General features: G+C 64.6%; 63 protein-coding genes (1 of these 63 only partly in view). 33 read left to right on the top strand and 30 right to left on the bottom strand.

What is annotated here, in order from left to right; all coding sequences use genetic code 11:
* The 3 genes in view from AC0L2J_RS02285 to mhpD are tightly spaced (at most 24 nt apart) and all read left to right on the top strand, a layout consistent with a single transcriptional unit that may run on beyond the window.
* Nucleotides 1-1,044, top strand: the 3' portion of a protein-coding gene (locus AC0L2J_RS02285; protein ID WP_007609505.1) for an FAD-dependent monooxygenase. Its footprint begins 768 nt before the window's first position; 1,044 of the gene's 1,812 nt are visible here — the last part of the coding sequence; its start codon lies off the left edge, out of view; it ends in the stop codon at nt 1,042-1,044.
* A 24-nt stretch (nt 1,045-1,068) separates the two neighbouring features.
* A complete protein-coding gene (locus AC0L2J_RS02280; RefSeq protein WP_473386947.1) occupies nt 1,069-1,950 on the top strand; it encodes an alpha/beta fold hydrolase in 882 nt (293 codons plus the stop codon).
* 11 nt (nt 1,951-1,961) lie between these two features.
* A complete protein-coding gene (mhpD, locus tag AC0L2J_RS02275) occupies nt 1,962-2,744 on the top strand; it encodes a 2-keto-4-pentenoate hydratase (RefSeq protein ID WP_473386945.1) in 783 nt (260 codons plus the stop codon).
* 138 nt (nt 2,745-2,882) lie between these two features.
* On the opposite strand, the gene AC0L2J_RS02270 is transcribed toward mhpD, so the two are convergent.
* Genes AC0L2J_RS02270 through AC0L2J_RS02260 form a run of 3 tightly spaced genes read right to left on the bottom strand, consistent with a single transcriptional unit; the run spans nt 2,883 to nt 6,801 of the window.
* Nucleotides 2,883-3,500, bottom strand: a complete 618-nt coding sequence (locus tag AC0L2J_RS02270; RefSeq protein WP_473387225.1) for an Isoquinoline 1-oxidoreductase subunit — start codon at nt 3,498-3,500, stop codon at nt 2,883-2,885.
* A gap of 8 nt (nt 3,501-3,508) precedes the next feature.
* Nucleotides 3,509-4,033, bottom strand: a complete 525-nt coding sequence (locus AC0L2J_RS02265) for a (2Fe-2S)-binding protein (protein WP_473386943.1) — start codon at nt 4,031-4,033, stop codon at nt 3,509-3,511.
* Entirely contained in the window at nt 4,030-6,801 is a 2,772-nt protein-coding gene (locus tag AC0L2J_RS02260) for a xanthine dehydrogenase family protein molybdopterin-binding subunit (RefSeq protein ID WP_473386941.1), read from the bottom strand. The genes AC0L2J_RS02265 and AC0L2J_RS02260 overlap by 4 nt, the downstream gene beginning before the upstream one ends.
* A 234-nt stretch (nt 6,802-7,035) precedes the next feature.
* On the opposite strand from AC0L2J_RS02260, the gene AC0L2J_RS02255 reads away from it, so the two are divergent.
* A complete protein-coding gene (locus tag AC0L2J_RS02255) occupies nt 7,036-8,643 on the top strand; it encodes a multicopper oxidase family protein (protein ID WP_473386938.1) in 1,608 nt (535 codons plus the stop codon).
* 123 nt (nt 8,644-8,766) lie between these two features.
* Nucleotides 8,767-10,389, top strand: a complete 1,623-nt coding sequence (locus AC0L2J_RS02250; RefSeq protein ID WP_473386936.1) for an ABC-F family ATP-binding cassette domain-containing protein — start codon at nt 8,767-8,769, stop codon at nt 10,387-10,389.
* 165 nt (nt 10,390-10,554) lie between these two features.
* On the opposite strand, the gene AC0L2J_RS02245 is transcribed toward AC0L2J_RS02250, so the two are convergent.
* Nucleotides 10,555-11,088 carry an REP-associated tyrosine transposase gene (locus AC0L2J_RS02245; RefSeq protein WP_473386934.1) on the bottom strand — a complete coding sequence of 178 codons (534 nt, stop codon included), beginning with the start codon at nt 11,086-11,088 and terminating at the stop codon, nt 10,555-10,557.
* Between the two features lie 133 nt (nt 11,089-11,221).
* Between AC0L2J_RS02245 and AC0L2J_RS02240 the strand changes: the two genes are divergently transcribed.
* Complete coding sequence (locus tag AC0L2J_RS02240) at nt 11,222-12,097, top strand: MBL fold metallo-hydrolase (protein WP_473386932.1); 876 nt, start codon at nt 11,222-11,224, stop codon at nt 12,095-12,097.
* 132 nt (nt 12,098-12,229) lie between these two features.
* Here the strand turns inward: AC0L2J_RS02240 and AC0L2J_RS02235 are convergent, their stop codons facing one another.
* The gene (locus AC0L2J_RS02235) at nt 12,230-13,321 is read right to left on the bottom strand and encodes a type II asparaginase (protein ID WP_473386930.1); all 1,092 of its coding nucleotides are present in this window, start codon (nt 13,319-13,321) and stop codon (nt 12,230-12,232) included.
* A 222-nt stretch (nt 13,322-13,543) separates the two neighbouring features.
* Nucleotides 13,544-13,792 carry a hypothetical protein gene (locus tag AC0L2J_RS02230; protein WP_456764594.1) on the bottom strand — a complete coding sequence of 83 codons (249 nt, stop codon included), beginning with the start codon at nt 13,790-13,792 and terminating at the stop codon, nt 13,544-13,546.
* 206 nt (nt 13,793-13,998) lie between these two features.
* Here AC0L2J_RS02230 and AC0L2J_RS02225 point away from each other — a divergent pair, with 206 nt between their 5' ends.
* Entirely contained in the window at nt 13,999-14,466 is a 468-nt protein-coding gene (locus tag AC0L2J_RS02225; protein WP_007609526.1) for a cupin domain-containing protein, read from the top strand.
* 4 nt (nt 14,467-14,470) lie between these two features.
* On the opposite strand, the gene AC0L2J_RS02220 is transcribed toward AC0L2J_RS02225, so the two are convergent.
* Nucleotides 14,471-15,433, bottom strand: coding sequence for an alpha/beta hydrolase (locus AC0L2J_RS02220; protein WP_035974970.1), 963 nt, complete (start codon nt 15,431-15,433; stop codon nt 14,471-14,473).
* 129 nt (nt 15,434-15,562) lie between these two features.
* Here AC0L2J_RS02220 and AC0L2J_RS02215 point away from each other — a divergent pair, with 129 nt between their 5' ends.
* Entirely contained in the window at nt 15,563-16,240 is a 678-nt protein-coding gene (locus AC0L2J_RS02215) for a nitroreductase (protein ID WP_027517616.1), read from the top strand.
* 362 nt (nt 16,241-16,602) lie between these two features.
* On the opposite strand, the gene AC0L2J_RS02210 is transcribed toward AC0L2J_RS02215, so the two are convergent.
* Genes AC0L2J_RS02210 through AC0L2J_RS02200 form a run of 3 tightly spaced genes read right to left on the bottom strand, consistent with a single transcriptional unit; the run spans nt 16,603 to nt 19,189 of the window.
* Nucleotides 16,603-17,724 (bottom strand): HD-GYP domain-containing protein, encoded by a 1,122-nt coding sequence (locus AC0L2J_RS02210; protein ID WP_063992635.1) that lies wholly within the window; start codon nt 17,722-17,724, stop codon nt 16,603-16,605.
* 50 nt (nt 17,725-17,774) lie between these two features.
* On the bottom strand, nt 17,775-18,095 hold the full coding sequence (locus AC0L2J_RS02205) for a PilZ domain-containing protein (protein WP_473249978.1): 321 nt from the start codon (nt 18,093-18,095) through the stop codon (nt 17,775-17,777).
* The gene (locus AC0L2J_RS02200; protein ID WP_473386928.1) at nt 18,092-19,189 is read right to left on the bottom strand and encodes a DUF2336 domain-containing protein; all 1,098 of its coding nucleotides are present in this window, start codon (nt 19,187-19,189) and stop codon (nt 18,092-18,094) included. The genes AC0L2J_RS02205 and AC0L2J_RS02200 overlap by 4 nt, the downstream gene beginning before the upstream one ends.
* A 302-nt stretch (nt 19,190-19,491) precedes the next feature.
* Here AC0L2J_RS02200 and AC0L2J_RS02195 point away from each other — a divergent pair, with 302 nt between their 5' ends.
* A complete protein-coding gene (locus AC0L2J_RS02195) occupies nt 19,492-20,439 on the top strand; it encodes an AraC family transcriptional regulator (protein ID WP_473386926.1) in 948 nt (315 codons plus the stop codon).
* 50 nt (nt 20,440-20,489) lie between these two features.
* Nucleotides 20,490-21,080, top strand: a complete 591-nt coding sequence (locus tag AC0L2J_RS02190; protein WP_085353019.1) for an NADPH-dependent FMN reductase — start codon at nt 20,490-20,492, stop codon at nt 21,078-21,080.
* A gap of 105 nt (nt 21,081-21,185) precedes the next feature.
* On the opposite strand, the gene AC0L2J_RS02185 is transcribed toward AC0L2J_RS02190, so the two are convergent.
* Nucleotides 21,186-23,267 (bottom strand): methyl-accepting chemotaxis protein, encoded by a 2,082-nt coding sequence (locus tag AC0L2J_RS02185; protein ID WP_473386924.1) that lies wholly within the window; start codon nt 23,265-23,267, stop codon nt 21,186-21,188.
* A gap of 87 nt (nt 23,268-23,354) precedes the next feature.
* Nucleotides 23,355-23,795, bottom strand: a complete 441-nt coding sequence (locus AC0L2J_RS02180; RefSeq protein WP_063992630.1) for a DUF1810 domain-containing protein — start codon at nt 23,793-23,795, stop codon at nt 23,355-23,357.
* A gap of 212 nt (nt 23,796-24,007) precedes the next feature.
* Between AC0L2J_RS02180 and AC0L2J_RS02175 the strand changes: the two genes are divergently transcribed.
* The 3 genes from AC0L2J_RS02175 (at nt 24,008) to AC0L2J_RS02165 (ending at nt 26,559) form a co-directional block, all read left to right on the top strand.
* A complete protein-coding gene (locus AC0L2J_RS02175) occupies nt 24,008-24,958 on the top strand; it encodes a DUF2778 domain-containing protein (protein ID WP_473386922.1) in 951 nt (316 codons plus the stop codon).
* A 95-nt stretch (nt 24,959-25,053) separates the two neighbouring features.
* A complete protein-coding gene (locus AC0L2J_RS02170) occupies nt 25,054-25,311 on the top strand; it encodes a hypothetical protein (protein WP_007609546.1) in 258 nt (85 codons plus the stop codon).
* 156 nt (nt 25,312-25,467) lie between these two features.
* On the top strand, nt 25,468-26,559 hold the full coding sequence (locus AC0L2J_RS02165; RefSeq protein WP_354203819.1) for a TRAP transporter substrate-binding protein: 1,092 nt from the start codon (nt 25,468-25,470) through the stop codon (nt 26,557-26,559).
* 141 nt (nt 26,560-26,700) lie between these two features.
* On the opposite strand, the gene AC0L2J_RS02160 is transcribed toward AC0L2J_RS02165, so the two are convergent.
* The 6 genes from AC0L2J_RS02160 to AC0L2J_RS02135 all read right to left on the bottom strand — a co-directional run bounded on the left by AC0L2J_RS02160 (nt 26,701) and on the right by AC0L2J_RS02135 (nt 31,911).
* A complete protein-coding gene (locus tag AC0L2J_RS02160; protein ID WP_473386920.1) occupies nt 26,701-27,483 on the bottom strand; it encodes an ABC transporter ATP-binding protein in 783 nt (260 codons plus the stop codon).
* A complete protein-coding gene (locus AC0L2J_RS02155) occupies nt 27,471-28,526 on the bottom strand; it encodes a dihydrodipicolinate synthase family protein (protein ID WP_007609549.1) in 1,056 nt (351 codons plus the stop codon). Before AC0L2J_RS02155 ends, AC0L2J_RS02160 begins: the two co-directional genes overlap by 13 nt.
* Nucleotides 28,527-28,532: 6 nt before the next feature.
* Nucleotides 28,533-29,354, bottom strand: a complete 822-nt coding sequence (locus tag AC0L2J_RS02150; protein ID WP_007609551.1) for a GNAT family N-acetyltransferase — start codon at nt 29,352-29,354, stop codon at nt 28,533-28,535.
* A complete protein-coding gene (locus AC0L2J_RS02145; RefSeq protein ID WP_007609552.1) occupies nt 29,341-30,378 on the bottom strand; it encodes an NAD-dependent epimerase/dehydratase family protein in 1,038 nt (345 codons plus the stop codon). Before AC0L2J_RS02145 ends, AC0L2J_RS02150 begins: the two co-directional genes overlap by 14 nt.
* A gap of 30 nt (nt 30,379-30,408) precedes the next feature.
* A complete protein-coding gene (locus tag AC0L2J_RS02140; protein ID WP_007609553.1) occupies nt 30,409-31,179 on the bottom strand; it encodes an ABC transporter permease in 771 nt (256 codons plus the stop codon).
* Nucleotides 31,180-31,263: 84 nt separating this feature from the next.
* Complete coding sequence (locus AC0L2J_RS02135; RefSeq protein WP_007609554.1) at nt 31,264-31,911, bottom strand: TetR/AcrR family transcriptional regulator; 648 nt, start codon at nt 31,909-31,911, stop codon at nt 31,264-31,266.
* A gap of 101 nt (nt 31,912-32,012) precedes the next feature.
* Here AC0L2J_RS02135 and AC0L2J_RS02130 point away from each other — a divergent pair, with 101 nt between their 5' ends.
* From AC0L2J_RS02130 to AC0L2J_RS02110, 5 genes are all read left to right on the top strand, one after another.
* On the top strand, nt 32,013-33,029 hold the full coding sequence (locus tag AC0L2J_RS02130) for an ABC transporter substrate-binding protein (RefSeq protein WP_007609555.1): 1,017 nt from the start codon (nt 32,013-32,015) through the stop codon (nt 33,027-33,029).
* A 255-nt stretch (nt 33,030-33,284) separates the two neighbouring features.
* A complete protein-coding gene (gene minC / locus AC0L2J_RS02125; RefSeq protein WP_007609557.1) occupies nt 33,285-33,983 on the top strand; it encodes a septum site-determining protein MinC in 699 nt (232 codons plus the stop codon).
* 19 nt (nt 33,984-34,002) lie between these two features.
* Nucleotides 34,003-34,818: a septum site-determining protein MinD gene (gene minD, locus AC0L2J_RS02120; RefSeq protein WP_007591740.1), complete on the top strand. Its 816-nt coding sequence runs from the start codon at nt 34,003-34,005 to the stop codon at nt 34,816-34,818.
* Nucleotides 34,815-35,096 (top strand): cell division topological specificity factor MinE, encoded by a 282-nt coding sequence (gene minE, locus AC0L2J_RS02115; protein WP_007609560.1) that lies wholly within the window; start codon nt 34,815-34,817, stop codon nt 35,094-35,096. The genes minD and minE overlap by 4 nt, the downstream gene beginning before the upstream one ends.
* A gap of 176 nt (nt 35,097-35,272) precedes the next feature.
* Entirely contained in the window at nt 35,273-35,458 is a 186-nt protein-coding gene (locus AC0L2J_RS02110; protein WP_007609561.1) for a hypothetical protein, read from the top strand.
* Nucleotides 35,459-35,471: 13 nt separating this feature from the next.
* Here AC0L2J_RS02110 and AC0L2J_RS02105 read toward each other — a convergent pair whose 3' ends face one another.
* From AC0L2J_RS02105 to AC0L2J_RS02090, 4 genes are all read right to left on the bottom strand, one after another.
* Nucleotides 35,472-35,723 carry a hypothetical protein gene (locus AC0L2J_RS02105; RefSeq protein ID WP_007609563.1) on the bottom strand — a complete coding sequence of 84 codons (252 nt, stop codon included), beginning with the start codon at nt 35,721-35,723 and terminating at the stop codon, nt 35,472-35,474.
* Nucleotides 35,724-35,831: 108 nt separating this feature from the next.
* Nucleotides 35,832-36,221 carry a hypothetical protein gene (locus tag AC0L2J_RS02100; RefSeq protein ID WP_035974054.1) on the bottom strand — a complete coding sequence of 130 codons (390 nt, stop codon included), beginning with the start codon at nt 36,219-36,221 and terminating at the stop codon, nt 35,832-35,834.
* A gap of 92 nt (nt 36,222-36,313) precedes the next feature.
* Complete coding sequence (locus AC0L2J_RS02095; RefSeq protein ID WP_007591727.1) at nt 36,314-36,544, bottom strand: DUF6894 family protein; 231 nt, start codon at nt 36,542-36,544, stop codon at nt 36,314-36,316.
* A 378-nt stretch (nt 36,545-36,922) separates the two neighbouring features.
* Nucleotides 36,923-37,930 carry a hypothetical protein gene (locus tag AC0L2J_RS02090; protein ID WP_473386914.1) on the bottom strand — a complete coding sequence of 336 codons (1,008 nt, stop codon included), beginning with the start codon at nt 37,928-37,930 and terminating at the stop codon, nt 36,923-36,925.
* A gap of 376 nt (nt 37,931-38,306) precedes the next feature.
* Here AC0L2J_RS02090 and AC0L2J_RS02085 point away from each other — a divergent pair, with 376 nt between their 5' ends.
* Nucleotides 38,307-38,903: a L,D-transpeptidase gene (locus AC0L2J_RS02085; RefSeq protein WP_473364396.1), complete on the top strand. Its 597-nt coding sequence runs from the start codon at nt 38,307-38,309 to the stop codon at nt 38,901-38,903.
* Nucleotides 38,904-38,910: 7 nt separating this feature from the next.
* Here the strand turns inward: AC0L2J_RS02085 and AC0L2J_RS02080 are convergent, their stop codons facing one another.
* Together AC0L2J_RS02080 and AC0L2J_RS02075 are read right to left on the bottom strand one after the other, a co-directional pair.
* Nucleotides 38,911-39,339, bottom strand: a complete 429-nt coding sequence (locus tag AC0L2J_RS02080; RefSeq protein ID WP_354167453.1) for a COG4315 family predicted lipoprotein — start codon at nt 39,337-39,339, stop codon at nt 38,911-38,913.
* A gap of 179 nt (nt 39,340-39,518) precedes the next feature.
* On the bottom strand, nt 39,519-39,983 hold the full coding sequence (locus AC0L2J_RS02075) for a MarR family winged helix-turn-helix transcriptional regulator (RefSeq protein ID WP_247499413.1): 465 nt from the start codon (nt 39,981-39,983) through the stop codon (nt 39,519-39,521).
* Between the two features lie 103 nt (nt 39,984-40,086).
* On the opposite strand from AC0L2J_RS02075, the gene AC0L2J_RS02070 reads away from it, so the two are divergent.
* The 3 genes from AC0L2J_RS02070 (at nt 40,087) to AC0L2J_RS02060 (ending at nt 43,615) form a co-directional block, all read left to right on the top strand.
* The gene (locus tag AC0L2J_RS02070; protein WP_473386911.1) at nt 40,087-42,009 is read left to right on the top strand and encodes an FAD-binding monooxygenase; all 1,923 of its coding nucleotides are present in this window, start codon (nt 40,087-40,089) and stop codon (nt 42,007-42,009) included.
* Nucleotides 42,010-42,163: 154 nt separating this feature from the next.
* The gene (locus AC0L2J_RS02065) at nt 42,164-43,162 is read left to right on the top strand and encodes an SH3 domain-containing protein (RefSeq protein WP_473386909.1); all 999 of its coding nucleotides are present in this window, start codon (nt 42,164-42,166) and stop codon (nt 43,160-43,162) included.
* Nucleotides 43,163-43,387: 225 nt separating this feature from the next.
* On the top strand, nt 43,388-43,615 hold the full coding sequence (locus AC0L2J_RS02060; RefSeq protein ID WP_473386905.1) for a hypothetical protein: 228 nt from the start codon (nt 43,388-43,390) through the stop codon (nt 43,613-43,615).
* A gap of 87 nt (nt 43,616-43,702) precedes the next feature.
* On the opposite strand, the gene AC0L2J_RS02055 is transcribed toward AC0L2J_RS02060, so the two are convergent.
* The gene (locus AC0L2J_RS02055) at nt 43,703-43,894 is read right to left on the bottom strand and encodes a DUF3551 domain-containing protein (protein WP_371449358.1); all 192 of its coding nucleotides are present in this window, start codon (nt 43,892-43,894) and stop codon (nt 43,703-43,705) included.
* 110 nt (nt 43,895-44,004) lie between these two features.
* Between AC0L2J_RS02055 and AC0L2J_RS02050 the strand changes: the two genes are divergently transcribed.
* Nucleotides 44,005-44,211, top strand: a complete 207-nt coding sequence (locus tag AC0L2J_RS02050; protein ID WP_063992619.1) for a hypothetical protein — start codon at nt 44,005-44,007, stop codon at nt 44,209-44,211.
* 70 nt (nt 44,212-44,281) lie between these two features.
* A complete protein-coding gene (locus tag AC0L2J_RS02045; protein ID WP_473386902.1) occupies nt 44,282-44,611 on the top strand; it encodes a hypothetical protein in 330 nt (109 codons plus the stop codon).
* A gap of 52 nt (nt 44,612-44,663) precedes the next feature.
* Here the strand turns inward: AC0L2J_RS02045 and AC0L2J_RS02040 are convergent, their stop codons facing one another.
* Nucleotides 44,664-45,008 (bottom strand): DMT family transporter, encoded by a 345-nt coding sequence (locus AC0L2J_RS02040; protein ID WP_473386900.1) that lies wholly within the window; start codon nt 45,006-45,008, stop codon nt 44,664-44,666.
* 179 nt (nt 45,009-45,187) lie between these two features.
* Complete coding sequence (locus AC0L2J_RS02035; RefSeq protein WP_007609595.1) at nt 45,188-45,853, bottom strand: O-methyltransferase; 666 nt, start codon at nt 45,851-45,853, stop codon at nt 45,188-45,190.
* A gap of 97 nt (nt 45,854-45,950) precedes the next feature.
* Between AC0L2J_RS02035 and AC0L2J_RS02030 the strand changes: the two genes are divergently transcribed.
* The 3 genes from AC0L2J_RS02030 (at nt 45,951) to pdxY (ending at nt 48,187) form a co-directional block, all read left to right on the top strand.
* Nucleotides 45,951-46,583: a TetR/AcrR family transcriptional regulator gene (locus AC0L2J_RS02030; protein ID WP_063992616.1), complete on the top strand. Its 633-nt coding sequence runs from the start codon at nt 45,951-45,953 to the stop codon at nt 46,581-46,583.
* Between the two features lie 101 nt (nt 46,584-46,684).
* Nucleotides 46,685-47,326: an FMN-binding negative transcriptional regulator gene (locus AC0L2J_RS02025; RefSeq protein ID WP_473386898.1), complete on the top strand. Its 642-nt coding sequence runs from the start codon at nt 46,685-46,687 to the stop codon at nt 47,324-47,326.
* 48 nt (nt 47,327-47,374) lie between these two features.
* On the top strand, nt 47,375-48,187 hold the full coding sequence (gene pdxY, locus AC0L2J_RS02020; RefSeq protein ID WP_473250001.1) for a pyridoxal kinase: 813 nt from the start codon (nt 47,375-47,377) through the stop codon (nt 48,185-48,187).
* Between the two features lie 10 nt (nt 48,188-48,197).
* Here the strand turns inward: pdxY and AC0L2J_RS02015 are convergent, their stop codons facing one another.
* Entirely contained in the window at nt 48,198-49,508 is a 1,311-nt protein-coding gene (locus AC0L2J_RS02015) for a M15 family metallopeptidase domain-containing protein (RefSeq protein ID WP_473386896.1), read from the bottom strand.
* A 335-nt stretch (nt 49,509-49,843) separates the two neighbouring features.
* Between AC0L2J_RS02015 and AC0L2J_RS02010 the strand changes: the two genes are divergently transcribed.
* The 5 genes from AC0L2J_RS02010 (at nt 49,844) to AC0L2J_RS01990 (ending at nt 52,076) form a co-directional block, all read left to right on the top strand.
* Nucleotides 49,844-50,008, top strand: coding sequence for a Flp family type IVb pilin (locus AC0L2J_RS02010; protein WP_027569789.1), 165 nt, complete (start codon nt 49,844-49,846; stop codon nt 50,006-50,008).
* A 60-nt stretch (nt 50,009-50,068) separates the two neighbouring features.
* Nucleotides 50,069-50,272 (top strand): hypothetical protein, encoded by a 204-nt coding sequence (locus AC0L2J_RS02005; protein WP_063992613.1) that lies wholly within the window; start codon nt 50,069-50,071, stop codon nt 50,270-50,272.
* A gap of 171 nt (nt 50,273-50,443) precedes the next feature.
* The gene (locus AC0L2J_RS02000) at nt 50,444-50,698 is read left to right on the top strand and encodes a hypothetical protein (RefSeq protein WP_473386894.1); all 255 of its coding nucleotides are present in this window, start codon (nt 50,444-50,446) and stop codon (nt 50,696-50,698) included.
* A gap of 254 nt (nt 50,699-50,952) precedes the next feature.
* Nucleotides 50,953-51,099, top strand: a complete 147-nt coding sequence (locus tag AC0L2J_RS01995) for a hypothetical protein (protein ID WP_473386892.1) — start codon at nt 50,953-50,955, stop codon at nt 51,097-51,099.
* Nucleotides 51,100-51,155: 56 nt separating this feature from the next.
* Nucleotides 51,156-52,076: a DMT family transporter gene (locus tag AC0L2J_RS01990; protein ID WP_063992611.1), complete on the top strand. Its 921-nt coding sequence runs from the start codon at nt 51,156-51,158 to the stop codon at nt 52,074-52,076.
* A 22-nt stretch (nt 52,077-52,098) separates the two neighbouring features.
* On the opposite strand, the gene AC0L2J_RS01985 is transcribed toward AC0L2J_RS01990, so the two are convergent.
* On the bottom strand, nt 52,099-52,284 hold the full coding sequence (locus AC0L2J_RS01985; protein WP_275171869.1) for a hypothetical protein: 186 nt from the start codon (nt 52,282-52,284) through the stop codon (nt 52,099-52,101).
* A gap of 158 nt (nt 52,285-52,442) precedes the next feature.
* A complete protein-coding gene (locus AC0L2J_RS01980) occupies nt 52,443-52,793 on the bottom strand; it encodes a zinc ribbon domain-containing protein YjdM (RefSeq protein ID WP_007591698.1) in 351 nt (116 codons plus the stop codon).
* 191 nt (nt 52,794-52,984) lie between these two features.
* On the opposite strand from AC0L2J_RS01980, the gene AC0L2J_RS01975 reads away from it, so the two are divergent.
* A complete protein-coding gene (locus AC0L2J_RS01975) occupies nt 52,985-53,521 on the top strand; it encodes a helix-turn-helix domain-containing protein (protein WP_473386890.1) in 537 nt (178 codons plus the stop codon).
* Nucleotides 53,522-53,709 lie beyond the last annotated feature (188 nt).

Here is a 53,709-nt window from a genome sequence, read left to right as displayed (position 1 = left end):
GGCGAGCCGGACCTCGCGCCGGAAGCGATCATTCCGAAGATCAAGGTGCTGATCGGCGACCCTTCGGTCGACATCGACATCGTGAGAACCTCGATCTGGTACGTCAACCAGGCCTACGTGACCCAGTATTCGAAGGGTAGGGTGCTCTGCGGCGGCGACGCGGTCCACCGGCATCCGCCGTCGAGCGGGCTCGGCAACAACACATGCGTACAGGACAGTCACAACCTCGGTTGGAAGCTTGCGTACGCCGTGAAGGGTTGGGCCGGTCCGAAGCTTCTGGAAAGCTACTCGCAGGAGCGGGCGCCGGTTGGAAAGCAGATCGTACTGCGCGCCAACCAGTCCCGGCTCGACTATGCCCCGCTGAACGCATGCTTCCGCGTGCCGGGCGCCGAGAATCCGGTCGCCGCCGGCATCGCGCGTTTTCGCGATCCGGGTCCGGATGGCGTCGCGGCCCGGAAGGCGGCGCAGGCCGCGCTTGATCTCAAGCAGACGGAATTCAATGCCCAGGGTACCGAGATGAACCAGCGGTACCAATCCTCGGCCGTGATTCCCGACGTCGGCGGCGAGCCCGAGCAATGGCGGCGAGATCGCGGCCTCTACAATCAGCCGACGTCGCGCCCGGGTGCCAAGATCCCGCATGCGTGGCTCGTCGATCGCGACGGCTTGCGGGTGTCGACCCTCGACGTGACGGGTAAGGGCCTCTTTACCGTCGTGACGGGCCTCGCCGGCGTCGCATGGAAGGAAGCGGCACTGCGCCTTGACCTCCCGTTTCTCCGGGTCGTCGTGACGGGCTCGCCCGAAGCGCAGGACCTCTATTGCGAGTGGCAGCGCATTCGCGAGATCGAGGAAGCTGGAGTTCTTCTTGTTCGCCCCGATGGTGTGGTCGCCTGGCGCGACATGGAGGGGACTTCGGACCCCGGAGAAGCCGTGGACCGGCTGAGCGCTGCGATACGGAGAGTCCTCGATGTTTCGGACCTTTCGGCGATACCGCGCGAGAAGCCGCAGCCGCCATCAAAGCCCAGCGGCACCCCGCTCTTCGCCTGACACACAAACCAACGAGATCGAGTCATGAGCGATACAAGACCAGCGAACTTCTCCAGCGTCTGGGCCGACCTGCGGGGCGTGTCCTTCAAGCAGCACTACATCGACGCCGGCGGAACCCGGACCCGCTGCATCGAGTCGGGCGACCCGTCCAAGCCGCTCGTCCTGGCGCTGCACGGCGTCGGGGGCCATGCAGAGGCATATTCGAGGAATTTCGGCCCTCATGCCGATAGCTTCTGGTTCGTTGCCATTGACATGCTGGGACACGGTTGGACCGACAAGCCCGCGATCGACTACCAGGTCAAGGACTACGCCGGCCACGTGCTCGCCGTCCTCAAGACCCTCGATAGGGACAAGGCGATGATCAGCGGTGAATCGCTGGGTGGATGGGTCGCGACCTATCTCGCCGTACATCGTCCCGCCGTGGTGGAGAAACTGGTCCTCAACACCGCCGGCGGTTGGACCGCGCACCCGCAGGTGATGGAACGACTGAAGAAGCTGTCGAACGAGGCTGCTTCCGATCCCTCATGGGAGCGGATCAAGACGCGCCTCGAATTCCTTATGTGCGACAAGAGCATGGTCTCGGACGACCTGATCGAGACCCGTCGTGCGATCTACGCGCAGCCGGGATTCGCCGACACGATGAAGCGGATCATGTGTCTGCAGAACATGGAAATTCGTCGGCCCAACATGATCACCGCCGACCAGTACCGGTCGATCAAGGCTCCGACCATGGTCGTGTGGACCTCGCATGATCCGACCGCCACGCCCGAGGAAGGCAAGCAGATCGCGGACATGATTCCGGGCTCGAAATTCGTCGTCATGAACCGCTGCGGCCACTGGCCTCAGTTCGAGGACGCGGAGCAGTTCAATCGCCTCCACATCGAATTCCTCCGGACCGGCAAGTAAGGATCTTTTAGATGAACCAGCAAACCAGGCACGGCGAACTTGCTGCCCGCATCCGCGCAGCTTACGCCGGCAACCCGATCGCGCCTATCCGGACGCAACTTGCAGAGCTCGATGTCGATGCGGCCTATGCGATCCAGCAGGAGAACACTGCGCACTGGGAAAACGAGGGGCGGCGCGTCGTCGGAAGCAAGATCGGATTGACCTCCCGTGCGGTCCAGAAGCAGCTCGGCGTCGATCGCCCGGACTTCGGCGTCCTCTTCGCCGACATGATCGTGGGAGAAGACGAGCCTGTCGCCGCGGGGCGCGTCCTGCAGCCGAAGATCGAGGCGGAAGTAGCCTTCCTTCTCGACCGCGATATCGAGGTCGAAACGCCGACCGTGGCCGACGTCGTGCGGGCAGTGGCCTATGCGATGCCCGCCCTCGAGATCGTCGGCAGCCGTATCACCAATTGGGATATCGGGATCGTCGATACCGTTGCCGACAACGCTTCGTCCGGGCTCTTCGTTCTGGGAGGACCCGTCCGGCGGCTGGATGGCTTGGATCTCCGCTCGCTCCAGATGCAGATGACGAGGAAGGACGAGGTGGTCTCGAAGGGGACGGGCGCCGCCTGCCTCGGCAATCCGCTTAACGCGATGGCCTGGCTCGCCGGCGAACTGGCCCGTCGCAAGCGACCGCTGCGCGCCGGCGACGTCGTTCTCTCCGGAGCGCTGGGGCCGATGGTGTCCGTGAATCCGGGCGACGCATTCGAGGCCAACATCGCCGGGCTCGGGACCGTCTCGGCACGATTCGCCTAGCCACACGAGCCGTATGCGTCGTGAACTCCTCGGGAGGCGGCGGTGCCGTCGAAAACGATCAAGCAGCGCTATCGAAGTGATGGCGCTCGGCGCACAAGTTCGATTGGACTCCGCCGCGGGACGGACGCCTCGACGTCGTCACGGCGCCGGACACGCCGCTCCCGTCTTCACCCAGGCCTCCACCAGCGCGCCGGCCTGCTCTTGCGTGCCCGGCACGGGCGAGCGGCCGAAGCCGGGCTTCCAGGCCCAGCCGACGAGGGTGTCCTTGCCGATATGGTCGATCAGGTCTTCCACCTTGCGCCCGCCATTGCGCGCGGGATCCCTCATCTGTTCGCAAATCTCGCCGACGGTCTTGCCCTCCCAGGCCATCTCGCGCGGGGCCAGATGCCATTCGGGATGGCCGGGCATGCGGCCGGGCTCGAAATTGGCCTTCTGGTGGCAGCTGTTGCAGCGCATCGCCTCGAGGCCGTGGCCGTCAACCCCGCGCGTGACCGGCGGCTGATGCAGGCGGGCATTGTCGCCCTGATGCGGCCTGTCGCCGGCCGGATGGCAATTGGTGCAGCGCGGATCCGTCAGCACCTTGCCGAGCTCGGTGAAGATTGCGGCCGAACGCTTCTCTGTGTCGCCGATCGAAGCAAAGCTCTCGGGTGAGGCGAGGGCGTGGCTTGCCGTCTCCGAGCCCGCGTAGCCCGCACCGAGACTGCCGGCGAGGGCGGCGACCACGGCAATCATCTTGAACCGCACGTCGGAGATCATGGTGCGCGTCACTTGGTGGCCATCAGATAGCGCTTCGAGTCGGCGAGGATCACGTCGCGCACCGCCTCGTGATATTTGATGTAGCCGGTGCAACGACAGAGATGACCGTCGAGCGCGTCCGCGATGGTCTGCTCCAGCGCCTCGCGCGCGACCGGTGCCCGCGACAGGCGCTCCAGCAAGACCTGGCCCTCATTGAGGAAGCCGGCGGTGCAATAGCCGCACTGGAAGGCGAAATGCGCGATGAAGGCCTTTTGCAGGGTCGAGAGCTCGCCGTCCTTCGCGTGCCCCTCGACGGTGCGGATCGACTTGCCGTCGAAATTCACGGCGGGCGCGACGCAGGTCGGGCTGGTGGTGCTGGTGCCGTCGGGCGCATCGACGATGACGGCGCAGCTCAGGCACTGTGCGGCGCCGCAGCCGAACTTGGTGCCCGTCATGCCCAGCATCTCGCGCAGAAAATCATTCATCGAGAGATCGTCGCGGACGTCCATCGGACCGTGCTTCTGGCCGTTGATGGTGAGGCTGAGGGTCGTCACGCGAGCACTCCCTTCAATAGGCTTGCGGTGACCGGCAGCGCGCGGAAGCGATGGCCGGTGGCGTCGTGGATGGCGTTGATCAGCGCCGGCACGATCGGGATCATCACGACCTCCGCCATGCCCTTCGGTGCTTCGTCTGGTACTAGCGGCTTCAGCATCTCGATCTCGAGATCGCGGAGCGGCAGGTCGGAGCCGCGTGCGACCAGATAGCGCCCGAGATTCCATTCGCCGTTGCCCGGCCCGCCCTCGAACGGGGGCAGGGTTTCGAGCAACGCGTAGCCGACGCCCATGGCGAAGCCGCCCTGGGCCTGGCCCATCACCACCTCGGGCACCAGCGCGGTGCCGCATTCGAAAACGCTATAGGCCTTGGCGATGCGAAGCGCGCCGGTTGCGCGCTCGATCTCGACGCGGACGACCGTGCCGCACATCGAGGTGTAGGCGGTGCCGATCCGGTTGTTGTCGGTCGGCGGAAACTTGACGCTGGTGCGGTTGATCCGCTCGAACTTGCCGTTGCCTTTGCGGATCGCCAGCGCGTCGATGTCGGCGCGGTATTGCTCGCCGGACAGCGGGAAGCGTGCCCGCGACCACGCCCAGCGCGAGAAGCTGTGCGCAACCGCACCGGTGACGAAGCCGCGCGAATGAGCCGTTGCCGCGAGCGCAGGAAGGCCGAGCGGTTCGAGGCCGGGCATGGTGAGCTGGCCGTTCTGCCAGCTTGCGGCGGCCCATTGTCCCGCGCGCGGATCGGTCTTTACGATGCGCCACAGCTCAAGCGCCGCGGGCCACAGTCCGAAGCGGAAAATGACGCGAGCGGCTTCCGCGGCGGAATGGGTGCCGACATGCGCGCCGATCGAGGAGCTTGTCGGCGAGCTGATCGCGGGCACCCAGCGCGGATTTTTCTCCGCGGCATCCTGGGTCTTCTGGTCCATTGTGGAGGGATCGCCCGACGTGACCAGCCCGAGCACGTCATAGCTGTCGACGCGGGCGACCGAGACCTCGTCGGCGATGGCGCCAAGATGGCCGGCGACGCGGTTGGCCAGCGCCGTCCCGATGCCGTTGCCCATCTCGACATGATCGCAAAAGATCACGATCCTGCCGTCGGGGGCAAGCTCGACACGGCCGAGCGAGCCGTCCGCGCCGGAGCCATAGTCTTTCGTCACGCAGGCAACGCCGGTGCCGACCAGCCGATCCGACGAGGTCTGCTTGAACTGCGCCCGCTGCTGCCAGATCGGGTGCTTCTCGAGCTTGTCGAGGATTTCGGGCGTCCGCACCGAGACGATGTAGGGATTGCCCGTCATGGTCCGGCCGTTCTGCGGCAGCGCATTGCGCCGCCGGAATTCGATCGGATCGCGCTTGAGCTCGGACGCGGCTTCGTCGATCAGGACCTCCAGCGCCGTCATGGCTTGCAGGATGCCATAGCCGCGCATCGAGCCTGCGCTCACGCCGCGCGAGTGCACCGCGACGGTCCTGACGTCGACCTTCGGAACGTCGTAGATGCCGATCGCGCCGGTGGCCGCGACGACAGCGACGCTGGCCGAGAAATGGGCGAGCCCGCCGCCGTCGAGCACGTGATCGGCGGCGAACGCCTTGATCTTGCCGGTCGCGCGATCGATGCCGATGCGCGAGCGCATCTTGATCGAATGGCGCTTGATGCCGGCCTGAAACTGCTGGTAGCGGTCATGCGCCAGCCGCACCGGCTTGCCGGGAAAGCAGATCGCCGCGAGCGCCACATAGAGAATGAAAGGCGTGTGATCGCGGCCACCAAAGCCGCCGCCGACATGGGCGAACTGCGCGTTGATGTGCGTTGGCTTGTAGGGCGCCCGGGCCTTGGCCAAGAGATGCGCGATCGACTCCGCCGCCTCGTAGGGCGACTGTACGCCAAGCAGCAGTTCGAGATTGCCGCCCTTGCCGTCGTACCAGGCGAGCCCGCATTCCGGCTCCAGGAACATCGGGTCGACCGACTGCGTCTCGAACTCGCGGTCGAGCACCAGCATGGATGCGTCATCCGCTGCAAGCTCGGCACGAATCTGCTCGCCATATTTCGCCGCCTTGGCGTAATCCGCCGGCATGTCCTTGGCGAGCGGCGACCACACCGGCAGCGCCGCGCTCTGCACCTTCTTGGGCGAGACCCAGCCGGCCTGGAGCGGCGAATAGACATCCGGCTTGTCAGGCGAGGGACCTGCCACGCGGGTGAAGCGGAAGGCCCCGTAATCGGGGACGACGACAGGGCCGGTCTCCTCGCCGAATTGGACGAACGTGCCGTCGCGCAGCGCGAGACGCGCCCGGTCGAAGGCGTCGAACTTTTCGAAGATCAAAAGCGCGACCGGCTGTCCCAGATAGAGCGGCGTCTTGCCGATCGGACAGAACAGGTCGCCCGCATAGAATTCCGGCACCTGCGTCCCGATCCGGTCGAGATCGGCGGCAGTCACCACCATCGACGGCTTGAGCGCGCCTCCAAGGCGGGCGAGGTCCAGCCCGGTATAGACATGCGTGGCGTCGTTGGCGCGGACCAGGATGGCGTGCGAGGTGGTCTGTGGCCATCCCGGCAGGTCGTTGGCGCGGAAGTCGGAGGCGTAAAGCTTTGCGCCGGTGACCTTGGCGACGCCGTCGACACGGCCGGCGCCCCTTGTCGCGGGATTGAACTTGCCGCGTCCGGGTAGCGTCTCGTGGGTTGCGAAGGGAACGCCCGCTGCTGATGCCAGATGTGACAGGCTGACCGAGATGCCTCCCGCCGACAACCACTTCACGAACTCACGTCGCGAAGGCCCCATGATCATATCCTTGTACAGAGTTTCGAGAACATCGGGATGCGGCCAGCATGCGATGTCCGGAGGGCATAGGCGAGCGCCAGCGCGAATCCGTCACGATGCATTATGCGACGATAGAAGGAGCGAGAACCTTTACAACCAATGAATGTGGTGCGCTTGCGCTTCGAATTGTGGTTCGTGCTTGCTTTAAAGTCGAATCGAACGGAAGACGGTCCGGCAACAGGGGGCGCAATTCAAATGCAGCAGGATCCGAACGGTGCGTCTTCAGCAACCGGCGCGATGGGCACGACGACATTGTCGCGCCGTCAATTGCTGGATCGCGGTCTCAAGGCGGGCGCGTTGTCGCTGTTCGCAGGTGCGGCGAACGCCCAGCACGCCGTGCACGACCATGCGGGCACGTCCCACAGCGCGGACATGTCGCCGAGCATGGGGATGATCGCCGAAACGCCCGTTCCTGCCATGGACCAAGCGCTGGTCGAGCCGGAGGTGCGGCGGTCCGTCAATGGCGTGCTGAGCACGACGTTGCGGGTCGGCTATGCCTATCGCCAGATCGGCGGCGTCAGGCTCTATGTCAGATCCTATGAGGGCGGCAGCCCCGGCCCGACCCTGCGCATGAAGCCCGGCGAAACCCTGCGCATCAAGATGATCAACGATTTGCCGCCGAACCGCGATGGATTGCCGGCCGACATCAGCCATCCGCACCAGTTCAACAACACCAATTTCCACTTCCACGGCGCGCATACCAGCCCGAGCGGAATTTCCGACAACGTCATGCGCTCGATGGCTCCGGGCCGCAGCTACAACATCGAAATCACCCTGCCGGCCGATCACACCAGGGGCACCTACTGGTATCACCCGCATCACCACGGCAGCGCCGACATCCAGATGTCTTCCGGCATGGTCGGCGCCGTCGTCATCGAGGGTGATTTCGCCGACGTCCCCGAGATCGCCACAGCCCGCGAACGGCTCATGGTGCTGACCCAGGTGGTCTACGATTCCAGCGGCATGGTCGAAAATTTCGAGACGCTGTTTCCCGAGACCGCGACGCGCTTTCTCGCCATCAATGGCCAGCGCCGGCCAACGATCGATATGCGGCCCGGCGAGGTGCAGCGCTGGCGCATCCTCAATGCCGCCTATCAGGACGACATGCTGCTCGATCTCGAGAAGCACGATCTGCATGCGATCGCCTATGACGGCATCCAGCTCGGCGCCATGCAGCCGCTCAAGCAGGTCCTGATCGCGCCCGGCCAGCGCGCAGACATTCTGGTGAAGGCAGGCAGCCCCGGCACCTACGCCTTCAACGCGGCGCCCTACGACCAGGGCCATCCGTCGCCGGTCGGACCGCTGGCGCGGGTCGTGGTGTCAGGCGCGCCGATGGAGATGAAGCTGCCGCGCGTCCTGCCGCCGGCGCCGCTCGCGACCATCAAGGATTCCGAGATCACCAACCGCCGCAAGGTGGTGCTGTCGGCGACCGCGCCCGAGGCCGACGCTGCCGGCCATTGGCAGGAATTCGCGTTCTTCGTCGACGGCAAGAAGTTTGACCCCAGCCGCATCGATCAACGGGTCAAGTTGGGCGCGGTCGAGGAGTGGACCATCGTCAACACGCATGAGCATGACGACCACGTGTTCCACATCCATACCAACCCGTTCCAGGTGATCTCGGCCAATGGTAAGGCGCTGGCGGTGCCGGAATGGCGGGATTCCGTGATCGTGGAGCGCAAGGGCGGCGTGGTCGTGTTCCGCTCGCGCTTCATCGATTTCACCGGTGTCTACATGCTCCACTGCCACATGATGAACCATGAGGAGATGGGCATGATGCAGACCGTGGAGGTCTACAAAGCCTAAGCTGCGGGTCGAATTGCGCGAATTTGGCGGCGGACAGGGCTGATCCGGGCGCGGCCGGGCTTCCCCTGGCGGCCCGCATGGCCTATTGACGCTGCAACGCAACAATCCCCCAAAAAAGACCCCATGATCCGCCTCGACAACGTCAGCAAGCAAGCCGGCCACCAGATCCTGTTCATCGAAGCGTCCGCCGCCCTCAACAAGGGCGAGAAGATCGGGCTCGTCGGCCCGAACGGCGCCGGAAAGACCACGCTATTCCGGATGATCGCCGGCGAGGAACTGCCCGACGAGGGGCAGGTCTCGACCGATCGCGGCATCACGATCGGCTATTTCAACCAGGACGTCGGCGAGATGGCCGGCCGCAGCGCCGTGGCCGAGGTCATGGACGGGGCCGGACCGGTGAGTGCGGTCGCGGCCGAGCTGCGCGAGCTCGAGACCGCGATGGCCGATCCTGACAAGGCCGACCAGATGGACGAGATCATCGCGCGCTACGGCGAGGTGCAGCACGCGTTCGAGGAACTCGACGGCTACGCGCTCGACGGCCGCGCGCGCGAGGCGCTCTCCGGCCTCGGCTTCAGCCAGGAGATGATGGACGGCGACGTCGGCAAGCTGTCCGGCGGCTGGAAGATGCGCGTGGCGCTTGCCCGCATCCTCTTGATGCGTCCCGACGTCATGCTGCTCGACGAGCCGAGCAACCATCTCGATCTGGAAAGCCTGATCTGGCTGGAGAAGTTCTTGCACGACTACGAAGGCACGCTGCTGATGACCTCGCACGATCGCGAGTTCATCAACCGCGTGATCTCGAAAGTGGTGGAGATCGATTCCGGATCGCTCACGACCTATGCCGGCAATTACGAGTTCTACGAGCAGCAGCGGGCGCTGAGCGAGAAGCAGCAGCAGGCGCAGTTCGAACGCCAGCAGGCGATGCTCGCCAAGGAGATCAAGTTCATCGAACGGTTCAAGGCGCGCGCCTCTCATGCGGCTCAAGTTCAGAGCCGGGTGAAGAAGCTCGACAAGATCGAGCGGGTGGAGCCGCCGCGCCGCCGCCAGACGGTGGCATTCGACTTCCCGCCGGCACCGCGCTCGGGCGAGGACGTCGTTGCGCTCAAGCAGGTGTTCAAGGGCTACGGCAGCAAGCGGATCTATGACGGGCTCGATTTCATGATCCGCCGCAGGGAGCGATGGTGCGTGATGGGCGTCAACGGCGCCGGCAAATCGACACTGCTCAAGCTCGTCGCGGGAGCGAGCGAGCCGGACGAGGGCACCGTGGCGGTCGGCGGCAGCGTCAAGATGGGCTATTTCGCCCAGCACGCGATGGATTTGCTGGACGGCGAGCAGACGGTGTTCGAGTCGCTCGAATACGCGTTTCCGACCGCGGGGCAGGGCTCCTTGCGCGCGCTCGCCGGCTGCTTCGGCTTCTCCGGCGACGACGTCGAGAAGCGCTGCCGCGTGCTCTCGGGCGGCGAGAAGGCGCGCCTGGTGATGGCGAAGATGCTGTTCGATCCCCCGAACTTTCTGGTGCTGGACGAGCCGACCAACCATCTCGATCTCGCCACCAAGGAGATGCTGATCGCGGCGCTGTCGGATTTCGAGGGCACCATGCTGTTCGTCTCGCATGACCGGCATTTTCTCAGCGTGTTGTCGAACCGCGTGCTGGAGCTGACGCCCGAGGGCATCCACCAGTTTGGCGGCGGCTACACCGAATATGTCGCGCGCACAGGGCAGGAAGCGCCGGGGTTGCGGTCGTAGCGATGGGCTGTAGCCCGGATGGAGCGTAAGCGTAATCCGGGATTCGAGCCACGCGGGCAGTCGTGCAACGCGGATGGTCTGGCCCCGGATTGCGCTGCGCTCCATCCGGGCTACAGCAGCCCATTGAAATTCTTGTAGCCCGGATGGAGCGCAGCGCAATCCGGGTCAGTCTTCGCGTTCACCGAAGGTGCCAACAATCTCTCCAGATCCTCCCCAATCGGGCGGAAGCACCCCTTTGCGGACGTAGCGATGGAGCGATGAATGTGGCCAGTCTGCCGGCGACGCGACGAGGCCATGCTTGACCGGGTTAAAATGGATGTAGTCGGCGCAGCGTTCAAAGTCCGCATCGTCGCGAATGGTGTGTTCCCAAAATCGCCGTTGCCACAGAGAGAACTCGCCTCGATGGTTGCGGGTGATGGGAGCGCCTGAAGTGGCCAGTTGATGCGTGAACATACTCTTGATGCGTCGCCATCGGCCGGAGAAATCGGAGTCTGCATCGGGCAGCGTCAATATGACATGCAGGTGATCCGGCAGGACCGCAACCGCTTCGATCTCGAACGGCCTTTCAGCGCGCACCGTTCGGAACGCGTGGCGCAGCTTGTCTACATGATCGACCAACGCGGACGATCGTCGATCATACAGCAAAACCGTGAAGAAGAAGGTCCTGCCAGGAAGAAGATTGCGCCGATAGCGAACCACGCGAGCACCTTCCCGGATTACGCTTCGCTCCATCCGGGCTACAACCAAATTATGTATATTGCAATGTGCTCGCTCGCTTGCTCGTTGAGGGTGCTGCCGCTACGCTTCCTCAAAAAAGGGAGCGAAAGCAATCATGAAACAACTGCGCATCGGCGACATCACCATCGACGCGGTGATCGAGCGGGAGGGGCCGTGGCGGCGGCCGCAGGATTTTTTTCCGGCCTATGACGAGGGTGTGTTCGGGCACCATCTGCCGACGATGGAGCCTGAGGTGTTCGATGCCGCGCGCGGCATGATGGTGATCACCTATCAGACCTTCGTGGTGCGCACGCCGCGCTACACCATTCTGGTCGACACCTGCACCGGCGAGGACAAGGGCCATCCGCCGCCGTTCGATTTCCCGGGCAAGGCGCGCTGGCGCAACGAGCTGTTCGCGCTCGGCATCTCTTTCGAGCAGATCGACTACGTCTTCTGCACGCATCTTCACATCGACCACACCGGCTGGAATACGATCTTGCGCGACGGCCGTTGGGTGCCGACGTTCCCGAATGCGAAATACGTCTTCCACAAGGGTGAATATGCGGCCTGGGAGGCCGAGCATGCCAAGGGCAGCAACCCGCCCGGCACCGTTTTTCGCGACAACTGCCTGCCGATCGTCGAGGCGGGACAGGCGCTGTTGGTCGATGACGACTACGCGCTTGACGACACCGTCACGCTGACGCCGACGCCGGGGCATTCGCCCTGCCATTGCTGCGTGAACATCTTCTCAAAGGGGCGCCGCGCGGTGGTCGCCGGCGACCTCATGCATCACCAGATCCAGTGCCGCGAGCCGGACTGGTCGGCCAAGCCGGATTGGGATGCGAAGCAGTCGGCGGTGTCGCGGCGAAAGTTCTTTGCTTCCGTCGCCGACACCGACACGCTGATCCTGCCTGTCCATTTTCCGGCGCCGACGGTCGGGCTGATCAAGCCGCTCGGCGCCGCCTTTGATTACCGTTTCAAGCGGGAGTAGGGCGACCGCCTCTCCGTCATGGCCGGGCTTGTCCCGGCCATCCACGACCTTTGCTACTCGGAAACAAGAACGTGGATGCCCGGGACAAGCCCGGGCATGACGAGTTCGTGGAGCGACCGCGCGTCAGACGCTCTAGTAAGTGTAGAACATCCGCTGGATTTCCTTGGTGTCGGTCGTCCTGGTCAGTGCCAGCATCAGCAGAATGCGCGCCTTTTGAGGATTGAGCGTATCCGAGACGACGAAGTCGTGCTCGTCGTCCTTGGCCTCGCCGTTGCGCGCGACGATGCCGTTTCCGACACGGCTGCTGCGCACGATCACGACGCCCTTCTTGCGGGCCTCGTCGAGCGCTGGCTCGACCGCGGGCCGGGCCAGGCTGCCGTCACCGACGCCGGCATGCACGATCCCCTTGGCGCCGGCGGCGACAAATGCGTCGATCGCAACCCGGTTCATGTTGGCGTAGCCGTAGACGATGTCGACTTGCGGCAGGACATCGAGGCTGGAGACGTCGAATTCGGAGTCCGCGGTGTGCCGGCGCGTCGATTGACGATAGAAGTATGGCTTGTTGCCCTGCATGTAGCCGAGAAAGCCGAGTTCCGGCGTGCGGAAGGTGTCCGCCGTCGAGGTGTTGTTCTTGGTGACGTCGCGAGCCGCGTTGATCTGATCGTTGAGAGCAACGAGCACGCCCTTGCCGACGGCCTCGTCACTACCCGCGAGGATCACCGCATTAAAGAGGTTGATCGGCCCATCCGCGCTGATCGCCGTCGACGGCCGCATCGCGCCGACGACGACGACAGGTTTCTTGCTCTTGACGACGAGGTCCAGAAAATAGCTGGTTTCCTCGATCGTATCGGTCCCGTGAGTGATCACAATGCCATCGACGTCGTCCTGCGCGAGCAGCGTGTTGACGCGCTTGGCAAGCTTGAGCCAGTAGTCATTGTTCATGTTCTCGCTGGCGATCTGGAAAACCTGCTCGCCTTTGACGTTGGCCACCGTTTTCAGTTCGGGGACGGCGTTCAGGAGGGTCTCGATGCCCACCGTGGCGGCGGTGTAGCCGACCACGGTGGTGCTGCTCGCCCCGCTGCCGGCGATGGTGCCGCCGGTTGCGAGCACCATGACGTTGGGCAGTCCCGGGCCCCGCGCGTTCGCGGCTTCAAGTCCGATGAGCAGTGCGAAGAGCATGCTCATTGCCGCGATGAAGTGATGACGCACTCGAGGTTGCCACATCTTGACGTTCCCTTTCCCAGAAAGCCTTGTCGATGCGCCCCGCTTCGCTCAGCACCGCATGATCGGTCAGTCGAGAGCTCCTGTCTAGCGCGACGCTGCTTTCGGATGATTTGGTCTGGACGCCGGCATTGTAAGCACAAACGCGAATGGCCGGGACAAGCCCGGCCATAACAGTGTTCGTTTGGCGATTGCCCGCTAAAGATGCAGCGAGTTCGCGACGCCTTACGCGCCCATCTCGCACTTCTTCATAAAGCTGTTCTTGGCGGCGCCGGCGAGCGGCTTGCCCTCGGCGCTGACGGCCTTGGGCGCGCAGGCGTCGGCCTTGCACTTCTTCATGAACGAGGTCTTGGCGGCACCAGCCAAGGCCTTGCCGTCCTTGCCGACGGCCTTGCTTTCGCAGGTGTCCTCCGCGAAGGCCGAACCCGCTGCAAACGTGGCAACGATCGCAGCCAGGAAAATCCGCTTCATCATAATTGTCTCCCTAAACCAGAAATGGCGCGCGGATTGGAGCCGGGAATCGTGGCGCAATCAAGCTGGATGAGCGCCTGCCGGCCGGTCTTCCTGGCGATTTTTCGGACGCGGGTGCGACAGGGCCAGCGGCGCCTGCTGCACTGCTCGCTGACCGGGACGGCCGATGCTGCTAGCTTCGGGCGAGTTTAGCCGGAGGGAGCATCGTGATGGAGACCCTGATCGTGAACTTGCCGGATGCCGCTTCTGACCGGCATTCTCACCTGGTTCGACCGCAAGAGATGGAATGGCAGAAGACGCGCTTTCCCGGCTGCGAGGCCAAAACGCTGCTGTTCGATCGCAACAGCGGTCTGATGACGGCCTTGATGCGCTTTGCACCTGGGTCGGTGCTGCCCGATCACGAGCATGTCGGCGTCGAGCAGAGTTATGTCATCGAGGGCGCTCTCGTCGACAACGAGGGGCCGGCCAAGGGGATTGCCTGCAAGGCCGGCGAATTCATCTGGCGCGAGGCGGGCAGCCGGCATGCGGCCTGGTGCCCGGAGGGCGCCCTGATCCTGGCGATCTTCCAGGTGCCGAACAAGTTCTTCGAAGCCGACGGCCGGGTCGTCGATGCCGCCGGTCAGGATTGGGACCAGACTTGGGGGCACACCGACGCGCAACGGGCGGGGAGCGCCTAGCCGATCATACGCCCCGCGCGAGAAGCGCCTTGAAGTCCGCGCGTGCGTGCTGCGCTTCAGCCCGCGCCACCTCGGAGGCGTCGCCGAGGCCGAAATAGCCGTGGATCAGGCCGGGACCTTCATGATGCTTCACCGGCACACCGGCGGCTTCCAGCGCGCGTGCATAGGCTGTGCCCTCGTCGCGGAGGGGATCGAACCAGGCGGTGGTGACGATCGCGGGCGCGACGCCGGCAAGCGAAGTCGCGCGCAGCGGTGAAACGCGCCAGTCGGTCGCGTGCGAGGGATCGGCGAGATAATGGCCGCAAAACCACTCCATTACCGCGCGTGAGAGAAAGTAGCCTTCGGCATTCTCGGCGCGCGAGGGGAAGCGTGCGTTCTCGCGCGCGTCCGCATAACTCCCGAGGACGTCGGTCACGGGGTAGACCAGGAGTTGCGCGGCGAGCTTGATTCCGGCGTCGCGGCAGGCGATCGCGGTGGTGGCTGCGAGATTGCCGCCGGCGCTGTCGCCGGCAACGCCGAAGCGTTTTGCATCGCCGCCAAATTCCGCGACGCGGCCAAACACGTCGCTGACTGCGGCAAAGGCGTCCTCGAACGCGCCGGGAAAGCGTGTTTCGGGCGGGCGCCGATAGTCGACGGAGACGACGACCGCGCCGGTCTCGATCGCAAGGTTGCGTGCTTGCCGGTCGTGGGTCTCGAGGTCGCCCGCGACCCAGCCGCCGCCATGGAAGAACACCACGGTCGGCGCCGGCGTGGTGCCGACCCGGTAGACACGTGCATCGAGCGGGCCGGCGCCGCCTTTCACCTTGATATCCGCGACGATGTCGACCGGTGGCGGCGGTATGGCCGCGCGCGAGGCAGCCAGTGCGCGCAAGGAATCGCGTGCGCTCTGTGGCGTCATGGTCGTGGCATCGCGCATCGGCAGCAGCGGAATGATCTGGGCGATGACGGGGTCGAGCGGCGCGGCCATGTTGGCTTTCATGGGGATCCTCACAGGGTTCTTGGTCTTGCTTGCGGGTTAGCATAAATATTACGCGCCGCATCGGCAACCGCTCGCATGTGGCGATGCCAGGGAATGAACGGGCAGGGAGGTCTTGAGGTGGAATTCGAAACGCTGGTCCAGTCGCGCCGCAGCGTGCGCGGCTTCAGGAACGAGCCGGTGCCGCGCGCGGTGATCGAGGCGATCATCGACAGCGCCAAACGTGCGCCGTCGTCGATGAACACTCAGCCCTGGCATGTCCACGTGCTCACAGGCGGTCCGCTGGAACAGCTGCGCCGACGCAACATGGAGGAAATGGTTGCCGGCGCCAAGGTCAAGCGCGACATCGTCAGCCACGGCGAGTACCAGGGCGTGCACCGGACGCGGCAGGTCGACGTGGCGAAGAAACTATTCGGCGCGATGGGGATCGCGCGCGACGACAAACCGATGCGGCAGGACTGGGTGCTGCGCGGCTTCCGCCAGTTCGACGCGCCGGTCTCGCTGGTCTTGACCTATGACCGCGTGCTCGATCCCGGCGCGGTCTGCCATTTCGATCTGGGTGCGCTCTGCTACGGCATCGTGCTCGCGGCCTGGGACCGCGGGCTCGGCTCGGTGATCAACGGGCAGGGCATCATGCGCTCCGACATCGTGCGCGAGGTTGCGAACATTCCGGAGGACGAGGTGATCATGACCTGCGTCGCGATGGGCTATCCCGACGACAACTTTGCCGCGAACGCCGTTCGCTCCGATCGCGAGGGTAACGACGATTTCGTGCGCTACGTCGGATTCGCCGAGTAGTGCAGGCAGAGGAGATTATTCTCTCGCCGAATTTTTTTGGTGCGGACCGCTCGGCGGCCTCTTGCAATCTCGATCGTGCAGGAGGAACAATGTGCGGACTGAAAGGTTTGATGCTGGCGCGAGGGAATTGATATGCGGCGGCTGGCTAGCCTGGTTCGACGGTTCTTCGGCCCGCGAGTGCGGCGACCGATCGATGATGATCCAAGTCTACCTTTCACACCCGAAGAGTTCGGCCGGATGATCCGCAGCGGCCGGCACGAGGACATGAAGCTGCTGGCCGAAGGGCTCGCCTGCCGGACCGTTCCGCGCCGCACCAGACATCGCGCCGCGCACTAGGCTGGGGTCGAGACGGATTGCTGCGCTCATCTCGTGAGAGCGACCTGCCTGAACGCGGTCAGCAGCGCCTTCTCCAACTTTCCGCTCATCCCGCATAGGATCTCATAGGCCTCGCCGCGTGGCAGCGTCGGCTTGTAGTGCCGATATTCGATCAGGGCCGCGAAGATGTCCGAGATCGTGAGAATCCGCACGATGTCGCCAATGCTCTCGGCCCCGAGCGCATCCGGGTAGCCGCTGCCGTCGAGATATTCGTGATGATGCCGCACGGCATCGAGGATCTCCGGCGAGATATCGTCGTGGTCTTTCAGAAAATCGTAGCCCGCTGCCGGGTGAGTCTCGATCATGGCACGTTCCTCCGGATCGAGACGGCCGGGCTTGTCGAGGATGGCAAGCGGGATCCGGGCCTTGCCGATGTCGTGGAACATGGCCGCCGTGTATAGCCGCTCCAGATCTGACCTGCCGACGCCGAGGCTCAGGCCGAAATCGATGGCGACGCCGGTGACGAGGAGGCAATGCTGATAGGTCCCCTCGTGATGGCGCCGCACCGTCGTGAGCCATTCCGACAGGCCATGCTGGCTGATGCGATCGGCGATCTGGCGGCCGGCTTCTCTGGCGCCGTTGACGTCGACCGGCTGGCCCGATGTCACCGAGGTGAACATCGACGCGATGGCGGTCGCCGCGGTCTCGACTGCATTGTCCGACTGCGCCGCGTGACCTGAGGATGCAGACGCCTCTTCGGCGGGATCAACCAGCGCCGCCAGCAGCTTGATCTTGTCGATCGTCCCGGGAAGGACGAGCGTGGCCCCGAGCGCGTAAGCCTGCGAGATACTCATGTGAGAGGCGTGCTCGACCAGGAAGATGCGCTTCGTTGCCTTCGCGAGCTTTACGGCTCGTTTCTTGATGGCCGCGATGGTGTGGACGTCACGCAATTCCGCACGGATGACGATCGCGAACGGCACCTGGGACAGCTTGGCTTCCGCGTCGAGCCGTTCGCCAGCGACGGCAAACCGTTGCTCGAGAATCGAACAGACGCTCGATAATTTGTCCGAGGAATCAGCCAGCACATGCACGAACGGGCGTGCCGCTTCCTTCTCTCGGATGCCGCCGTCGCCTTTGACGGGGCGGGATATAGTTCGCGCGTTCTGCACGGTTGACCTGAATCATGTTGGAGTTAATTAGGGCTGATGAATCCTTGGGCCTATTTGCTCTGAGCGGCAGCCTGCACAGCGGCTGCCGGTTTCTTCTTGCCGTCTGCGGTGACGAAGTGCACGCCGGCGGTGGTGCCGTCGATCCAGACCAGTTCGCAGCGCCGGTAGGCGAGCCCCGTCGACGATAGCAGCAGGAAGAATTCCTTGGCCTGGAGCACGTCGAGCGTGCCCTCGACCTCGATCTTTGCACCGCTTTGCGATATGTCGAGCAAAACGCAACTGCGCCGCCAAGTGCCGTCCGAGCCCATCAGATTGACGGGCTGCTTGTGATCCATTTTCACGCGCTGCGCTTTGCGACCGTCGAACTTCATCGGCTAACCCCCATCTTCGCGCCGCGATTTGCCGGATCGCTCGTGTTGGCGGTTGCCGCTATTTGCCCCCATCGCACTGTCCATTGGCTGGTGGACAGAAGCAGCGTCTCGAAGATCCGTTGCGCGCGCTCGCGTTCAGAATAGGAGAGCCTTTTTCCGCTGCGGTTGCTCAGGATGGTAAGGGTGGTCTGCCAGTTCAGCCGCGACGCCCGGCACGCCATGACCAGCCCCTCGCAATCGTCATCGCTCACGACATGCTCGATGATTTCGAGCGGCGCCCCTGAAAGCACCGACAGTGCCGTGAACAGATTGGCCGTCTCGCCACGGATCGCAAAACGGTTCACCGTGGAATCGTTGAGTTTGCCGATGCGGTTGAGGGCGACGATCTCCGGCCTCGCGCTTGCATACTCGGCCCGGCAAGGCCGCTTTGGCGGAGCCGGCTCCGCTTCCGGCACCGACGCCGCGGCGGACGGGGCCGGTGCCTTCCGGGCTGGTGGGACGGAGAGCAGCTTGCGCACGACCAGATCGGGCGTGCCGGGCCGGAGCACCAGCGCCTTTGCGATCTCGCTGTCGTGGTCGGCCCTGGCAATCAGTGCTGCATAGGCTGCGTCGGAGAATTGCGTTCCCGGGTTCTTGATCAGGTCAAGGGAGATCGGGCCGCCGTACTTGATCAGCGCCTCGGTCACGGCCGGGGCGATGTCGTTGCGGGCGGCGATCGCGCGTCGATGCCACTCGCCACGGGAGTCAATGACAGCCTCGAGATCGGCTGCGGAAAGTGCGCGCGACTTGAGCAACACAGGACATGCCACCTCGGGATCGTCGTGTGAAGCGAGACGCCACAATGTTTCGGGAGGTGCAATGTCAAGCTCGGCGAGCGCCGTGCTGAGCTGAACCAGTGCGCTGGTCTCGACCCGTTCCGTCAAGCGTAGCAGAACACCGTCGGCCACGTTGCTGAGCATTGCCTGGCACTGGCCGCGGCTGCCAATGAGCAACTGCACCATGCCGGAGAGAATGCGTGCGCAACGGTGCGGTGGGCAGGTTGCGACCGTCTCTTCCAATTCAGCAAGAATATCAGCAGGCGAATTTGCCATCATGGCAGGGGCCTGACCTAAAATTAATTTGGACTATCGAACTGCGCCTATTCCGCTCGACAGACGTTAATTTGAAATTTGGATTTTGCTCGTCTAGGTATATATGCACCGCTGGCTACACGGGAAACGCTATCGAAAATTGGCGAGATTTGATGCGCCGGCTTGTCCTTGGACTTCGACCCTCGCCAACTGGTCAACATAGTTCGAAGTGATTCTTTCAGATTTAAGGGACACCGGAACGGGGAAGTTGGGCCGGCATCGTCGCCGGAAGCGCGTGTGTTGCGACGCGAAGTTTCACATTTGCCATGAACAGAACTGATGATGCGCCGACGCTGGCGCCGAAGGTATTTCGTTTCACCGACGTCGATGAATTTCGAAGTGCCATACGAGGCCTGAACTTCGAGTTCACGCCTTTCGTACGGAGGATTTCGGCCGAGCAGACCATTCTGTCGCTGCCCGGCTGCGACGTGAATCTGACGCGGGCATTTCCGCGGGTCGTCGACGCACAGCTCGTCGAGAATTGTACCGCGATCGGATTCACGATGGACGATTTGGACGTGCCGGTGCGATTCAACGGCTCGCAGCGCACACGACCCGTCATCGTCATCGGCAGCGGCGGCGCGGCTTACACCACCATCGAGGAGGTGCAGCGGCAAATCGCGTCGGTGGTGTTCAGGCCGGAAGTGACGGATCGCGGCTGGCCACAAGCAGCCCTCTGCTTCAACATCTTCGAAACGACCGCCGCGGGCTTGAACCGGCTCCGCGGTGTGGTTCGGGAGGTGCTGGCAGCCGCTTCGGAGCCGGTCGATGCGCCCGAGGTGCCGCTGAAGGCTGCCGCCATGAGGGAGACCCTGCTCGGCGCCGTGGACGCAATTTTCGAAAGCATCGTTCCTGCGCGATGGACCCTGCGCCCCAATGACGAGCGGAAATTCAAGGTCTTTCAGGACATCCGCGCGCTACTTTCCGAGGACCTCTCGCAGCCCATCTACAGCGACGAGATCGCGCGCACGCTCGGCTTGTCCGTTCGCACCATGCACGACGTCGTCCGCCGCTATCGCGGCATGAGCCTGCACCGCTATCTACGCCTGCGGCGGCTGTGGCTGGTGCGCCAGCGGCTGCTCGCCGGTGCCGACAGCGTCAAGGCCGTCGCGCTGGCGTTCGGCTTCTGGCATCTCGGCGACTTCTCCAGAAGCTATCGTGACCAGTTCGGCGAGACACCGTCGCAAACGCTTGAATGCGGACGGCGCAACTAGGGCGTCAAAACGTTGCGGCCGGTCTGATGATCCGTGCTATACTACCGGCCATGAGCAATCGCATCCTCGTCCTCTACGGTTCCTACCGTTCCGACCGCATGGGCATCCGCCTTGCGAATTTCGTCATCGATCGCCTGCGCGCCCGCGGCGACGACGTCGTGTTCATCGACGCCAAGGCGATCGGCCTGCCGATGCTCGATCGCATGTACAAGGAATATCCCAAGGGCTCCGCACCCGAGGCGCTGGAGAAGCTGGCCGGAGAGATCCGCGGCGCCGATGGTTTCGTCTTCGTCACCGGCGAATACAATTGGGGCATCCAGCCGGGCCTGAAGAATCTCACCGACCACTTCCTCGAGGAGTGGTTCTGGCGTCCCGCCGCGATCGTGAGCTACTCGGCCGGCCGCCTGTCCGGCGCGCGTGCCTCGACTGCCTGGCATGGCACGTTGTCAGAGATGGGCATGGTGGTGGTGTCGAGCACCATCGGCGTCGGCCCGATCGCTCAGACGCTGTCTGAGGCGGGCGAACCGATCGGCGAGGGCGGCAAGGCGCTCGAACGTTCGTTCCCGCGCTTCGCCGACGATCTCGCCTGGTGGATCGAGGCGGCCAAGGCGCAGCGGGCGCGCAAGGCGCCGCCTTATTGACGGTCCCGTGGCCCGGATGGAGCGCAGCGCAATCCGGGGCCGCCGGTGTTTGCGGCACGATTCCCGGATTACGCTTCGCTCCATTCGGGCTACGAATGTGGAGTGCTAGGCCGACCTGACCTCACCGAGGAAGCGATCGAACTGTCCGGCGAGGTCGCGTGACTGCGACGAGAGCTGTTCGGCTGCGCCCAGCACCTCCCGCGCGGCCGTACCGGTGTGGTCGGCGGCGCGCTGCACGCCTGAAATGTTGGTGTTGACCTCCTGGGTGCCGCGCGCGGCCTCCTGGACGCTGCGGGCGATCTCCTTGGTCGCTGAGCCCTGTTCCTCGATCGCGGCCGCGATCGCGGTGCCGATCTGGTCGATCTCGCCGATCACGTCGGCGACGTTGCGGATCGCGGTCACGGTCTCGTCGCTCGCGGCCTGGATCGCCGAAATCTGTTCGGAAATTTCGGTGGTCGCCTTGGCGGTCTGGCCCGCCAGCGATTTCACCTCGGCAGCAACCACGGCAAAGCCGCGGCCGGCGTCGCCGGCGCGGGCGGCCTCGATGGTCGCGTTCAGCGCCAGCAAATTGGTCTGCTCGGCGATGCTCTGGATCAGCGTGACGACGTCACCGATCTTCTGCGCGCCCTCGGCCAGCGCACGGGCGGTGTCGCCGGTGCGGCGGGCGTTGTCGACGGCGCGGGCCGCGATCTCGGTGGACTGGGCCACTTGACGGCCGATCTCCGAGATCGAGGAGGTCAGCTCTTCGGTGGCGCTTGCGACGGTCTGCACGTTGCTCGATGTCTGCTGTGAGGCGGCGGCGACGACCGCGGCCTGGCTATTGGTCTGGGCCGCCGTCGAGGTCATCGACTGCGCCGTGCTCTCCATGGTGGAGGAGGCTTTCGACAGTCCGCCGACGAGCTCGGTGACCTTGGCTTCGAACGCGCGGGTGATCCCGTCGAGCGCCTGTGCGCGGCGCATCTTGCCGTCGTTCTCGGCCTGCTTCTCCGCCGCGAGGCTGTCGGCCCGGATCATGTTGTCCTTGAACACCCGGACAGCCGCGGCCATCGCGCCGATTTCGTCGGAACGCTCGGCGCCGGGAATCTCTTCCGCGACCTCGCCGTCGGCAAGCCGCGACATCCGCGTCGTCAGGTTGACGATCGGGGCGCAGACGCGGCGGCGGACCGTGACGATGAGGCCGGCGCTGGCGATCAGCACGGCGAGGAGGCCCGCGAGTGCGATGGTGAAGCTGGTGTGGGCGGCGGTGGAGGCGCCAGCGAGAATCTGCTCGGCGTTGTCGTAGAAGGCGTCGCGGACATCGATGATGGTGCTGAGGCCGCGCTGCGTGGCGGTGTAATAGGTGTCCATGTCGTGTTCGTACTTGCCGCTGACCGCACCCTCCTTCACCAGCTTGAGCTCGCGGCCGAACTCCTCGATGTAGATCGCGTTGAATTTTTCCAGCGCGGCGGCGACGTTCGCCGGGGTTGCGGGATTGCCACGCAACTCCAGCAGCGACATCACGATCTGATCGTTGCGGCCCTGCGAGCGGCTGATCTCGGCCTTCTCGGTGTCGGTCGCCGGCTTCTTGCCCCCGACGAGATTCTTGTGCAGGCTCGAATTGAAGCCGCCGACGTCGCGCAGCGTCATCGCGATGTTGGCGTAGCTGGCCTGCCGGTAGGCGTCGCCGTTGAGGATCGCCATGCGGCGAACCTGCTCGTTGAGCAGCGCGGTCACGCCGGCGTTGAGCACGGCGTTGTCGGCGACGATCTTCTTGGCCGCGTCCTTGCGCGCCTCCGGCGGGCCCGACATCGCCTTGTCGATGGCCTCGCGCAGCGACGTGAATTTCGAATTGATGGCGTCGATGTTGCCGCCGGTGGTGTTGCCGTCGTCGAACGGGCCGGGCAGGTCCTTGCGCAGCGCGTTCATCCTGTCACGGGCGGCATCGGTCTGCTTGCGCAGCTTGCCCTGCTCAGCAAGCAGCGCCGGGTCGACGGCGGGAGGGCCATAGAGGATGTTGGTGGAAAAGCCGCGCTCGGGATTGAGGTAGCGCGGGATGTCGCTGACGGCGCGAACGATCGCCAGCCGCCCCTGGGCTTCGGTGATCCGCTCCATCGTGTGGTATTTCGTCACGGCGACGTAGACGGCGAGGCCGCCGCCCACGGTCGAGAGCGAGACGATAGCGGTGGTCAGGAGCGTACCGATTTTCATGATTCTGTCCGGCAACTGGCGCGGGAAATTATTCGCACGGACAATAGGCAGGCGATGTTAATCCCGGGTTTACGCTGGCGGCCGCGTTCACTTGGGCTGTCGGTCAAGGGCCGCGAGGATATCGAGCGTTGCCTGATCACGCCCGCCCGAAAAATACCGGGCGAGCGCCTCGTCGAAAACGGGCTCATCGGACACCGCGTCGAACAGCGTCATCGACGAGCGGAATTTGACGTCATCGGGCGCGCCGAGGATGGCGTTGATGGACCGGCCTTCGACGGCAAGCACGAGCTTCGTGCATTCGATCAGGCGCGGACCGAGGAGGGGGTGGGCGAGATAGGCCTTGGCCTCGGCCCGGGAGGCGATGGCGTAGCGCTGCGACATGGCGCTGAAGCCAAGGCCGGCGACCTGCGGGAAAACGAACCACATCCAATGGCTCTGTTTTCGGCCCCGGGTCAGCTCCCCCTGGATGTCCCGATAGACCGGGTCCTGGGCCCGGACAAAGCGTTTGAGATCGAAAGGATCGGTCATAAGATACCTTGGAATGGCCTGCCGGAGCCTTGCCAGACCCCTGCCGGCCCCGATTATGCCTAACTTTTGGCTCCCAATGTGGTAGCTGGTATAGAATCTCCGGGTGGGGGTGGGTCCCCCCGGGGGTCGATTTTGGGGAGCTGATGGTTTCCGACCGGGCACAAGCCGAGAGGCTATTGTCGCGCCGCCGTATTGGGCGAGCCGAGACGATATTGCTGTCTCTGGCCGCCGTCGCGCTGGCACTGGGCGCCGCCGCCTGGGTCGCGGATATCGGCGGTTCGGCCTCGCTGGTCAGCGCCGCGCTGCCGCCGGCCAATGCGCCTTCATTCGATGATCGTTTCGCTTCGGCGTCTAGCAACCCGTCCGCCCGCGAGCTCGGCCTGCGGACGCTGGAGCGCTCCGCGTTAAATGCGGTCCAGCTCAAATTGCGGGACGCCAAGGCGATGCTAGCCCAGAAGCTCCAGGGCGACGATTGGCGATCCAGCCTGACCGACGACGACCGGCACATGTCCGAGGAGACGAGACTCTCGCAGCGCGCCGACGCCATCCCGATGCCGCGCTCGCGCCCGCCCCAGGCCGACATCTCTGCCCAGATCGCCTCAAGCCAGGCTTATGCCGAGACCAATCCGCGGGTCGACAACCGCAACTTCTTCGAAAAATTCACCGACAAGATCAGGCTGGCCTCGCTCACGCCCGACAGCGGCCTGTTCGGCAAGGCGCCGGATCTCGCCGCGCTCGGGTACGATTCGCGGACGGCGGTCTACGACATCTCGGCCAAGGCGCTTTACCTGCCGAGCGGCCTCGCGCTGGAAGCGCATTCCGGCATGGGCGCGCTGATGGACGACCCGGAGCACGTCGACCAGCGGATGGTTGGCGCGACCCCGCCCGCGATCTACGACCTGAAGCCGCGCGAAAAACTGTTTCATGGCGTCCGCGCACTGCGCTTGACGCCCACCGAGGGCACCAGCGCGCTCGGCCGCGTCGGCCTGCTCACCCACAATTACATGCTCGGGCCTCGTGGCGACTCCAACGGCTGCGTGTCGATCAAGGACTATGATCGGTTCATGAAGGCCTATGACAACGGTGAGTTCAACCGTCTGGTCGTGGTGCCGCGGCTGACCCCATCGGCGACCGCCTCGCAGCGCGCGAGCACCGAGTCCTGATATCTGCTCCTGATATTTGCCTGCCACGGCGGGGCTGCCGTTTTCCCTTCGTTAAGCCGTCATCGTCCAGAAGCAGCCCATGAGTGATCCGCAAAGTGAGTGATCCGCAAAGTTCCGAGACCCCGCTGCGCACGACGTTCAAGATCAAGCTGAACGGCGACACGCTGGCGATCGCGACCGTCGGCCAAGCCTATCAATTCCTCACCAATTTCAAATCGGTCGAGTGGATGGAATTCCGCTCGCTGCATGAAGACGCGGTTGCCGCGCTCGAAGGCGCCGCCGAGAACGCCATGCTCGTGGTGCAGGCGACCAACGCCGTGCGCGCGCTGTTCGTGAGCGCAAAGCTGCTCTGAGCGTGACGCGGCGGATATTTGGGGAGATTCCCGGATTGCGCTGCGCTCCATCCGGGCTACCGCTCACAGCCTGAAGTCCGCTATAGGAATAGGCAACGGCCCGCGAGATCGCGCTCAAGCCGATAGATTGAAACAGAGTTCAGGGAGAGATCCATCATGAAACGCCGTACGTTCCTCAAGGGCGGCGCGGTCGCCGGCGCGACGACGCTGGTTGCTGCACCTGCGATCGCGCAGAGCGCGCCGGAGATCAAATGGCGCCTGACGTCGAGCTTCCCGAAATCGCTCGACACCATCTACGGCACCGCTCAGACTTTCGCGAAATATGTTGCCGAGGCCACCGACAACAAATTCCAGATCCAGACCTTTGCGGCCGGCGAGCTCGTCCCCGGCCTGCAGGCGCTCGATGCCGTCAGCACAGCCTCTGTCGACATGGCGCAGACTCCGCTCTATTTCTACATCGGCAAGGAGCCGGCGCTGGCCTATGCGACGGGCGCGCCGTTCGGCATGAACCATCGCCATCAGGAGTCCTGGTGGCATTTCGGCGGCGGCGCCGACCTCACCAACGAGGCGCTGAAGCCGTTCAAGGCGCATGCCATCCTCTGCGGCAATTCCGGCACCCAGATGGGCGGCTGGTTCCGCAAGGAGATCAAGACCGTCGACGATCTCAAGGGCCTGAAATTCCGCATCGCCGGCATGGGCGGTCATGTGCTGGCGCGCCTCGGCGTGGTCCCACAGCAGATCGCGGGCGGCGACATCTATCCGGCGCTGGAAAAGGGCACGATCGACGCGGTCGAATTCGTCGGCCCCTATGACGACGAAAAGCTCGGGTTCCAGAAGGTCGCCAAATACTACTACTTCCCGGGCTGGTGGGAAGGCGGCGCCATGCTGCACATGATCGTCAACGACGAGAAGTGGGCGTCGCTGCCCAAGCAGTACCAGGCGATCGTCAACCAGGCCGCGTCGGCGGCGGGCGCCTGGATGCTCGAGAAATACGACAGCGTGAATCCGGCGGCGTTGAAGCGGCTGATCGCCAATGGCGCGGAGCTGAAGGCGTTTCCGCAACCCGTGCTGGAGGCTTGCTACGCCGCGACCCAGGAGCATCTCAACGAGCTCGCCACCAAGAGCGACCTGTTCAAGCGCACCAAGGAAAGCCACGACGCCTATATGAAGGAGCTGCTGTTCTACACGCAGATCGCGGAGAATTTTTACGACAATTACCTGCTCGGCAAGATGCGCAACAAGGCTTGATCACAAGAGGGCGCGGTGCTCACGCCGCGCCCGGCTTTCGTAGCCCGGATGGAGCGCAAACGTAATCCGGGGTCTCGCACGTCAAGGGCAGCGCCCCGGATTGCGCTGCGCTCCATCAGGGCTACGGATTCATCAGGCGGCTTATGCCGCGCCCAGACCCAGCTTCTCGTAAATCCGCCGTGCATAGGCGCCGAACGCGTCCGTCGTCTTCAGCGGCAGAGCCCGCGGGAAGGGCAGGTCGATCGGGAAATAATCGGCCATCTTCGCCGGGCCCGCGGTCAGCACGGCGCAGTGCGAGGAGAGGAACACGGCCTCCTGGATCGAGTGCGTGATGAAGATGATGGTCTTGCCGCTTTCGCGCCAGATCCGCAGCATCTCCAGATTCATCTGCTCGCGCGTCAAGGCGTCGAGCGCACCGAACGGCTCGTCCATCAGGATCAGTTTCGGGTCGTGAATGAAGGCGCGCGCGATCGCGGTGCGCTGCTGCATGCCGCCGGACAGCTCTCGCGGATATTTCTGCTCGTAGCCGGCAAGTCCCACCAGATTGAGCAGATCGCGCGCCCGCTCGCGCGCGGCCTTCATCGGCAGCCCGACGATCTCCGCCGGCAGCAGCACGTTGTCCAGGATCGTCCGCCATTTCAGCAGCAGCGCCTGCTGGAACACCATGCCGATGTCGCGGGTCGGATCGAACGGGCTTTTGGCATTGCCGATCTTCACGGTGCCGCCGTCGGCGCCATGCAGCCCGGCCAGAATCTTGATCACCGTGGTCTTGCCGCAGCCGGAAGGCCCGACCAGCGAGACCAGCTCACCCTCCTGCACGTCCATCGTGACGTCGGACACCGCCAGGAATTCGGCACCGCCGCTGCGATAGACCTTGCGGACGCCTTGCAGGCTGATGAAGGGGTTTGAGCTCATGCCAGCCATTTATCCAAGTTTGCGGCCACGAACGCGTCGTCGCTGAGGTCGGAATGCTCGCGGTACACGCGCTCGATCTCGTCCTTCTGGCCGGGGCTGAGGCCCTCGTTCGGATCGAGGCACCACAGGCCCTGCATCAGGCCCTGCCGTCGCAGCACCTCATGGCAGCCGGCGATGCAGCCGTGAAAATCGTTGGCGACGTCGAAGAATGCGCTGTTGCAATCGGTGACGCGGGCATCGAGCGCGAGCAAATCGGCCGGCACACTGTCCTTGTGCCGCGCCGCCTTGCAGCGCTCGAATTGGTTGATCGCGCTCGCCGTCCACACCGACCAATGGCCGAGCAGGCCGCCCTTGAAATAAGTGCGCGTGGTGATTCCGTTGTCGCGGAGGTCGAACGGCAGCATCAAATCGAGCAGGATGTGGTCGTCATTGCCGGTATAGAGCGCAACGCGGTCGAGCGCGCCGGCGGCCGCGACGCCGCGCAGAACATCAAGAGTGCGGTAGCGGTTGAACGGCGCGATCTTGATCGCGATGACATTGTCGATCGAGGCAAAGCGTTGCCAGAACCGGCTCGACAGGACGACGCCGCCGACGGCCGGTTGAAGATAGAAGCCGACCAGCGGAATCTCGGCTGCGACCGCTGCGCAATGCGCGATGATCTCGTCTTCGGACGCGCCCTTCATCGCGGCGAGGCTGAGGAGCCCCGCGTGATAGCCGATGTCGCGCGCGGTGCGGGCTTCCGTGACCGCCTGCCTGGTCGGACCGGCGAGGCCCGCGACCAGCGCCAGCGGACGCTTGGTCCAGTTCGCCGCCGTCTCGGCGGCGAGCTCGAGCACGGGACGATAGAGGCCGACGTCTCGGATCGCAAACTGCGTGGTGTGCACGCCGACCGCGAGGCCGCCGGAGCCGGCGTCGATGTAATAGCGCGTCAGCGCGCGCTGATGCTTTTTGTCGAGCTGGCGTTCGGCGGTGAGCGCGAGGGGATGTGCCGGCAGCACGGTGCCGTCGGCGATCAGCTTGCGGATCTCGCTGTTGATCTGACTGTGGTGCATGATGTCCTATCCGAATTCAGGGCCGGCGACGGCGAATGGCATGTCCTCACCCGTGGCTTTGGCGGGGCCGAACCGCATGCGCTGAAAGGGCCGTTCGATGCTCCAGCCCGATGCGGTCAATCCGTCAGGGAACGCGGCCTGCGACGCGACGGCGTCGAGCAGCAGCGGCCCGGTCTCCGATCGCGCGATGGCATCGACCAGGGTCAGCGCGGCTGCCGCGTCGTCGGCCAACAGCGGGCCGATGTGGCGGGCGGTGCGTCCGTCGCGCACCAGCGCGATGGCGCCGTTCGCGGAGACGATGCGTGAGCCGGGACGCTGCGCGAAGTTGGAGAGCAGGGCGGTTCGATCGAGGCCCGTGGCGCGCCGGTCACGCGCGCAGAGCGCGTCGAGCGTCGCGGATGAAGGGGCCTGCCCGGACGCGGAAGGTGATTTCACCAGCCTGAGGCGGCGCAATTGCAGGGTCGGCGTGAACCCGAGCGGCCCATAGACGGCAGCACCGTCGGGTGTTGCGTCGAGCCAGCTCGTCAGGCCGTTCCTGCGGGCGGTTTCCAGGCAGGCATCGACGAGGCGCGTTGCAAGGCCGCGGCGGCGATGGGTGCCTGATACCAGCACCATGCTGATCCAGGCGTTTTTGCTGGAGTAGGGCAGCAGGGCCGCGGTTGCCACCAGCCGTCTGCCGTCGCGAATGCCGAACACGATTCCATCGCGCAGGAAGATGCGCCAGTCCTCCTCGGTCTGGTTCCAGTGTGCTTCCGTCGACAGCATGAGCCCGGCGATCGCATCGTCGACGCCGAGCTTGATGATGGCCGGAGCGTCAGTAGCGTCCATCGCGCACCTCGTATTTGGTGGGCTTGCCGAGGCTCGGCATGGCGCGGGACACCCAATCCGCGGTCCAGGCGATCAGCTGCTCGGTGTCGACGACCGGCAGGCCGAACAGCTCGACGGCCTTGGACGTGTCGGTCAGCCACGCCGTCGGCTCTTCGTTTCCCGTCAGCACCGGCGCACGGCCGAACCTCGCGCCGAATCTCGCTGCGAGGTCGCGCACCGCCAAGATCTCGTGGCCGCTGACATTGATCGGCGAAGTCGGCGCCGTGCAATGCGCGAGACAGCGCAGCGCCTGGGACGAGGCATCGCCCTGCCAGATGAAATTGACATGGCCGATGCTGACGTCGATCGGCGTGCCCGTGAGCACCTTCGATGCGATGTCGTGGAGCACGCCATAGCGCATGTCGATCGCGTAGTTGAGGCGGAACAGCCGCCCGGGCGTTCCGAACTTGCGCGAAAAATACTCGAACATGCGCTCGCGGCCGACACACGACTGGGCGTACTCGCCGGGCGGGTTTGGCGCCATGTCCTCGCGCGAGCCTTTGCCGTCGACGGGGACAAAAGGATAGATGCAGCCGGTCGAGAACGCCACGATCCGCGACGACGGGAAGGCCTGTGCGACCAGCGCCGGCACATGCGCATTCATCGCCCAGGTCAGCGACAGATCGCCCTCCGCGCCGAATTTGCGGCCGGCCATGAAGACGATGTTGGGTGCCTTCGGCAGCGCCTGCATCGCGGTCTCGTCCATCAGGTCGCAATTGATGGTCTCGACGCCGCGCGCGTGCAGCCAGTCCTTGACGCCGGCGTCGCTGAAGCGGGCGACGCCGATGACGCGGCGATCGGGCGCTGCGGCTTTGGCAAGCCCCGCCAGCGTGGGCCCCATCTTGCCGGCGACGCCGAGGATCATGATGTCGCCCTCGACCTTGGCGAGGTCGTCGATCAATGCCTGCGTCGGCCGGCACAGGAGATCGTCGAGCGCAGCGATATCAGGGATGGTCTTCGGCAGCGTCTGGCGGGTGAGCAGCATGGTTGTGGTCCTTGGTCTTGGCTTTGCCGTTCAAGTCGGTGTTGCGTCACCGACCACGAACATGCGTTCGAGGACGAGCACGAAGCCGTAAAGCGCGACGCCGAGCAGCGTCAGCAGCACGACTGCCATCACCATCGCGGGCGTGTCGAGCGACGACTGCACCTGGATCATGAGGTAGCCGAGCCCGCGCTCGGAGGCGATGAACTCGCCGACGATGGCGCCGGCGACCGCGAGGATGGCGCCGACCTTCATGCCGGAGAAGATGTAAGGCAGCGATCCCGGCAGCTGGATCTTGCGGAACAGCGTCCAGCGCGAGCCGCGCAGCGATTTGACGAGGTCGAGCAGATCCGGCTCGACCTCGCGCAAGCCCCGCGCGGTGGTGAGCAGGATCGGGAAGAAGCAGATGCTGAAGGCGATCAGGATGTTTGGCACGATGCCGTAGGAGAACCAGACGATGAGGAGCGGGCCGAGCGCGACCTTCGGGATCATGTTCAGCGTGACGAACAGCGGCAGCAGCACGAGGCTGATCAACGGTGCCCAGCTGAAGATGACGGCCAACGCGACGCCGACGAAGGCGCCGAGCGCAAAGCCGCCGAGGATCTCGATCGCCGTCACCAGCGTATTGGCGCCCCAGGCGTAGCTCGCGGTTCCCAGCGTCTGGATTGTCGCGAGCGGCGAGGGCAGGATGAACTTCGGCACGTGGAAGGCATCGACCAGGACCTGCCAGAGCACGAGCACTGCGAGGTGCACGATCAGGACGATCGCAAAGCTGCGCGTATTGCGGGCGCCGTCTCCTGTCACCGGTTGCTCCCTGTTGCAGCGGCCACCTTGCCGCTGGTCGCCAAGCCTAACCGGCCTCGAACGAAGTTTCAACCAGTTGGTTGATTACGGCCGGAGCGAATGCAGCACGAGATCGGCGACGTGCCGACGGCGGGCGCGGCGCGCGGCCCGGCTCGACAGGTCCTTGCCGAAGATCGCCGACAGCGTCGGCGTGTTCGAGAGATAGAAATAGCTGAGGCCCGCGATGGAGATATAGAGCTGGATCGGGTCGATCCCCTTGCGGAACATGCCGGCGCGGACACCCTCGTGAAGGATGTGGGACACGCTCTTCACCAGCGGCGAATGCATCGCCTCCAGCCGCGTCGAGCCGCGGACGTGGCGGGCACCGCCGCGGTTCTCATCGTTCAGAAGCACGATGAAATCGGGGTTCGCCGCGAGGTAATCGAACGAGGCCTCGATCAGTTTCCGGATCGCCTTTTCCGGCGGCAGGCCTTCGAGATTGAGCTGGCGCTCCTGTTCGCGAATATCGGCGTAAACCCATTCGAGGACAGCAAGATAGAGCGCATCCTTGTCGCCGAAGTAATGGTAGACGAGCTGCTTGTTGACGCCGGCGCGCTCCGCGATCTCGTCGACGCGGGCACCGGCAAAGCCGTGCCGGGCGAACTCCTCGCGCGCCGCGGTGAGCAGCTTCTTGCGGGTGGCGACCGGGTCGCGCCGCTGCGGCACGGTGTCGCCTGAACGTTTTGCGGGCATTTCCAACCAAACAGTTGACAAGTGGAGGGCGGCCTTGTTGCATTGGTATCCTCACAGGGGGAGAGCGACAAGCCGGGTCGCGGGCAATGAGGAGAGATGCAATGAAGCGTTTGCAGGCGGCGGGCTCGGCCCTGGCTGTGGCCCTGATGCTCGGATCACCAGTCGTGCCCGCGACCGCGGGCGAGGCGGTCAATCTGATCCTGAACTGGGCACCGACGGCCGATCACTCGCCCTATTATTACGCCAAGGCGCAAGGCTGGTACGAGAAGGCGGGCATCGATCTGACCATCGAGGTCGGCAAGGGCTCCGGCGTCTCCGCCGCCAAGGTCGGCTCCGGCGGCTCGCCCTTCGGCGTCGCCGATCTCGCCACCATGCTGGTCGCGAAGAGCAAGGGGGCTGACGCCGTTGCCGTGATGAGCGTCTACGCCAACACCGGACAGACCTTCTACTGGCTGAAGAGCTACGGCGTGAACGGGGTGAAGGATTTTGCCGGCCACAAGATCGGCAATCCGCCCGGGGACGCCTCGCGTGTGATGTGGCCGGCCTTCGCCAAGGCTGCAGGGCTTGCGCCCGACTCGGTCGGCTTCGTCAATGTCGGGCCGACGGCGAAGATCGCCGCGCTGAAGAGCCATACCGTCGACATCATCAGCGACTTCTACAATGAGCACGATTTGAAGGTCATCGAGTTCGGAGCCGATCTCGGCTACGTCAATTGGAAAGACATTGGGCTCAATCCTTACGGCAATTCGTTGATCGTTAACGGTGCCTATCTGCAGAAGAACCCGAAGCTGGTCGAGGAGTTCGTGCGGGTCACGCAAAAGGCCTTCGCGACTTGCGTCGCCGACGCCGCGCCCTGCCTGAAGGCGCTGCTCGATCAGGTCTCCGGTCTCGACAAGGAGAACCAGGAGCGCCAGTGGGAGCGCATCAAATTCCTGATGACGGACGAATTCACGACGACGAAGGCGCTCGGCTGGATCGACGGCGAGCGGATGAAGAAGGACTACGAGCTGGTCCAGACCTATCTCGGCATGGAGAAGCCGTTCGACGTCACGACGGCGTTCACGACCAGGATGCTGGATCCCGCCATCAAGATGGACGCGAGCAAGGTGAAGAAGTAGGGGGGCTCTCGTGCCCCGGACGCAGCGCAGCGCCTCTTCGGCGGTGCGCTGCAGAGCCGGGGCCCATATCGCCGAGAGCGCGACCCCAGTGGCATGGGTCCCGGCTCTGCGCAGCAGCGTTGCACGCTGCAGCGCGTCCGGGACACGAGCGGGCCGACCAGCCCACCCCACGTAACCCCACGGAGAAATTAACCGGCCATTAACCATATCGGCGGCATCGTTAACCATTCAATAACAGGGAACGAGTCGGCCGCTATGGAGGCTGCAGTAAAACCTCAACGCCAAATGGTTCGCCTGCGCGGGCGCTCCTATGTGGCCTTCGTGTTCGTGCCGACGGTTCCCATCCAGGACTGGCTGCAGGAGATCGACACCACCATCGCGCGCTCGCCGGGCTTCTTTGCCGGCCGCCCCGTGGTGATCGACCTGTCCTCGGTCGATCTCAGCCAATCCGGCATCGGCCATCTGCTCACCAGCCTTCAGGACCGCAACATCCGCGTGCTCGGGATCGAAGGCGTGGAGGAGGGCCGGCTGACCCCCATGATGCCGCCGCTACTTTCGGGCGGGCGGAGCTGCGTCATCGAACCGAGCGCTCCGAAGAAGCCCGAGGCGAAGGTCGAGACCAAGCCGACCTCCTTGCTGCTCGAAAGCCCGGTGCGGTCGGGCCAGACCGTGATCTTCCCCGAAGGCGACGTCACCATCTTGGGCTCGGTCGGCTCCGGCGCCGAGGTCGTCGCCGGCGGCTCCATTCACATCTACGGCGCGCTGCGCGGCCGCGCCATGGCGGGCGTGAACGGGCACACGAGCGCACGCATCTATTGTCAGAAGATCGAGGCCGAACTGCTTGCAATCGATGGCTTTTACCAGACCGCCGACGATATCGACGCGGCCCTGCGCGGCAAGCCGGCCCAAGCCTGGCTGCAGGGCAACACCATGCGAATTACTGCGCTGAACTGACCAGAAGGAGATTTCAGAGATGGCCAAGGTACTGGTCGTGACGTCAGGCAAGGGGGGCGTCGGCAAGACGACGACGACCGCCGCACTGGGGGCTGCGCTCGCGCAACGCGGCGAAAAGGTCGTGGTCGTCGATTTCGACGTCGGCTTGCGCAACCTCGACCTCGTGATGGGCGCCGAACGCCGCGTGGTGTTCGACCTCATCAACGTGGTGCAGGGCGTCGCAAAGCTGCCGCAGGCGCTGATCAAGGACAAGCGGCTGGAGAACCTCTGGCTGCTGCCGGCCTCGCAAACCCGCGACAAGGACGCGCTGACGGAAGAGGGCGTGGGCAAGGTCATCGACGATCTGCGCAGCCGTTTCGACTGGGTGATCTGCGACAGCCCGGCCGGCATCGAGCGCGGCGCCTCCATGGCGATGCGCTTTGCCGACGAAGCCGTGATCGTCACCAATCCCGAAGTCTCCTCGGTGCGCGATTCCGATCGCATCATCGGCATGCTCGATTCCAAGACGGTGCGGGCCGAGAAGGGCGAGCGGGTCGAGAAGCACATTCTCATCACCCGCTACGATCCCTCGCGCGCAGCCCGCGGCGAGATGCTGACCATCGAGGACATCCTCGAAATTCTTGCAACGCCCTTGCTCGGCATCATCCCGGAGAGCCAGGACGTGCTGCGCGCCTCCAACGTCGGCACGCCCGTGACGCTGTCGAACGCCGAAGGCGCCCCGGCGCGGGCCTATATCGACGCGGCGCGGCGGCTGTGCGGCGACACCGTGCCGATGCAGGTGCCGACCGAGCGCAAGGGCTTCATGGACCGCCTGCTGCGACGGAGGGCCGCATGAGCATGGGTCTGCTTCGGCTTCTCCGCGGCAACAAGGCCTCTGCACCCGTCGCGCGCGAACGGTTGCAGATCCTGCTTGCTCATGAACGCGGACTGCGCGGCCAGCCCGATCTGCTCGGTGTGCTGCGTGAGGAAATTCTCGCGGTGGTCTCCAGGCATGTCACGCTGGACCCGACCAAGGTCATCGTCCGACTCGATCGCGGCGACGAGGTCTCGACCCTCGAGGTCGACATCGAGGTGCCCAACGATTTCGAGCGCAGGCGCGCGGCGGCCGGGTAGGGACCTCGGCCGCGACGCTTCAAATTTGGGGTGGGTGAAAAGGCGGTCCGCTGGGCATAGCGGGCCGCCTTTTGCGCGTCGACGTGAACGCTGCGGAACGAGGTCCGGGGCTCAATCGTTGTGAAAGACCCGCGGCGGCGCGATGCACCGCGGTTTCGTCAAACGGGAGAACGCCCATGATGACCGAGGTCCAGGTCCACACCGTCGCGCGCCAGATGCTGGAACAGCATGGTTTTGCTGCGATCGCGAAGGCCGCCGAACAGGCCAGGGCTTGCGAGGGCCGCGGCGAGGCCGATGACGCCAAAGAGTGGCGTCACATCGCCGACGCGATGAAGATCATCCGCGGTCCGCACCAGAGCTGACACTCCCGCGCGTTCAACGCTCCCCTCGGTCGGTGCCCTGCGGCGACGTGCGATGCTGCGTCTGCGGCTGGGAGCGCTCGCCCGTCTCCTTGCAGGGGAGCGGCTCCCACGAGCCGTCCGGCGCCTGCTGATAGGCGCTGCACGATGACGACGAGGTCGATTTGTCCTCGCCCTTCTGGGCGTCGGAATTCTTCGCCAGCACAGGCGCAGTCAGCATGGTGGCGACGGCAAACGCCACGGCAAGGAGGACATGGTTGATCCGCATGGGGCTCCCTGTTCGAGTTCGAAGAGAGCCGCATGCTGGCGAGAATTGTGACGATTATTGGCCGAAGCGAAAGTTCCGGCGCGACGTGCTTAACGCCGCGCGATCATGCTAGCCGCCCTTGCTGCGGATCAGGCCGGCGAGGTTGGTCTTCTGGGCCTCGCACCAGCTGGGCATGCCGAGGCGGCGTTGGTTGAGGTCGGTCGCCTGGGTGGCCACCGCGACCTCGGCCATCAGATCGTCGTCCTGCTTCTCGCCCATCTTGCCGCCGGTATGCATCCAGGCGATCGCCTTGCGGACCTTCTCGGTGGTGCCTTCGGGCAGCTGCATCTGCTCCGCCTTCTGCACCAGATCCTGGTAGACGATATCGGTGCCCGGACATTCGACCTTGGCGGCGAAGGCCTGCAGGACCAACGTGACATAGGTCGAGCGTGGATGGTCGGCCGCTTGGGCCGGCGCCGCCAGCAGCAACAGGGCCGTCATCAGAAAACCAGTCCGCATCCTTGGTACCTCCCCGAGTTTTCAGGAAGGCTAGCGGCTGGCGCGCCGCTCCGCAATGGGGATGGCGTGCGGCCGCGAAGACGGCCGGCGAGCTAGCGCCGCCAGGCCGGCACGGGATCGAGCGGCGTGCGATAGACCTCTTTGTGGTCGCGGTCGGTGACGCGCACAGCGCAACCCTTGCTTTGCAACTCGGGCTTCACCTGCGACAGCTCGGTGGCCAGTTGGACGGCGCGATCGGAGGCGACCTCGATATCTTCGAGGATGATACCGCCCTGGTTCTTGAACTCTTCACCAACCACGAGATCGAAGGAATAGTAAGGCATCCGAATTCCCCGGTATGACGAATGGAGCTTAGGGTCGACATTCAACACATGACCGATGGTACCACTGAGTCGATGTTTATCGAATGAACGGCGCGCGCAATCTCTGTGCTTATGGCGCAGAAATGATGTGCAACATTCAAGCGTGTTAAGATTTTATTAAATATGTCGGCGTGATCATGAGGCATGGAATTGCAGCAGAACCGGGCTCCGGGAACCGGCAGCTGCAAGAGAAGGCCGCCGGCATAGATCCCGACGGCCTTTTCTCTTGAAGGAAAACGATCGAAGCATCGCTTCCCGTAGTCATCCGGAGTCAACGCATCACATCGACTCGGACAGCATCGCTGGCGCGACGCTTTCGTGTCGTCGCGCGACGATGGTTCAGCGCAGCGGCATTGGTGGGCGCACGACAGGTCCGTCGTCGTCGGCAACGGCTTGGGTCGTCGTCACGGGGGCTGCTGGCGGTGGGACCGCCGCGGCCTGCGGCGGCGGGGGCGAATAAGCTGGCATGTAGGTGTGCGACACGACCGGCTTCGGTTTGCGAACCGGCGGGGCCGCGGGCCGCGGCGGTAGCGCGGACATTTGCGCGCGCGGATCGACGCGCGGCTTCGCATCGGCCACCGGCTTCGGCGCGGGCGGCTTCGTCATCTCGCGTGCCATCTGCTCCTGGCTTGCCTTCAACTCGGCGATGTTGGCCTTGAGCTGCTCGATCTGTTGCGCCATCGCGGCGAGATCGCGCGTCATCGACTGCACCGATTGTACAGGATCGGATTGTGTTGCCGTGGGCACCGCTGCTGCAACCTGAGTGGCAGGCGGAGCCGCAGCTTGATCGACCGCTTGATCTGTTGCGGCCTGGTCCGTTGCGGCCTGGTCCGCAGGCGGCGCGGCCTGTGCGGCGGCGACCGGTGCCGTCTGCGAGGTCGAAGGCAGCAGCGACGCCAATGCCGGCGTCCATTCGGCGAGCATCTGTCTTGCGGTGTCGCCATGTTGTTCCCACGCGATAGTGGCGGCCGCGCTTCCGCCCGCAAACAGCATCGTGACGAACGCGCCGCGCAGCCATTTGCCAGCCGAGGAGCGCTTCTGCCGGCTGAGGCCATCACCGGCCGCGACACGCACGACGGTGTCGGCCGAGGGCGCTGCCGGCTGCGGCTCCGCAAGGGGACTGAACTTCGGCTCCGGATCCATTCTGGGCTTCAGCGCGAACGCCGGATCTATCTTGGCTTCCCGACGGGTCGTGATCTCAGGCGCGAGCGCGGGCGCAACGCTGAGAGGGCGCGAGGCCAGCACAATGTCAGGCGAAATCTGCACGGCATCGTGCGGGTCGTTGTTGGTGACCGTGTCCTTCACGATCTCATCGACGATTTGCCGAGAGTTCAGCGTCGCGAGCATCGCAGCTCCTTTGAAGCCTGGGTGTTTTGAAGCCCAAGTGTTGAGTAGTTGAAGCGTTGGCCGTCCGCATTCGCGCGAGCAGATCCGTGAGGTGAGCCCATCCAATTCCCCGAGGCCCAAGCACATGACGCACGAGTCCAGCCGGGTTTGACCAAAGCAAGGCGAGGGGATGGAGACTGTGCGACGCTCTTGCGCCGTTTGTGGTGATGGAACCCGCCTCAGAAAACACGCGCAATTGTTCCGCCATGCCTTGTTTTCAGCACGATTTTGGCAGCATCTGGGGTCGCTGGGGGTGCTGCTATCGCTATCGGGGCCGGCGGTGCCAAGATCCTTATTCGTTCTATTCGTCCTTGCCATGCTTCCGTTGGGCGGCTGCATGCAGACGACGCTTTCGCCATCGACGGACGCAAGCATGACGCCGCGCGACCGGCAGTTGCTGGCGCATACGCCATACGCGCAGGCGAACGTGCCCGAGCAATATCTTCGTCACATCGTCGATTATCCGCGCAAGGAGCAGCCGGGCACGATCCTGGTCGATACCGATGCGCGCTACCTCTATTTCGTGCTGCCCGACGGCAAGGCGATCCGCTACGGCGTCGCGGTCGGCGAGGAAGCCATGGCGTTCTCCGGAGTCGCGCGGGTCGGTCGTCTGGCGGAATGGCCGGACTGGGTTCCGACGGCGGACATCCAGGCGCGGCTCGGGCCCTATCCGGCGCGCGTGCCCGGCGGCCCCGCCAATCCCCTAGGTGCGCGGGGCATCTATCTCTATGCCGGCAACAAGGACACGCTCTACCGTATCCACGGCACCAACCAGCCGGAATATATTGGGCAAGCGATCTCGTCGGGATGCATCCGGATGCGCAACGAGGACGTGATCGATCTCTATGACCGGGTGAAGCTCAATTCAACGGTCGTGGTGCTGCCGCCCGGACAGAACGCGCAGGTCGAGGCGCGGCCCAGCTGGCGCGGGTGAGGTCGCCCTAGTTCTCGGGACGGGCAATGCGCCATTGCAGCGTCGTGGCATTGCCATTGGCCTCGCCCGGCGCCTTGTCGGCCGGCGAGGTGTAGAGCGGACGATAGCGATATGCCCACATCTTGCTGCCGTCGTTGCGGTTGATCACGGTGAAGTCGCCGATCGCCTTGGCATCGGCCGTTGCGGATAGCGGAACCCAGCTCTCGACGCATTTGCCGTTGCAGTTCGACGTCTTGCCGGTGGTATCGCGCTCGTAATAATAGAGCGTCATTCCGTTGAGGTCGACGAGCGTCGGACCCTGCTTCGTCAGGATCACCTTCGCCGGTGAGGTCGCGGGCTTCGGCGGAGGAGGGGCATCGCCGCCGCCATGGCCGTTCGCGAGCGCCGGAGCGGTCGAGAGCGCGATCGCCGCCGCCGCAATGAGAAACCTGAACATCCGAAACTCCAGACCGGCAAAGTTAATCGCGCGTTAAACGCCGAATGCGGCCGACCGTAACAGGCGAAGGTTAGTTCCTGGTTTCGCGGATCTGCGACGATTACTGGTAGAATTACGGGGCTTTTTGTCTTGGCGCGTTTTCTTGACGCGAACCGGCGTCCACTTCGCTCGAAAACGCTCTATGCCTGCACCTCGCGCAGCGGGGCGCGGCTGAGCTCGTTGCCGGCGGCGATGGCCTTGTGCAGGAGGCGCATCAGATCCTCACCTTCCTTCGCGCTGAGGCCGCGCAGCATGATGCGCTGCGCGGATTCGACGGCGGGCGTGATCTTGCGCAGCGTGCGGCGGCCTTCGTCGGTGATCTCAAGCTCGCGGGCACGACGGTCGCGGCTCGAGGCGCGGCGCTCCGCGAGCCCCTTCTGCACGAGACGGTCGATTACGCCGGTGATGGTGGTGCGGTCGTAGGCGATCAATCCTGCGAGCGTCACCTGGTCTAGGCCCGGATTGGCCTTGATGGTCGCGAGCGCGGCGTATTGCACCGGCGTGAGGTCGAAGCCGGCATCCCCGACCTCGGCCAGAAACACCGCGACCGCGATCTGCTGGAATCGGCGCGCCAGATGTCCGGGCATGTCGTTGTTGTCTTTCACCGAATTTCTCCGTTGGCGCAGGACGGCCGGGATCGTTGACAAGTATACTGATAGTCAGCATACTGAGCAATATCCAAACAGAACGTTTCCGGGAGAGGTGCTCATGCAATTCCATCTTAATGGATTTCAGCCGGGCGACCCTGAGATCGCCGATCCCGCCGCGCGCATTCAGGCGTCGGGCGCAACGGGCGCCGTGCCTGACGAGGTCGACGTCCTCATCGTCGGTTGTGGCCCTGCGGGCCTGACGCTCGCGGCCCAGCTTGCGCAGTTTGCCGACATCAAGACCTGCATCGTCGAGCAGAAGCCGGGCCGCTTGCTGGTCGGGCAGGCCGACGGCATTGCCTGCCGCACCATGGAGATGTTCCACGCCTTCGGATTCAGCGAGCGCGTCCTGAAGGAAGCTTGTTGGGTGAACGAGACGACGTTCTGGAAGCCGGACGAGCGGGTGCCGGAACATATCGTCCGCAGCGGCCGGGTGCAGGATGTCGAGGACGGTTTGTCGGAATTCCCGCATGTCATCCTCAACCAGGCGCGCGTCCATGACGGCTTTCTCGACGTCATGCGCAGGGCGCCGGCCAGGCTCGAGCCCCATTACAGCCGGCGCCTGCTCGACCTTCAGGTCGATCCGGCCGCGGGTCCCGCCAACCATGCCGTGACGGCCCGGCTCGAACGGGTCGATGCCGGGAACGAGGGCAAGGTCGAGACGATCAAGGCGCGTTATGTCGTCGGCTGCGACGGCGCCCGCAGCATGGTGCGCAAATCGATCAGCCGCGAGCTACTCGGCGATTCCGCCAATCATGCCTGGGGCGTGATGGACGTGCTGGCGGTGACCGATTTTCCCGACATCCGCTTCAAGGCCCTGATCCAGTCGGCAAAGGACGGCAGCCTGCTGATAATTCCGCGCGAGGGCGGCTACATGGTCCGCCTCTATGTCGAGCTCGCCAAGCTCGACATCGGCGAGCGCGTCGCCAATCGCAACATCACCGCCGATGACGTGATCGCGAAGGCGCAGCGGATCCTGAAGCCGTATACGCTCGATGTGAAGGAGATCGCGTGGTGGTCGGTCTACGAGATCGGCCAGCGACTGACCGACAAGTTCGACGACGTGCCGGAGACCGAGATCGCTACGCGTCTGCCCCGGATCTTCATCGCTGGCGATGCCTGCCACACCCACAGCCCGAAGGCGGGGCAGGGCATGAACGTCTCGATGCAGGACGCCTTCAATCTCGGCTGGAAGCTCGCTGCCGTTTTGCGGAAGCAGTCTGCGCCGAGCCTGCTGCATTCCTATTCGGCCGAGCGCCAGGCAGTTGCGAAAGAGCTGATCGATTTCGATCGCGAATGGGCGGGGATTCTTGCATCCGCCGCCAAGGTCGGCGGCGCCGATGCCGCCAGGACGCAGGACTATTTCGTGAGGCACGGTCGCTACACCGCGGGCACGGCGACGCATTACCGCCCGTCGGTTCTGACCGGAGCGACGTCCCACCAGCAGCTCGCGACAGGCTTGGTCATCGGCACGCGCTTTCATTCCGCGCCGGTGATCCGGCTTGCGGATGCCAAGCCGGTGCATCTCGGTCATGCTGCGCCGGCGGATGGCCGCTTCCGCATCTACGCTTTCTCCGGCGCTGAGGATCCGGCAGCAGCCGGCTCGGCCATTCGCGCCTTGTGCCGTTTTCTCTCCGAGGCGCGGGAGTCGCCCGTCAGGCGTTTCACGCCCGCGACCGCCGACATCGACAGCGTGATCGATCTGCGGGCGGTCTTCCAGCAGGATCATCGCGAACTCGTCGTCGAGGCGATGCCCGCGCTGCTGCTTCCGCGCAAGGGCCGGTACGGCCTGATCGACTACGAGAAGATGTTCTGTCCGGACCTCAAGAATGGTCAGGACGTTTTCACCATGCGCGGTATCGATCGCAAGGCCGGCTGCATGGTCGTGGTGCGGCCGGATCAGTACGTCGCGACCGTGCTGCCGCTTGATGATTTTGCTGCGCTTGCTGCGTACTTCGACGGCTTCATGCTGCAAGTGAACTGACGGCTGGCAGTGCTCTTGCGCGCTGTGTCGATGAACGGCGAATGAATATTGAACCGCGCGCGGCATCCGTCTCGACCTTTTGACGGATGAGGCCTTCGTACGCGGAACGCCCGTTCTGTCTGCGCGTTCCGACTCCAAAGAGGAGGACTACGCCATGAAATTCCGAAGCGTGTTGTTAGCCGCATTGCTGCTCGCCCCGACGGCCGCAATGGCCGCACCGGGCATGGTCACCGTCTCGACCGGCCTGCGCGCCGGGCCGGGTCCGGGCTTTCCGCTGGTCGATCGCATCCCCGAGGGCGCTCGCGTCGATATCCATGGTTGCCTGCGCGGCAACGCCTGGTGCGACGTGAGCTTCTCCGACGACCGTGGCTGGGTGTCGTCGCAATATCTCGAATATCTCTACCGCCATCACTACGTCTATCTCCCCGACTATGTCGACGAGATCGACGTGCCAATCGTCCCCTTCGTGCTGACCTCGTACTGGTCGAGCTATTATCAGGGGCGGCCCTGGTATCGGCGGCATGCCCACTGGAATAGCTACTGGACTTCGCATCAGCGCGACGCGATGCGGATGACGATCGATCCGCGCGCGGCTCGCATCGGCCGCGCGGCAACGCGCGATGCGGCGGTCGCACTCGGGCGCAACGGTGCGAATGTCAGGGAAAATGCGAAGGAAAGTGTCAAGGGCGCGGCTGCGGTCTCCGGCCGTGATGCCATAACTTCACGACACGACGCCGCGACGGCCAGGCACCAGACTGCAGTGACGACGGATCGGAGCCGTGCGGGACGAAGCGAGCGCATCGCGCATGAGCGGACCAATCTTCAGGGCCGCAATCCGCGCGATGCACAAGCCCGCATCATGCACGAGCAGGCCGCACACCGCGCGGCTGTGCGTGCGCAGCCGATGGCGCGCCCGCATGAGGCGCCGCGTATATCAGCGGCACCCGCGAGCCGGCCCGCGATGCCGCATGTGGCCCAACCCAATGTGAGCCACGGCTCGCCGATGAACGCTCACGCCCAAATGCCGGCGCCGCGCGCGGCTGCGCCTGCGATGCTTCATGGCGGTGGCGGCGGCGCACCTCACGTCAACGCCGCGCCGCACGGCGGCGGTGCGCCGGCCGGCGGTCCCGGTGGCGGCCACCAAAAGCACTAGAGTTGCCAACGAAAGCCCGGCCTTCACGCCGGGCTTTCTGCTTGGGCGGGAGCGGGTTCCCTGCCCATACAATTTAAGAAGCTTCTTCGCGGGCAGATTTCATCGATCGTAATATGTCTACTCAAAGCTGTAAGCATTCCACTCGGGGCAGCGGGGCACGGGAGGATGACGACGATGAGACAGAACCAGGCGGAGACGCGCCGCCACAATGTCGCGAAGCGGTCGATGACCAAGGAAGCCAAGCAGCTGTCCGGCCTGATTGCCGGATTGCGCGAATCTCTCGAGATGATTCAAAGGGAGCGATCGAGCACCAAACTCTCCGGCGCCGAGATGGGCCTTCTCGACGAACGCCGCAACAATTTGTTGCTGACCATTGCAGCCCTCGATGACCGCCTCTCGGCGGTGCAAGGACTGATCGATCTAGGCCGTCCCCACATCATTCGCGTCCACTGATCGGAGCGCAGACCTGATGCCATCGGCTTCGTCGCGGCGGCGACGGAACCAGGCTCAGCTGTCGGCTCTGGTGGCATAGGGATTGGCTTAGCACTGGGCGGACTGCCCGGAGGCGGTGGCGGCGCACTGCGCGACTGTCGCAAAACTGCAATCGATGCAGCGGCCGTCGATGGTGTAGATCTCGATGCAGACGGGATGGCGCGGATCGTAGGTCTGCGCCGCTGTGGGCGCCGCGCCGAGCAGGCCCGCACCAGGCCAGCCCACGACAAGCAGGCGCACTATCAAGCTCCTTTCGCGATCGGAACCAGGCACAATACTGCTGCGGATGGCACCAAATTGCCACGCTCCCGGCGAATTGCCGCCAAAGCCCGCTGCCACGACGAGAGCGGGTGCAGGGCAACGCTAGGGGATGTGCATTGGCCTACAAGATGATCGCAGAACGCGACAATGAGAAGTGCAGTTTTGCCCGCGAGAGCCGTTTGCTCATCGTGGCGAAGGCAAAGGTTTGGGCAAGTGAGGGGTGGAAGGTCGTCATCACCGACCAGGACGGCAAGGCCTATGCGCCGCCCGACTTCGATCAACTATTGGCGGCCTGACCGCAAGACGGGGTAGGGGACGACATTGATTTCGCTATTTCGACCGGGGCGCGGCGTGATCGCGCCCCTTATGACTCTTCAAACGACGACTCTTGCAGCCGCGGCCGTCCTGACGGCGACATTTGCCGTCGCGCAAAATCTCGATGCCGGCAAGTCGCCGCAAAAGCTCTTCGCCGATGGGTGCGCGACCTGCCATCGCAGCCCGCGCGGCCTTGCCAAAGGGCGCTTTAACCTGACGCTGTCCTGGTTCCTGAAGGACCATTACGCAACCAGTTCGGACACAGCCAAGGCGCTTGCCGCCTATCTGGAATCGGTCGATACGGCGCCGCCGCGAGCTGCGGCCAAGCCTGGGCCGAAGCGATCCGGGCCGCGTGCTCCCAAGCCGTCGCAAAGCCAGTAGGCGTGAGCCAGCGGCCCGAGAGGGCGTCGCGAAGCCGAAGGCCTTGCCGGCATCAATGCACCGTCGCCTGCGAGAACAGGTTGATGACCACGACTCCGGACACGATCAGCGCGATGCCGACGAAGGCCGCAGCGTCGAGCATCTGGCGAAACAGCACGAAAGAGACGGTTGCCGTCAGGATGATGCCGACCCCGCCCCAGATCGCATAGGCGATGCTCAATGGGATGACCCGGATCGCGACCGACAGCGCATAGAACGAGGCGACATAGAACAGCACCATCGCCAGTGTCGGCCACAGCCGCGTGAACTGCACGGATTGCTGGAGGAAGGCGGACGCCGTGACCTCCAGGACGATCGCGAGGGCAAGCGCTGCGTGGGCATTGAACGCGGAAGTCATCACGGGCTCGGGCGTGTTGTGCAAAGAAAGATACCGCGCGGTACGGGGAATATGACGTTTGCCCGGGTCCAGCTATCACGTGTCAGTGACGAGCCTGCGACACGGCGGAGCGCAGCACGAAACCGCCGCGCGATGGTTCGCGCGGCGGCTCATTGGTGTCGCGCCGGTTCGATGGGGCGTTAGTTGATCCGCACGGAGAGTTCGACGTCCTCGGCAAAGGCCGTGGACATGTAGCCGCTTCCGGGCCTGCGCATGCGAGCCAGATAGTCGGGGCTGTCGTCGGCGTTGTCGGCGACGATGATCGCGCCCGGTCGGAGATGGCCTTCGACCAGATCCAGGATATCGGGGTAGAGCGCCTTGGCACCGTCGAGCAGCACGAGATCGATCGTGTCGGGCAGGTCGACTTGAAGCATCTTCAGCGCGTCGCCTTCGCGGATTTCGACGAGGTCCAGCAGCCCGCCGGCCGCGAGGTTCTCGCGCGCCCGCGCCGCCTTGGACGGTTCGAATTCGGTGGTGATGAGGCGACCGCCGCCATTGTCGCGCAAGCCCGCGGCAAGGTGCAGCGTCGAGATGCCGAACGAGGTGCCGAACTCGACGATCGCTTTGGCGCGGGAGCTGCGTGCGAGCATGTAAAGCAGGTGACCAGTCTCGCGGGAGACCGCGAGCGGCGCGTCCTTCAGCCGCCCGTAGAGGTCGCGGTAAGCGGTCTTGCTCCGCATCATCCGTGTGCGGTCGGCGTCGGTCACATCGGCGAACGCGGCTCGCATCGCGCCGCGCGCCGCTTCGTCCTGGTCGAACAGACGATCGAGCAGTGGTGCAAGTGATATGATGGTCGAGGTGGTCATGTGTAGTCTCCAGTGGTCGCCGTGAGGCGAGTGCTTGCGTGAGAGTTGAAATACGACTAATTCGTCGCATTCACTATTCGCATTGCCCGAGGGCGCCATGGCCGATCGCCGAAGCCGTTCAGTTTCCTCACGAAAACAGCCGCAGCAGGCCCGTTCGAACGAGCTGGTGGCGGCCATTCTGGACGCGGCTGTTCAGGTCCTGGCCAAGGAGGGGGCGCAGCGTTTCACGACGGCGCGGGTGGCCGAGCGGGCCGGGGTGAGCGTCGGGTCGCTCTATCAATATTTTCCGAACAAGGCGGCGATCCTGTTCCGCCTCCAGAGCGACGAGTGGCGGCGCACGAGCGAGCTTCTGCGCGGCATCCTGGCGCACCGGGCGAAACCGCCGCTGGTGCGGCTGCGCGCGCTGGTCCACGCCTTCATTCGTTCCGAGTGCGAGGAGGCTGCGATCCGTGGCGCGCTCGATGACGCCGCACCACTTTATCGCGACGCGCCCGAGGCGCAGGACGCACGGTCAGCCGGCGAGGGCATCGTCGCAGCCTTCATGCGGGAGGCGCTGCCCAAGGCGCCGGATGCGACGCGGGAGCTTGCCGGCGAGTTGATCAAGACGACGCTGAGCGAGGTCGGCAAGCGGTTCTCGGAAACACCGCGCAGCGAGGCCGAGATCGCGCGCTATTCCGACGGAATGGCTGACATGTTTTGCGCCTATCTCGGCGAGCTGGCGCGTCGCTGAGATCATTCCTGACATCTGCGTTTGCGGCCCAATATCGTTTCGGGTTTCGCCCGATGATGGGTTAGCCTCGCATCGTCTTCGTCGAGCTTGAGTGCCGCGCCATGCATGTCCTTCGTTCCCAGTTCCAGATCGAGGAGCAGCGTGCGCTGGAATTCGCAGCCCAGCGCGGCTTCGGCATGATCGTGGCGGCGGATGAGCGCGGGCCGCGCGCCTCGCACGTGCCGTTCGTGCTGGAGCAACGCGAGGGGCGTGCGATCGTCCAGATCCATCTCACCGCCAGGAATCCGCTTGTCCCGCTAGCGGATGGCGCGCGGCGCTTCCTGCTGATCGTTGTTGGCGACGACGCCTACATCTCCAACGACTGGTATTCTTCGCGCGACAACGTCTCGACCTGGCTTTACGAGGCCGTGCACATGTCGGGCGTAGCGCATCTGCGCGGGCTCGACGAGAACCGCGGGCACGGCGATGCACTACTCGCGGTCTCGGAAGCGCGGCTGCCGAAGGCGCCCTGGGACCTGGCGCAGATGGAGCCGGACAAGCGCGAGAGCATGCTGGCCGCGATCCGCGTCATCGATCTCGTGGTGGATACCGTCGAGGGGCAGGCCAAGCTCAACCAGCACAAGAGCGATGTAGATCATGTCGCGGTCGTGGACCGGCTGGCGCGGTCGGAGGAGACCGGGCATAGGCGGCTGGCGCGGAAGATGCAGGCGCTGCGGCCCGGGCTTGGATACGAGTTTTCGTGACCCGCGCGACCCTTGTCTCGCTCGACGTTTACTCCTACGAACCTCGTCATGCTCGTCATCTCCATTCAGAGCCAGGTGGTCCACGGTCATGTCGGCAACAGCGCCGCCGCCTATGCCATGCAGGCGGAAGGCGTGAATGTCGCGGCGGTGCCGACAACGCTGCTGTCGAACCATCCGCGTTATCCGAGCGTGCGCGGGCGGGTGCTCGAGACAGAGCTCGTTGCAGATCTGCTGAGAGGCGTCGAGGAGCGCGATCTCGTCGACGAGGCCGCGGTCCTCGTTACCGGCTATCTCGGTTCGCCCGGCAATGCAGCTGTCATTGCCGATTTCGTCGAGCGGGCGCTGACCCGCAATTCAAAGCTGGTCTACCTCTGCGATCCCGTGATCGGCGATGACGGCCGGGTCTATGTCGCTGATGGCATCCTGGACGTGGTGCGGCACCGGCTGCTGCCGGCCGCCAATCTGACCACGCCGAACCAGTTCGAGCTCGGGCTGCTCGCAGGCTTCGACATCTCGGATGCGCAGGGTCTGCGCGCGGCGTGCGCGGTGCTGGCCGGGACCGGCCGCATCGACGTGGTCGCCACCGGTTGCACGCTCACTGATACGGCGGAAGGGCAGGTGGAAACGATTCTGTGCGCCGACGGTCAGTTGTCGCGCTTTGCGACGCCGCGCCTGCCGATCCGCCCCTCAGGCACCGGCGATCTTCTCACCGGCCTGATCGCGGCGCATCTGGCCAGGGGCACAGCGACCGAGGCGGCGGTGCGGCTCGCAGTCGAAACCATCTTTGCAGTGCTGGTGCGGACGCAGGAGGCCGGCACCGCGGAGATGCGGCTCGTGCCGCTGCCGACGCCGGGACGATAAGCCGTCAAACTCAGGTCGCGCGCTTCGCGGCCGATTGCGCTGATTTCTGCGGCTTCGCGGGGACCTTCTGCTCGCGCGTCGCCTGTGCCTTCGCCTTTGGCAGCTTCGCGCTTGCCACGGCCCGCGCCTTCCTCGGCTTGACGTTGGCTTCCTTGCGGTCCGACGTGCCTCGGCGCGAGACGTATTCCGTACCGTCGACGGGGCCGACATGCGGGGGATCGCGGCCGAGATAGGGTCGGCCGATGCCGAGCGCCTTGCCATTGGCATCGACCCACTTCCACAGCACCTCGGTCGAGACCCAGCGCTGCGCGCGGTTGTCGCCCTTGGTGCTGACGATGTCGGCCGCCATACCGTGCCCGTAGCCGCCGCGCGTGCTGCCGCCGTGATAGGAGCGGTCGGAGGCGGCCTTCAGGCCGCTCGCGATCGACTGGCGATAGTCGTCGCGGAACGCGCTGGTGATACCAGGCGAAAGTCCGGCGGCCTCGGCCGCGAGCAGCGTGCGAAACAGCTTTTTCTTGAAACTCTTGTCCATGCCGCCGATGACGTAGTCCATCATCGACATGCCGGCGCGGTCGGCCGCCTTCGGATCCTTCCAGCCAAAGTCCTCGTCGACCAGTTTCGTGAAGCTGCGCATCACGGTCACCATCTTGCCCTTGCGCTTGACGGTGACGGCGCGGCGATCCTCGACCTTGATCGAGTCTTCCTTGGGCGTGCGCTCGTAGAGCGCCCAGAGATAACGGTCGATGCAGGCTTCCATCACGTAGCATTCGTCGAGGACCGCGGTCGTGTCCGCAGACGGCGAGGCCTTGCTCGCCGCGGGCACGGGGCCGGTCGCGATCGTCGCCGGCGACAGTGCGTCCGTCGTCACGGTCTCGGTGGGATCGGCGGATGCGAGCTTTATCACGGGCTCCGACGCCGGAGCCGGAGCAACCTCACTGGCGACTGGTATCGGGTCAGGCGAAATCTGCGGTGCGAGCGGCGCTTCGGTCGGCAAGATCAGCACCGGGTCGGCCGAGGCGAGCTGGATGGCCGGAGCTGGCGCCTCGGGCGCCGCCGCTTCGGCGGTGACCAATCCTGGTGTCGCAGCCACGGCGGCCGCGATATCCGCGGTCAGGGCGACGCCGTCCTCGATGGCCGCAGCGTGCGGGATGTCGGCGAGGTCGAGCCGGCTGAGATCCTTCGCGCGCGAGACGGCAGAAGCATTGGCGCCGCTGTTCTCAATGAGGGCAGGGGCATAGGCGGACAAAGAGAGCGCCAGCCAGCCGGCGAGAACCGCCGAGGGGCAGGAGACCGCCACCAGAAGAGACCGCCGATCATTCATGATCCCTGCCTCCAAACGGTTCTGTTGAACCTCGTCTTCTCCGAACAGTCTGACCAGTCTTGCACAAAAAGGCACGCTAGGCGTCGATTGTTCGGAGGACGGTGTGGCGGCGCAATGGCGCAATTCGGCGAAAGCGGGCTTTTCGAGCGGGTGTTGCGCTGGGGCAACGCGGGTTCCATTCGGTTCCAAGGGTGCCGCAGCTGAAAGAGCCTGCAAATGCAGCCTTCATTGTCGTCAACTTGAGGCGGTTGAGTTTACTCAATCTTGGATTGTGGTCGTGCAAGTCTCCCGCGCCGGCGATTTTCGGCAGAGTTGGGAAGGACACGCGCATGAAAATGAAATGCAAATGGGCTGAATTCGCCGCTGATGAATCCGGTGCCACCGCGATCGAATACGGCCTGATCGCAGCCGGCATCGCGCTCGCGATCATCGAGATCATCTACGCCCTCGGCACCAACCTCGTCGCAAAGCTGCAATCGCTGGCGACAGCGCTGAAATGAGCTGTGTGGTGCGGCGCCCGGCGCTTCGCTACCTTGGGCCGGCTGGAGCGTTAGGCGCCCATGACGCATTCCTCGCTTCGTCCTATGGATGCCTTCGACCCCAACGAGCCCGCCATTCTGCACGACCAACTCTCCGATACGATCATCACCTGGACCGCTGAGCAGGCCGACGATTTCAGGCGTGCCAGCCGGCCGGGCGAGGGCGGAACCGTGATCTGGAGGGCCTACGTCTTCGACGGCTGGGGCCATGTGCTCGGCGGCTGATCGCCACTCATAAAAGCGTCATGTCGCAGCCGGCGGTGATTCGGCCAAAGCCTTGTGCGCATTAAACATATTGCCATGCGCCGGGCGCGTTGTTGCAATGCAGCAACGCATGTCGCATTGCAGCAAAATGCGCTTAGATGTGCTCCGAACCTTCCATCAGGAGCATCACCCATGAACAAGAAGACTCTGTCGATCGCCGCGGCCATCCTGACGATCGCGGGCAGCACCGCGGCTTTCGCCGCCGAGCTGCCGACTTATGAGGCCAACGGCTTTCCGGTTTCCCCGATGCAGGTGCGCGTGCTCGGTGCCGCGCATGTCGAGCAGCAGGCCCCGGCGCCCACCACGATCGCTTCGGTCCACCAGGTCCGCGTTCTGTCGCCGCGCAAGGTGAAGACGGCTGATGTCACGACGGGCAGCGCCCGCTGATCTGGGGACGCTACAAGCCAACGTCAAGCCAACGTCAAGTCAACGTCATGCAGGCTCGCTTTCTGCGAGCCTGCCAAGACCGCGTTCCCCTTCGGGAGCGCGGTTTTTTTCGCAGCGAGTCATGATCACGTGCCGGTTGTGTACGGCCGTTCAAAGCGAGTGTGATCTCTTTAATAGTTGCTTTGCAGATCGCGGCGCTTGATGCGGGCGCCGCTTATTGAGCAGCCAAGAATCATTTTCATAATGGAGTAGTCATGCCCATTGCACAGAAAGCCGTTGTTGCAAGCGTCTCGCCGCGCGCGTTCATTCTCAAGCATCTCGCCTTGTTCGCAGCTGCCGCGCTGTTCGTGTTCGTGCTCAGCCTGACCTATGGGCTCGATCTCAGCCCTGGATTTTTCTAGCCAGATCTGCAAACGCGTGGGTTGAGCCTCGTCGCGCGCTGACATAAGGCTTGCTGATGGATCAGCGGACGAGCGGCGCCGACGCTCTCACTCAAAAGAACGATGCGGCGTCGGCGCTTGTCGGCGTGCTCTGTGGCCTCGCCGCGGCGCTGTTCTGGGCGCTCGGCTTTGCCGGCACGCGGCACGGGCTCAAGGTCGGCTTCACGCCGGTCGATTTGCTGGTGCATCGCTATGTCTGGTCCGGCATCGCGTTCCTGCCGCTGGTGATACGCGGCGGAATCTCCGACCTCTGCGGCATCGGCTGGGGCAGGGGCCTTGCGCTGATGGTGCTCGGCGGCCCGGTGATGTCGCTGATCTCCTACACTGGATTTCTGTTCGTGCCGCTCGGTCATGGCAGCGTGATTCAGCCCTCCTGCGCGACGCTCGGCGGCCTGCTGCTCGCGGCCTTGTTCCTGAAAGAGCATGTCTCCGCGTCGCGCATCGCCGGCGCCTTGGTCATCGTCGGCGGGCTCGGCGTGATCGGCGCGGAATCGATCGGCCATATCGGCGTCGACGGCGTGCTCGGCGATCTGACCTTCGTGCTGACCGGATTGATGTTCGCAGGCTTCGGCGCGCTGGTGCGCCACTGGCGTGTTTCCGCCGTGTCGGCCGCGCTCGTCATCAACGTGCTGTCGCTGCTGCTGCTGCCGATCTACCTCATGACCGGCGGACTGGCGCGGATCGCGGCGATCGGCATCGGTGAGAACGCCATCCAGGCGCTGGCGCAGGGCGTGCTTGCGGGCCCGGCTGCGCTTTATCTGTTCGCCGTCTCTGTCCAGCGCCTCGGCGTCGCCCGCGCAGCCGTCGTCCCCGCCTGCGTGCCGGCGCTGACGGTGCTCACCGGCTGGCTCCTGCTCGGCGAGCCGCCGACACTATTGCAGACGGCGGGATTGGTGACGGTGCTGTGCGGATTCTATCTGGCGCAGCGGCAGCGATAGATCGCAAGCCTCAAAACGGCGCTTACCATTCGATGGCGGTGAACTTGACGCCGCGGCCGGTCAGCTCCCGCCCGAGCCGCTCGGCGCGTTCGCTGGCGGATTTTCCGAGCAGTCGATACCTGCCTCCGAGCGCCTTGTCGGCGGCAACCTGATGCCGGATGTTTTCGTACAATCGCAAGACGGCCTGATCGCTCAGATTGTCGAACATGTCATCGGTCGGGTTTGACCAGGTCGCGTCCCCTGTTGGCGGTCCTCGCAGAGCGGCCTCCCAAAAATCGTTCGTGCGGATGTTGACTGATGGGTACCGCTCTGGCGCAGCAGCGTATGTCCACTTTTGAACAGTGGGACATGCGGCTTGGCCTCGGCTTACGCCTTCCTCACGAACTCCGATTTCAAATTCATCGCGCCGATGCCGTCGATCTTGCAGGCGATGTTGTGGCCGTCGGTGGCGTCCTGCAGGCGGATGTTGCGGACCTTGGTGCCGCCCTTGACGACGGAGGAGGAGCCCTTGACCTTGAGATCCTTCATCACGATGACGCTGTCGCCATCGGCGAGCGCATTGCCGTTGGCATCGCGCACGCCGGCCTCCTGCGCGGCGTCGGCGGCGGCCTCCGCCGTGCCGCTCCATTCATGGCCGCATTCCGGGCAGACCCAGAGGCCGCGATCCTGATAGGCGTGCTCGGAGTTGCAGGTCGGGCATTTCATCGCGTCGGTCATCGTTTGCCTCGTCGCCCGTCACGGGCGCGCCGCACGCTTTCCGCCGGAAAAAGATGGATTGGGAGCAAATCCTTTACCATGGCTTTCAGTCCTGGTGGAACCCTTGGAAATTTAGGAGTTCGGGAAAAACTCTGCGGTATCGAGGTCCGGAATTTGCGGCTGCAACGTAGCCGCGGGAGGAACGTCCCGTCATGAGCGAGCATCGCGCCGCAGTCAGGCATCGCACGTTGCGCACCGGCATTGTCGAGTTCGACAACGGCACCGGCAAGATCATCAGCGCGCCCTGCACGATCCGCGATGTCTCCGGCACCGGCGCGCGGCTCGGCCTCAACGCCTCGCTTTGGGTCGCCGAGCAGTTCACGCTGGTCTTCAGCAGCGGACTGCGCAAGCACTGCCGGGTCGCGTGGCGCAAAGGCAGGCTGATCGGCGGCGCGTTCGTGGACGGCTATGCGAGTGCGGACGAGCAGGCCGTGATGATGACCGCGGACGAGCAGTCCCGGCACCGGCTCGGGATCGGTGCGCGCCTCAAGGCTGCACGCGAAAAGCGCGGCTACACGCAAGCCCAGCTCGCCGAGCTCATCGGCGCCACGCCGGCCTTCGTGTCGCTGGCCGAGAACGGCGAGGCGGACATTCCGCTGTATCAGCTCATGCACATCGCCGATCTCCTGATGGTCGGTCTCGACGGGCTCGTCGCGGGGCCGGCGCCCGAGGACGTCGACGCGGCGTAGGTGGCGACCCGCCAAAACAGAAACGTCGAAAACAACCCCATGCACAGTAGAAATCCCGAGGGATTTCAGTGTGTTGGAAATCCGAAAAAGCGGTGACAATGGACCGTAGCCGGGGGGGGGGGGGGGGGGGGGGGGGGGGGGGGGGGGGGGGGGGCGGGGGGGGGGGGGGGGGGGGGGGGGGGGCGGGG

The organism is Bradyrhizobium sp. MV1.5 (assembly GCF_055807615.1).
Note: the sequence above shows the minus strand (reverse complement) of the source record. Positions and strands in the feature narration are given on the sequence as shown.

Coding starts and splice junctions, on each gene's coding strand:
- AC0L2J_RS02280 (WP_473386947.1), top strand. CDS start 1,069: ATGAGCGATACAAGACCAGCGAACTTCTCCAGCGTCTGGGCCGACCTG.
- mhpD (WP_473386945.1), top strand. CDS start 1,962: ATGAACCAGCAAACCAGGCACGGCGAACTTGCTGCCCGCATCCGCGCA.
- AC0L2J_RS02270 (WP_473387225.1), bottom strand. CDS start 3,500: ATGATCTCCGACGTGCGGTTCAAGATGATTGCCGTGGTCGCCGCCCTC.
- AC0L2J_RS02260 (WP_473386941.1), bottom strand. CDS start 6,801: ATGGGGCCTTCGCGACGTGAGTTCGTGAAGTGGTTGTCGGCGGGAGGC.
- AC0L2J_RS02255 (WP_473386938.1), top strand. CDS start 7,036: ATGCAGCAGGATCCGAACGGTGCGTCTTCAGCAACCGGCGCGATGGGC.
- AC0L2J_RS02250 (WP_473386936.1), top strand. CDS start 8,767: ATGATCCGCCTCGACAACGTCAGCAAGCAAGCCGGCCACCAGATCCTG.
- AC0L2J_RS02240 (WP_473386932.1), top strand. CDS start 11,222: ATGAAACAACTGCGCATCGGCGACATCACCATCGACGCGGTGATCGAG.
- AC0L2J_RS02235 (WP_473386930.1), bottom strand. CDS start 13,321: ATGTGGCAACCTCGAGTGCGTCATCACTTCATCGCGGCAATGAGCATG.
- AC0L2J_RS02230 (WP_456764594.1), bottom strand. CDS start 13,792: ATGATGAAGCGGATTTTCCTGGCTGCGATCGTTGCCACGTTTGCAGCG.
- AC0L2J_RS02225 (WP_007609526.1), top strand. CDS start 13,999: ATGGAGACCCTGATCGTGAACTTGCCGGATGCCGCTTCTGACCGGCAT.
- AC0L2J_RS02220 (WP_035974970.1), bottom strand. CDS start 15,433: ATGGCCGCGCCGCTCGACCCCGTCATCGCCCAGATCATTCCGCTGCTG.
- AC0L2J_RS02205 (WP_473249978.1), bottom strand. CDS start 18,095: ATGAAGTTCGACGGTCGCAAAGCGCAGCGCGTGAAAATGGATCACAAG.
- AC0L2J_RS02200 (WP_473386928.1), bottom strand. CDS start 19,189: ATGATGGCAAATTCGCCTGCTGATATTCTTGCTGAATTGGAAGAGACG.
- AC0L2J_RS02195 (WP_473386926.1), top strand. CDS start 19,492: ATGAACAGAACTGATGATGCGCCGACGCTGGCGCCGAAGGTATTTCGT.
- AC0L2J_RS02190 (WP_085353019.1), top strand. CDS start 20,490: ATGAGCAATCGCATCCTCGTCCTCTACGGTTCCTACCGTTCCGACCGC.
- AC0L2J_RS02185 (WP_473386924.1), bottom strand. CDS start 23,267: ATGAAAATCGGTACGCTCCTGACCACCGCTATCGTCTCGCTCTCGACC.
- AC0L2J_RS02180 (WP_063992630.1), bottom strand. CDS start 23,795: ATGACCGATCCTTTCGATCTCAAACGCTTTGTCCGGGCCCAGGACCCG.
- AC0L2J_RS02165 (WP_354203819.1), top strand. CDS start 25,468: ATGAAACGCCGTACGTTCCTCAAGGGCGGCGCGGTCGCCGGCGCGACG.
- AC0L2J_RS02160 (WP_473386920.1), bottom strand. CDS start 27,483: ATGGCTGGCATGAGCTCAAACCCCTTCATCAGCCTGCAAGGCGTCCGC.
- AC0L2J_RS02155 (WP_007609549.1), bottom strand. CDS start 28,526: ATGCACCACAGTCAGATCAACAGCGAGATCCGCAAGCTGATCGCCGAC.
- AC0L2J_RS02150 (WP_007609551.1), bottom strand. CDS start 29,354: ATGGACGCTACTGACGCTCCGGCCATCATCAAGCTCGGCGTCGACGAT.
- AC0L2J_RS02145 (WP_007609552.1), bottom strand. CDS start 30,378: ATGCTGCTCACCCGCCAGACGCTGCCGAAGACCATCCCTGATATCGCT.
- AC0L2J_RS02135 (WP_007609554.1), bottom strand. CDS start 31,911: ATGCCCGCAAAACGTTCAGGCGACACCGTGCCGCAGCGGCGCGACCCG.
- AC0L2J_RS02130 (WP_007609555.1), top strand. CDS start 32,013: ATGAAGCGTTTGCAGGCGGCGGGCTCGGCCCTGGCTGTGGCCCTGATG.
- minC (WP_007609557.1), top strand. CDS start 33,285: ATGGAGGCTGCAGTAAAACCTCAACGCCAAATGGTTCGCCTGCGCGGG.
- minD (WP_007591740.1), top strand. CDS start 34,003: ATGGCCAAGGTACTGGTCGTGACGTCAGGCAAGGGGGGCGTCGGCAAG.
- minE (WP_007609560.1), top strand. CDS start 34,815: ATGAGCATGGGTCTGCTTCGGCTTCTCCGCGGCAACAAGGCCTCTGCA.
- AC0L2J_RS02110 (WP_007609561.1), top strand. CDS start 35,273: ATGATGACCGAGGTCCAGGTCCACACCGTCGCGCGCCAGATGCTGGAA.
- AC0L2J_RS02105 (WP_007609563.1), bottom strand. CDS start 35,723: ATGCGGATCAACCATGTCCTCCTTGCCGTGGCGTTTGCCGTCGCCACC.
- AC0L2J_RS02100 (WP_035974054.1), bottom strand. CDS start 36,221: ATGCGGACTGGTTTTCTGATGACGGCCCTGTTGCTGCTGGCGGCGCCG.
- AC0L2J_RS02095 (WP_007591727.1), bottom strand. CDS start 36,544: ATGCCTTACTATTCCTTCGATCTCGTGGTTGGTGAAGAGTTCAAGAAC.
- AC0L2J_RS02090 (WP_473386914.1), bottom strand. CDS start 37,930: ATGCTCGCGACGCTGAACTCTCGGCAAATCGTCGATGAGATCGTGAAG.
- AC0L2J_RS02085 (WP_473364396.1), top strand. CDS start 38,307: ATGCAGACGACGCTTTCGCCATCGACGGACGCAAGCATGACGCCGCGC.
- AC0L2J_RS02080 (WP_354167453.1), bottom strand. CDS start 39,339: ATGTTCAGGTTTCTCATTGCGGCGGCGGCGATCGCGCTCTCGACCGCT.
- AC0L2J_RS02070 (WP_473386911.1), top strand. CDS start 40,087: ATGCAATTCCATCTTAATGGATTTCAGCCGGGCGACCCTGAGATCGCC.
- AC0L2J_RS02065 (WP_473386909.1), top strand. CDS start 42,164: ATGAAATTCCGAAGCGTGTTGTTAGCCGCATTGCTGCTCGCCCCGACG.
- AC0L2J_RS02060 (WP_473386905.1), top strand. CDS start 43,388: ATGACCAAGGAAGCCAAGCAGCTGTCCGGCCTGATTGCCGGATTGCGC.
- AC0L2J_RS02045 (WP_473386902.1), top strand. CDS start 44,282: ATGACTCTTCAAACGACGACTCTTGCAGCCGCGGCCGTCCTGACGGCG.
- AC0L2J_RS02040 (WP_473386900.1), bottom strand. CDS start 45,008: ATGACTTCCGCGTTCAATGCCCACGCAGCGCTTGCCCTCGCGATCGTC.
- AC0L2J_RS02035 (WP_007609595.1), bottom strand. CDS start 45,853: ATGACCACCTCGACCATCATATCACTTGCACCACTGCTCGATCGTCTG.
- AC0L2J_RS02030 (WP_063992616.1), top strand. CDS start 45,951: ATGGCCGATCGCCGAAGCCGTTCAGTTTCCTCACGAAAACAGCCGCAG.
- AC0L2J_RS02025 (WP_473386898.1), top strand. CDS start 46,685: ATGCATGTCCTTCGTTCCCAGTTCCAGATCGAGGAGCAGCGTGCGCTG.
- pdxY (WP_473250001.1), top strand. CDS start 47,375: ATGCTCGTCATCTCCATTCAGAGCCAGGTGGTCCACGGTCATGTCGGC.
- AC0L2J_RS02015 (WP_473386896.1), bottom strand. CDS start 49,508: ATGAATGATCGGCGGTCTCTTCTGGTGGCGGTCTCCTGCCCCTCGGCG.
- AC0L2J_RS02010 (WP_027569789.1), top strand. CDS start 49,844: ATGAAATGCAAATGGGCTGAATTCGCCGCTGATGAATCCGGTGCCACC.
- AC0L2J_RS02005 (WP_063992613.1), top strand. CDS start 50,069: ATGACGCATTCCTCGCTTCGTCCTATGGATGCCTTCGACCCCAACGAG.
- AC0L2J_RS02000 (WP_473386894.1), top strand. CDS start 50,444: ATGAACAAGAAGACTCTGTCGATCGCCGCGGCCATCCTGACGATCGCG.
- AC0L2J_RS01995 (WP_473386892.1), top strand. CDS start 50,953: ATGCCCATTGCACAGAAAGCCGTTGTTGCAAGCGTCTCGCCGCGCGCG.
- AC0L2J_RS01990 (WP_063992611.1), top strand. CDS start 51,156: ATGGATCAGCGGACGAGCGGCGCCGACGCTCTCACTCAAAAGAACGAT.
- AC0L2J_RS01985 (WP_275171869.1), bottom strand. CDS start 52,284: ATGTTCGACAATCTGAGCGATCAGGCCGTCTTGCGATTGTACGAAAAC.
- AC0L2J_RS01980 (WP_007591698.1), bottom strand. CDS start 52,793: ATGACCGACGCGATGAAATGCCCGACCTGCAACTCCGAGCACGCCTAT.
- AC0L2J_RS01975 (WP_473386890.1), top strand. CDS start 52,985: ATGAGCGAGCATCGCGCCGCAGTCAGGCATCGCACGTTGCGCACCGGC.